The sequence below is a fragment of the Haloferula sp. genome, assembly GCF_049672945.1.
In the GTDB taxonomy this organism is placed as follows: Bacteria; Verrucomicrobiota; Verrucomicrobiia; order Verrucomicrobiales; family Akkermansiaceae; genus Haloferula.
Genome location: NZ_JBATWY010000004.1, coordinates 1 through 56692, shown reverse-complemented (window position 1 = coordinate 56692; position 56692 = coordinate 1). Strand labels below are relative to the sequence as shown.

The following is a 56692-nucleotide window of genomic DNA, read 5'->3' as shown; positions in this document are numbered from 1 at the left end:
AACAAGGTGGTCGTCGGTGTCGGCAACATCTACGCCAGCGAATCCCTGTTCCGCGCAGGGATTCGCCCGACGACCGCCGCCCGAAGACTCTCCCGCCCCAAGCTGGAACGCCTGACGCAATCGATCCGCGAAGTCCTCCACGAATCCATCGAGCAAGGCGGCACCACGCTTCGGGACTTCGTCAACTCCGACGGACAACCCGGCTACTTTCGCCAGCGCCTCTTCGTTTACGACCGCAGTGGCGAGCCTTGTCGAAACTGCGAATCGACGATCAAGCAAAAGGTCATGGGCCAACGCTCCACCTACTGGTGCCCCGGCTGCCAGAAATAGACTACCTCATCTTCACTCAGCAGCCTCCTCTTCAGGCCGCCAAACGACCACCTTGGTTTTCGCAAAGTCATCCCCCAGGCGCAGCCCCTTCTCCGGTTTGTTGTCGCGGGTGAAGAGCACGATCGCCTCGATCAACGGACCAAAGAACGGAATGATCATCGGCAGGTTTCGAATGACCGCCGTTGGCCAGTCTTTGATCATCGTGGTCCCATCGCGCTTCTCGACTTTGAGCTTCATCGCGGTCTTGCCGATGCTCTGGCCCTTGAGAAACGGCAGCGAATCGCGGGTCACCCAGTAGCCGAACTGAAACACCCACGCCAAATTCTCCAAAAACGCCGGAAGCAGCTTCCATGCAATCAAGTAGAGTCCCATCGCGACCAAGCCATCAATCAAGGCCGCAATCAGCCGGGTATTCAGTGGAGCCATGGCCCCGTGAACGAGTTCGTCGTCTCCTTGATCCTCATCCTTCACGATCGGCTTCTCCTGAAGGACCGGCGGCCCGGAATTTCCCGCAGCCGGCGGCATCGACGGCGCCGGGTCGGGCTTGTGCAGACTCGGTGGGGGCGGAGTGGCCGCTGGCTTGCTCAGACTCGGCGGTGGCGGATTCTTCTTTTCTTCGTCTCCCATGGCTCAGGCTCAAGAGCTAGCAGACTCTAAATGCCGGTCGAGCCAGATCCTACGTTCGTTCAGCCTTTCCTGCATTTTCCTTGACTCATCCTGCCCGCCTGCCTACCTCCCCGCCCCCAAGCAACGCTCAAAGTACGCCATGGCCAACGCTCAAGTCATTCTCCGTCAAAAAATCGAAGGTCTCGGTGCCGAGTCCGACGTCGTCAAAGTCCGTGCAGGATATGCACGCAACTACCTCGTCCCCACCGGCAAGGCCTATGAGGCCACCAAAGGCAATCTCCGCCACATCGAAAACCTCAAAGCTGCCCGCGCCCGTCGCGAAGCCGAGGAACTCGAAGGCGCCCAAGCCATCGCCACCAAAATTTCCAAGCTCCGTCCGAAGTTCGTTCTCGAGCTCGGCCAGGGCGGCAAAGCATTCGGTTCGGTAACCTCGATCGACATTCACAAGGAACTCGAAGCGGCTGGTATCATCATCGATCGCCACGCCATCGAGCTCGACAAGCCGATCAAGAAGTCCGGCAAAAACGACGTGACCATCCGCGTCCATCCCGATGTCACCACCACCATGACGATCAACGTCGAGGCCACCGGTGACGAAGGCGCCGAGTAAGCTTATTCACATCCTTTTCCCAAGCGGGCGGGTTCTTCGGAACCCGCCCGTTTTGTTTCCCGCCTGTCGCTGCCCCGGCCCGGGGCAGGCCGTGTTCGCGGCGTCCCGCCACGACGTCCCCCCTGAAGAGGGTTATTCACAGAAGTTCGCAGCTCGCCACCATTGACCGAATTTCATCGGTCGGACAACTTCGCCCCCTCTGATGGCTACCGACGTTCAATCCAAGAAACCCTTCGACAATATGTCCCTTCAATCCGGCGCCGACGACATGGCCGGTGACGTTTCCCGCTCTCTGCCCAATGCCCTCGGACCGGAGAAAAGCATCCTCTCCTCCATGCTCAAGGATCCCGAGCAATGGATCGGCCGCGCCCACGAGGAAGGCCTGACCCGCGATCACTTCTACCTGCCTGCCCACGGACTGCTCTACGAAACACTTTCGGATTTCAACTCGAAGGGGATCGAAATCGAGCTGGTGTCGCTGGTTTCGAAGCTCCACGACCGGGGCACGCTCGATCACCTCGGCGGCTCATCGGCGATCACCGACATCTACACCTACGCTCCGAACGCCGCCCATTTCATGACCCACCTCGGGATCGTGAAAGACAAGTATGTGCTGCGATCGATCATTCAGACCTGCACCGAATCGATCACCGAGGCCTACGACAATCCGGAAGAAACCCAGCAGCTCCTTGATCGCGTCGAACAGTCGGTCCTCGGCATCCGCCAGGGCAACGAATCGGCACGTGGCTTCGACATCAAGGAATCCGTCGGCGAGGTCATGACCCGCTTCCAAGAGATCCTCGCAGGCGAAATGGAGGTTCAGGGAGTGGCCACCGGCTATCCCGATCTCGACCGCATGAGCAAGGGCCTGAAACCCGGGGAAATGTTCGTCGTCGCCGCCAGACCCTCAATGGGTAAGACCTCGCTGATGATGAATCTGGTCGAACACATGTCGATCGATCAAGGCGTGCCATCGATGGTCTTCTCCTGCGAAATGACGGCCTTCCAGATCGTCCAGCGGCTGGTCTTTTCACGCGCCCGATTCGCAATGAGCCAGCTTGGGAAAGGCTTCAAGCCCAACAAGGAGTCGTTGATCAAACTCAAACGGGCTGCGCAGGAAGTGGCTTCGGCGAAGTTGTGGGTTGATGATACGGCAGGCATTCCAATCGAAACCCTGCGGGCCAAGGCCCGCCGTCGAAAACGCGAAGACAACATCGGCCTGATTGCCATCGACTACCTCCAGCTACTCAAATCCAATTCCAAGCAGGCGGCAAATTCCCGGGAGCGGGAAATCGGTGAGATCTCCGCCGGCATCAAGGCCCTCGCCAAGGAGCTGAGCATTCCGATTATCGTCCTCGCCCAGCTCAACCGCGGCCCGGAGGGACGGACCGGCAAATCACTAGGGGTTCCACGTATGTCGGACCTGCGGGAATCCGGAACCATCGAGCAGGACGCCGACATGATCGGGCTGCTCTACCGGACTGCCTACTACGCCGAGACCGAGGAAGAAAAGGAAGAGGAGGCCGGCAAGGCTGAGCTTGTGCTTGCGAAGAACCGGAACGGTGAAACCGGTCACGTCCCGCTGACCTTCATCGCTGAGCTCATGAGGTTCGAAACGAGAGCCCGGGATGATATCTGAATTTCTTTTATCAGAGCTTGTCATGTTATCTTTCGATTAAGCTTCGGTTTCTGAGACTTTCGCCTTTCCTTTCGATTGTTCCCGTTCGACAAGGAGTCCGGATGCATCGTTTTCATTCCAGCAGATCCGTCGCGAGACTTCGGCTTGGCAGCTTCATGTTCCTTCTTTTCACGCTAAGCGTCGTTCTGCTGATTCCCGCCATTCTGTGGGCCACGGTTCTCGATCATCGGGAAGACCTTTACTTGAGCGGCGTCTTTCTCGGCATCGCGATTCCCAGTGGCCTCATCTATCTGATGGTTGGATCAGGCATCCGCTGCCCGCTTTGTCACGGACCGCTCATCGCCAACCCGCGCTGCAGCCGGAACCGCAAGGCCTCGCGCCTTCTCGGGAGTTACCGGCTCGCCGTCACCTCACGCGTGCTTCTCTTTGGTCGCTTCCGGTGCCCTTGTTGCGGCGAACCTTGCATTTGCGATGCGCGAAGATAGCCGCAGCCAAGTCGCGAGGATTTGACGTTGCGTCCCCGATACTTCCAGACTCCCATAGGGCATGTCCTCGCTCCACATTCCGGAAGTCTGCGGTGCCATGCTTCTCCCGGACTGCACCCTTTTTCCCCACGGTGGCCTGCCCTTGCACATCTTCGAGCCCCGCTACCGGCAGATGCTCGAAGACACGCTGTCCGACTCGTGCTTCTTCGCCGTCGCTCGCCTGACTGGAGCGGAAACAAAGGAACCCGGCAAGTGCACCGCCCCCATTGGCACCGTCGGACTGGTCCGCGCCTCCCGGGAAATGGAAGACGGCAGTTCCAACCTGCTGCTGCATGGGGTGATCCGGGTCCGATTCACCGAGTGGATCGACGACGCCCCCTACCCGAAAGCTCGCATCTCTCCCTTGCCAGCCGTCTTCGAGCCTGAATCCCAGGCGGAGTCGGCCACCGAAGCCCTTCGCGAAGCGGCGGAGGCCGCCACACTGGAACTTCCCGAAGAGGTCCGACAAACCGTGCTCGACATGAGCCGGCAGATCGATGACCCCGCCATTCTTGCGGATGTGATTTGTCAGCAATTCCTGCATCAACCCGACGACCGTCAGCAGATGCTGGAGACCGAATCCGTCGCCGAGCGGATCGCCTGGATCTGTCGCGAGCTGGCTCCGTGATCGCTTGGGACCGTCAGCAGGGCCTTGCAGGAGGATAAAAAAAGGGCGACCCCGGCAGGGCCACCCTTTAAAATTGAAAATTGCCTGCGGCTGACTTCAGCCGCCGATTTCGGTTTTCCCCGAAAGTGACGCACCTTCTTCCATCGAAAGGTTCTTCGTCTTGATATCGCCCTCGAGACGGCTCTTGGCCTTCAGTTCGCAACGCTCCGAAGTGATCTTTCCTTCGACCTTGCCGAAGACCTTCACCTCACCGGCAGTCACGTCTCCCTTGATGAAGGCGTTCTCACCGATGGTCACACGACCTTTGTCAGAAATGATTTCCCCTTCGATCTTACCGTCGATGATCATGTCATTGGAGAAACGGATCGACCCGTTGATTTCAATCCCGCTTGCGAGGACGTTTGTAGCGCTGGCCATGGTGAGACAAATCCAGCAGAGCCGGGCCCGCTTGGCAATCGGGATTTATCGCGATCCGCCGCAATCGAGATTTTCCGTGCAGATCGCCTCGATTTTCCGCTAGAAATCTTCCGCAAACCCCGTTCTACCCACATGCCACGCGTCACCATTACCGTTCCGGACAAGAAGTCCCAACCCTACCGCTTTGCCCTTGATCGCAAGAGCGTCACTCTCGGCCGAGGCAGCGAAAACGACATCGTGATCGATTGCGGGTCCATTTCCGTCCGCCATGCGATCATGGAACGTGTCAAAGGGGGTTACCAACTCCGTGATCTCGGCTCGACCAACGGCACCAAACTCGACGGCAAGGTCAAAGACATCGTCGAGTTGTCCGATGGGGCACCGGTCAAAATCGGCGACGTGGCCTTCGATTTCACCCTCACTCCGGAAGAGCTCATCGAGCTCAACAAAGAAGGGCCTGCGGAGTCGCCAATCATCAAGGAGGAAGCTTCCGAAAGCCGCTCTGAGAAGCCCCGCAGGCAAGCGCCTGAACCGCGTCCTCATGTCGTCAGCGCCCCGCCGAGTGGAGGTGCAAGCTTTCTCATGACCATGGTCTTCCTCTTGCTGGCCGCATGTTCCTTCTTCGTCGGAATGGGGATTCGCTACTCGAAGGAAACCAATCGGCAATCATTCTTCCAGGATCTCAAGAATGGCGAAGTCCGGAGCGGCAAGGCCCCATCGGCAGATCCAAGCGATGTCGCGCTTCCAGAGATCGAAACTCCGGCGGAGTAATTCGAACTGGCACGACCTTCGCTCATTCCCCTCAAAAAAGCGCCCTGTCGAATGATCGACCGGGCGCTTGTGTTTCGAGAATGTTGAAGTGACGACGATTCTCAGATGTCCGCCACCGGCAGTTGCGCGACTTCTTCACGAACTTTCTCAGCAAGCAGCGTCGAGAGGTAGCGCTCGTTCGCCGAGCAGCCGATGGTGACAATCCGCTTGCCCTTGAATTCAGGACGCTTGGCCACTTGCATCGCAGCCCAAACGTTGGCTCCGGTCGAAATGCCAGCAGGCAGCCCTTCTTCCTGAGCCAGAGCCTGCGCGGTTGCAAAAGCATCCTCATTGGTGACTTGGATCGTCTCATCAATCACGTCGACATTGAGGTTTCCAGGAATGAATCCGGCACCGATCCCCTGAATCATGTGCGGACCCGGAGCGCCGCCGGAGATCACCGGACTGGCGGTCGGCTCGACGGCAAAGACCTTCAGATCGGTGCGCGACTTGAGGACCTCGCCGACACCCGTAATCGTGCCTCCCGTTCCAACACCCGCCACGAAGGCGGCGATCTCGCCATCGGTATCCTTCCAGATTTCCTCGGCAGTGGTTTCGCGATGGACCTGCGGATTGGCCGGATTATCGAACTGTCCCGGACCGAACGCACTCGGATCCTCTTCAAGCATCTTCTTCGCCATCGCAATCGCCCCGCCCATGCCTTTGGCACGCGGTGTCAGGACCAACTCCGCACCGAGCAAGCGCAGCAACACGCGACGCTCGATCGACATGCTCTCCGGCATCGTCAGGATGCAGCGGTATCCTTTCGCCCGAGCCACAAATGCCAGCGCGATCCCAGTATTACCGGAAGTCGGCTCGATGATCAGACCACCAGGCTTGAGCGAACCGTCCCTCTCAGCAGCCTCGATCATCGCCTTGCCGATGCGATCCTTGACGCTGAAGAGTGGATTGAAGAACTCGGCTTTCACGCAGATCTCGGCATCGAGACCAGCAGTCACCTTGTTGAGCTTGATGAGTGGAGTGTTGCCGACGGTGTCGACCATGGATTGTGCGATTGGCATGGGATTGTCGTAGTTGAATGTTAGATTTGGAAATCGGTGTTGCCCGAATCGAGGTGCAGGCCGCACTCGTATTTATCGCCATTGAAGCGGGTCGCTTCGGCGTCGAGACCATCGACTGCCGGCTTGGTGCTATGCCAGTCACCCATGGTCACGTAACCATGGTCCGCGAGCGGATGGCTCGGCAAGCCGCGATCGTGCATGTAGGCTGAAATCTGGGCATCCGCCCAGTCGAGGATCGGATAGACCTTGAGTGTCTTCTTCTGCTGCTCGGCGAGCGGCCGGTCAATTCGTGTGCTGGAATGACTTCGTCGCACGCCACTGATCCAGACGTCCGCCCCCAGCTGGCGCAGCGCCCGGTCCATCGGTTCGACCTTGGTGATCACCGAATACTTGTCCCCGCCTTCCTTCCCCTGCTCCCATAGTTTTCCATGAACCGCCTCCATCCGGGCCGCACTGAAGCGAGGATGAAAAATCCGCAGGTCGGTCCCTAGGCGTTCCGTCAACTGCTCGGCATAACGATAGGTTTCCGGAAAGAGAAATCCGGTATCAATGAACACCACCGGCACATCAGGCGCATGCTGCGCAATCAGATCGAGCATGACGGCCGACTGCAATCCGAAGCTCGTCGACGCCACGAGTCGGCCACCAAAATGCTCGCGCAGCAGGCGTAATCGATCGCCCGCATTGAGCCCGGCAAGCTCGATGCTGAGTGATTCAGCACTTTCAGTGGCAATGGACATGCTGTCTCGGTCTTTCAGACCCTTCAGTTGCTCAGGGCCTCCGCCTTGATGTTCTTGTGGAAGTCGCCGCCTTGCACAGTCGCTTCGACAAAGCCCGCACGAATCACGAAGTCACCGAAGTGCTCGCCCTCTTCGCGCTCCTTCGCGTAGCGCCCGATGATTGGAGCAAGCGTGCTGCGGATGTCCGCCGCATCGAGATCCTGGCGATAGAGCTTGCTGAGGCGCTGACCGGCATGTCCGCCACCGAGGTAGAGGTTGTAACGATTCGGGCCACGACCGACGAAGCCGATCTCAGAAATGAAAGGACGACCGCAGCCATTCGGGCAACCCGTCATGCGGATCGTGATCGCGTCGTGACGCAGACCCACCTTCTCAAGTTCCTCTTCAACATCCGTGATAACCTCCGGCAGATAGCGTTCGGCCTCCGCAAGCGCGAGACCACAAGTTGGAAGGGCGACGCAGGCAATCGATGAAAGACGCATCGCGCTGCGCTCATGGCTCTTTGCCATCCCATACTTTTCCAAGAGCGCTTCCACTTCCGCCCGCTTCTTCGACGAAATGTTGGCAATGATCAGGTTCTGGTTCGCGGTCAGACGGAAGTCGCCGTCGTGAATCTTCGCGATCTCCCGCAAACCTTCGCGCATCGGATAGCCAGGCGTATCGAGCACCCGCCCCCCTTCCACAAACAGGGTGTAGTGATAGTTCCCCTTCTCGTCCTCGACCCAACCGAAGCGGTCTCCATTGTCAGCGAACTCGTAGTCACGCACCGGACCCAGATCATAGCCGAGATACTCATTGAGCTTCGCCAGGATCCAATCGGGCCCGTAGTCATCCACGGTGTATTTGAAACGGGCGTGCTTGCGATCCGTGCGGCAGCCGAAGTCGCGTTGCACCATCACCACTTTTTCCGACACATCCACCACCTGCTCGGGTGTGCAGAATCCGATCACATCGGCGATGCGCGGATAGGTCTTCTCATCTCCATGCGTCGACCCCATGCCGCCGCCGACGGCGACGTTGTAACCCACCAGTTTGCCGTCTTCGACGATCGCGATGAACGACAGGCAGTTGGCGAAAATATCCACATCGTTGCTCGGAGGAACTGCGATGGTGATCTTGAACTTCCGGGGCAGGTAGGTCTTGCCGTAGATCGGCTCCTGCTCCTCCTCACTCGTCTCGATCTTTTCACCATCGAGCCAGATCTCATGATAAGCCCGGGTCGCCGGTGTCAGGTGAGTCGAAATATCCCGAGCCGCCTTGAGAACCTCATCGTGGACCGATGAGAGATAAGGATTCGGATTGCACATCACGTTGCGGTTCACATCACCGCAAGCCGCAATGGTATCCATCGCCGCCTCATTGATCTCCTTGATCGTCCGCTTGAGGTTGGTCTTGATGATCCCGTGGAACTGGAAGGCCTGACGTGTGGTCAGCTTGATCGTCCCATTCGCGAACTGATCCGCCATACGGTCAGTCTCGATCCACTGCTGCGGGGTCGCCACACCACCCGGAACCCGGATGCGGATCATGAAGGAGTAAGCCTTCTCCAACTTGTGTTTGCGCCGGTCCGCCCGCAAATCGCGGTCGTCCTGCTGGTAGCTGCCGTGGAACTTGATCAACTGCTGATCATCGTCCGACAGGGAACCGGTTGACAGGTCCGCCATGCCTTCCGCAATCGTTCCACGCAGATAGTTCGAACGGATCTTGATCCCTTCGTTGGCTGCTAGCTTTTCTTCGCTCATTTTCTCTAGGTTGCGATTTGAAATTTGGATTCGGGTTTCAATAAACATCGCGCTGATAGCGCTTCGCCTTCTTGAGGGCTTCGACATAAGCCTCGGCCTCTTCGTGAGTTTTGCCGCCTTGGGTTTCGACGATCGAAATCAGGGCCTCGTGAACGTCGTGGGCCATGCGTGAGGCATCGCCACAGACATAGAAATGGGCACCTTCTTCGAGCCAGGCGTAGAGCTCCTCTGCCTTCTCGATCATCCTATCCTGGACATAGACCTTCTCCGGCTGATCGCGGGAAAAGGCGACATCCAACTTGCTCAGGGCACCGCTCTTGAGATGATCCTGCCATTCAAGCTGATAGAGGAAGTCGTAGGTGTAATGCTGGTCCCCGAAGATCAACCACGACTTACCCCTGGCTTCCCTCTCCGCGCGCTCTTCAACAAAGGCACGGAAAGGCGCGACTCCAGTGCCTGGTCCGACCATGATGATCGCTGTCTCATCAGATTCAGGCAGACGGAAGTTCTTGTTAGGCTGGGTATAGACCAGCACCTTGCCACCCTGATTCACAAGGTCCGCCAGATAGGTCGATGCCACTCCCTTTTTCAAAGAACCATTCGCCTCATAGCGCACGGATGCCACGGTGAGATGCACTTCATCGGGATGCGCCAACGGGCTGGAAGCGATCGAGTAAAGACGCGGCGGCAGCTTTCTCAAAATCGATACCAACTGCTCGGCCGACACTCCATCCGGTGCGAAATCAACGAGAGCATCAGCCAACCAACGGCCCCAGAGATAATCCCGGAGTTCATCCTTGGCATCATCATTCAACAAGGACGCAAGTCGGTCCGATGAGGTGACAGCCTGAAGCTTCTTCAAGACCGCCTTGGAAATCGTGGTGATTTCGAGATCCTCACGCAGCACGTCCGCCAGCAACTTGGGTGAACCGCCCTTCAAGGTGACTTCCTCGGTTCCTTTCAGCCTGGCTGCCTTAAGCACGCCTTCGACCATGTCTGGAGCATTGAGAGCCACCACCGCGAGCGAGTCGCCCGGCACGTAGCTCAGACCCGAGCCCTCAAGCGAGAGTTCATAATGCCAGGTTTCCTTGGAACTGCCTTCACCGTTGAGCAGGACCTTTTCGAGCAACTCGGACGGAAACGGATTCTTCTTGCCGAACGCTTCGGTCACGACAGGGACGAAAGCATCGGCTACCAGGGCTTCAGACGTCGCCGGACCGAATGCTGTTAGTGCGGCCTCCATCCAAGTGGCGTGCGCCTCTTCGAAGTCGACATCGCAGTCCTGACGTGCAGCGACACGACTGCCCCCAAGCGCTTCAAGTCGACTGTCGAAGTCCTTGCCGATTTTGCAAAACTGCTCGTAGCTGGTGTCGCCCAGCGAGCAGACGGAAAAGCGCAGCTTCGGCAGCTCACGCGCGCCGTTCATCAGATCATTGTAGAATCCCACCGCCGTCTCCGGCGGATCCCCTTCTCCCCAAGTGCTCACAATCACCAACAGATTCTCCACCTTGGTCAGATCATCCGGCGAAAGATCCGCCATGTTCTTCATCGATGCCTTGAAGCCGCGCTTCTTGGCGGTCTTGGTCGTCAGCGCGGCAAGCTCCTCGGCATTTCCCGATTCAGTGCCATAGAGCACGGTCAGCGACAGCGAGGCCTTTGCGGCTCCGACCCCGGCTGGGGGGACTGCAGCAGACTCGGCGGACAAGAAACCCGCGAGCCAGAAGCGCTGTCCGGGAGTCAGTCCGGAAAGCAGCGAGTCGAGGCTGCGGCGTTGATCAGGGGTGAATGGGGCGTGCTCTGGAAGCATTTCCTTAGTGAGTTACCTAGGTTTGTAATGATTCGGCAAAAGAGTTCACCCGCAATGCCCTGCAAGCAAGCGAATATTTCAGGATTTCCGTCTCTTTCCGGAGCAAAAATCGACCGATCCAGCTCAAACCCCGCCCGATATCAAGATCCTTGCAAGACCGAGCCTTCCACGGCGTAAGCAAACCCAGTGAAATTGCTTCTCACGCTTCTCTTTGCTCTGCTGGCGACCTTTCCGGCCATCGCTGGCGTCAAGCTCCCCCATCTCTTCTCCGATGGAGCCGTGTTCCAGCGCGACCGCCCTGTTCCCGTCTGGGGATGGGCAAAGCCGGGGAAGAAAATCGTGGTGAACTTTGCCGGCCAAACCAAGTCGACGAAAACTGGCGGCGACGGTCGGTGGAATGTTCAGCTCGATGCCATGCCGGCCAATGCCACTCCGGGTGAACTGGTCGTTACCGAAGAGGAAGGCGATGCCCTCAGGATCAAGGATGTGCTTGTCGGCGAGGTCTGGCTCGCAAGTGGCCAGTCAAATATGGAGTGGCCGATCTCGAAAACGCGCCCTCAAGACCAGGAGATCGCCAACTCCGGTCCGGTTGAAGGCATGCGGATCTTCAATGCGCCCAACAAACTCTCCCCGCATCCGCTCGACGACGTCGATGCCCAGTGGCAAGCGACAACGCCGGAGACGGTGCGGAATTTTTCCGCGGTTGCCTACTTCTTCGGTCGCGAGTTGAGAAAAGAAATCGGCGTGCCAATCGGGATCATCTCAAGCGAATGGGGAGGATCGCGGATCGAGCCGTGGATTCCGGAAGCAGGTTTCGCCTCCGTCGATGAGCTGGCCGAAATCCATCGCTACCGCCTGCCAAGACTTCCCGGCACCAAAGCTTACGAAGAAGCTGCCCACCGCCACCTCGCGGCCACTCGCGCCTGGATCGGCAAAGCCCACAAATCCCTCAAGCGCCATCAGACGCCTCCCGCCCAGCCGCCCGCCCCTCCGATCCTCTCGGTCGGGCACAATAAGGAACTCGGGCTCTATCAGGCGATGATTCATCCTCTCAAACCCTACGGCCTGCGCGGCTTCATCTGGTATCAGGGCGAATCCAACCGGGGCGATGGCATGCAGTACCGCTGGAAAATGGAAGCGCTGATCAATGGCTGGCGCTCGGTCTTCGAAAATCCCGACGCTCCCTTTCTTTTCGTCCAGCTGGCACCCTTCAACTACGGAGACCAAGGAGATCAGCTTCCCCAGATCTGGGCCGCCCAATGCGAGACGCTTGAAATCCCTCACACCGGCATGGCGGTCATCAATGACATCGGCAACCCGCAGGACATCCACCCCAACAACAAATCAGATGTCGGCCACCGGCTCGCACTGCTCGCGCTCGCCGACACCTACGGCAAGAAGGATCTTGTGAAGTCCGGTCCGCTTTTCCGCGAATTCTCCGTAGAAGACTCCGCCATCAGAGTCCGCTTCAATCATTGCGGAAGCTCTTTGAAAACGAGGGATGAGAAGTCCCCCGACTCCTTCGAAATTGCCGGTGCCGATGAGGTTTTCCACCCGGCCAAGGCCACGATCGAGGGCGATCAGGTCGTTCTTCGGAGTGAAAAAGTTCCATCACCCAAGCAGGTGCGCTTTGCCTGGTCCCAAACCGCCTCACCCAATCTCGTCAACAGTGCCGGGCTCCCGGCATCTGCGTTTCACTCCCACTGGCCGCACGACCCCGAGCTCGGGTGCAACATCGCGCTGGGGAAACCCTTCACCTCCAGCGATCCGAACAAAAGCAACTGGAACAGCGGCCTAACAGACGGGCGCTGGGATGGGGGTGCAGGACAGTGTTTCGCCACCGGCTCAGCGCCCCTTCCCAAACACGCCACCATCGACCTGCTCGGCGATCGTGAAATCCACGCGGTGCGTCTCGGCGTCCCCGCCTTTGGTTCCACCAAGTCAGTTGCCATCTCCATCAGCGCCAACGGCAAGGCTTTCGAAGAAGTCGGACGCCACGAATTCAAAGCCAAGACGGAAGGCAAGGCGACGATTCGCTTCGACAAGCGCCCCGCCCGCCACGTGCGGATCACCTTTCTCGAACAGCATCCAAAGCAGGACAACTACCCTGCCGAAATTGGCTTTATCAGGGAGCTTGAAGTGTTTCAGTCGCGCTAGCCGCTAGCCTTTCCACTCCCAATTCATCACCACTTCGATCTCGGGGTGCAGACTGTGGTGCACCGGGCAACCTTTCGCTGCCGCCTCCAGCATCGGGCGCTCTGGATGATCGGCAGCAACCGGCAGCGAAATATCGAGCTCGATCTTTGCAATCCGCCGCGGGGTATCTGCGGACATGTGCTTGCGCACGCTCACGCTCGCACCCTCCATCGCGATCTCCTTTCTCTTGGCCACGATCCCCATCACCGTGCACATGCAGGCACCCAGCGCGGCCGCCACCAGGTCAGTGGGTGAAAACGCCTCACCTCGCCCGTTGTTGTCCACCGGAGCATCGGTCGCAATGACATCGCCCGAAGGCCCGTGGACGACGGAGCAATGCAGCTCCCCTTCATAATCAATCTGGATCTCGACCATCGTCTTCGCTTGGTTCTTCAATTTCGTCTAACACCTCTTCCGTCAAATCGTCCTCCACGATTCTTTCCCGCGCAATCACGATCCGGAAACCGTAGGTCCCCTCGCTCGCTGTCGGAGGCTGGGGATTTCGCGATCCGATATAAAGATCCTTTTCCTGATGACTCAGCCATCCCCCGCCGCGCAACACACCCTCGCCATCGGGAAGACTCAGGCTGCTGTAGGGCTCCATCACCCACTCCTGCGCGTTCCCGCAGAGATCATAAATCCCGAGCTCATTCGCTGCAAACGAACCGACCGGAGAAGTCGTCCCAAAGCCATCGTCGTAACCTTCGATCCGACTTCCGAGTGACAATTCCGATTCCTCGCCGGCGAGATTTCCGACCCCCTCCGGAGGAGGCCAGCTCCCACCCCAGAAAAACTCACCCGGCTTCAGAAGATCCCGCCGCGCCGGCGAATAGCCCTCCTCTTCCTGCCTGCCGGCGAGCGCACTCCACTCGGCATCGGTCGGCAGCCGGTATTCGAGCGAACGCTTCATGCGATCCTCTCCCCGCTCTTTCGCGGTCAACCATTCGCAAAATGCCTCGGCGTCATCCCGCGATATGAAGGTCACCGGATGGTCCTCATTCGGATCTTCGATCTCATCGGACTCCACCCCGTCCGCCACCAGCGGCATTTGGGTCCCGACACTTTCCGCATACGCCCGGTAGTCCTTGCGCCGGGTTTCCCACACCGCCGCCATCCACTCGTCGCCGACCGGCACAAACTTCATCCCGAGCGAATTTTCCCATGGCCGGTCGAGTATCACACTCGTGTCCTGCTCCAGACTCAGCACTAAAGTCTCCGCTTGTTTGGGGCCTACGGTGATTTCGCGGGTCTCCGATTTGTAGCCTTCCATCGACGCGGTGACCTTCCAGGTTCCGGGTCGGATCATGTCCACCAACAGCGGCCCTTCGGCCAGACCGCGCTTGACCCCGTCAAAATAGATCTCCGCCCCCGGTGGCTCGCTGCTGACCAGAACCGTTCCATAGGGAATGCGCCTCACCAGCACCTTGAATGGACGCCAGCCCTCCCTGCGGCCGACCTCGCTGATGCCCGGCTTGTCGAACTTGTCTTCAAAAAGTGGCATCGCCTCGTGATCTTCGGTGAGAAACCCTTTCTCGATTCCCGTCCGAACCAGCCAATTGCAGTAATTGGTCGCTTCACCAACACTCGTCAGAATCACCCTCAGTTTCCGACCGGACTCCACGACCTCAAGCACCTGGGCGAGCCCTTCCGGACGTTCCTCGGACTCCAGGTATTTCTCCCACGCAGGCGCCGTCACATAGATGACGCTTTCATGATCCTCACCCAGCGGCCGGTAGTCCCTTCCGAGCTGATCACTCCATGGTTCGTTCATCGTTGGCGGCGCGAAGATCTCCAGATCGGCCCGGATCAGGAAAGGTTCCTCGGCCGCTTCAGGTGGCACGACGGTCGTCAACTCATACGGCTGATACCCATCCTGAATGATCCTCAGCCGGATCTTCTCTCCGACAAAGGCCGGAAGTACGTCAGTTGGCGTACTTCCAATCGGCTTGCCATTCTCCCGATCCTCCGAAATGTCCAGCACCTCGGCATCTTCCGGCGTGCTGACCACACGGATGTAGGCCTGCTTCTGGACCACTGGCGGTGCCTCTGGCGGCGCCACCATCGCCTTCCCCCACGGACTCTCACTCAGCACCTCCCACCCGCCCCAGACCAGAACCATGCCCAGGAACATCGAGGTGAGAATCGCACCAACCGGACGCCGCTTCCTGCGACGCTTGCCCGCTTTGAGCTTTCCAAGGGCCTCGGATAGATCACCGGCCGTCGATATGGTCCGGCGGGAAACATGGGGTTCACAGACCTCGCAAATGATCTGATTGAGCGCCAGCCAGGCTTTTCTCTCGGGACCGGTCGGCAACTCGTCGGGCAGCTCGGGAAAATCCATCCGATCCCGACCGGTTGCCATTTCGTAAAGCACCTTGCCCAAGGAATAGACATCCGCCTGTGCCGACCCCGGACCTTCCGGTGGAACAAAGCCTTCCGTCCCAACGAAAGTCCGCTGACCACGGGCGGCAACCAGACCGATATCAGCCAGCTTAGCCTTCCCATTGACGAAAATCACATTGGCCGGCTTCACATCGCGATGGGCGAGGCCGTTGTCGTGGAGATGCTTCAGGCCCTCGGCGAGACGCTGGCCGACGTCGATGCAGGCCTCGGTTTCCAAACGCCTTCCCTCTTCCCGCTTGATGTCGCTACGCAGAGTGCGCGCCTCATACTCGATCGGATTGATATCCCGCCCCGCCGTGATGTCGTCACCGAGCTCCATCACATAGTAATAGAACTCGTTGCCGTCCGGACTGCGGCCGACATGCAGCACGTTCACCAATCCCGGATGATCACGAGAAATCGGCTCATACTTGAGAATCCCCTCAAACTCCCGCTCAAAGGAACGCTCATCCTCAAAATCCTCGCGCCACAGAACTTTCACCGCCCGCAGCGCCCCGGTCACCCCACGCGCCAGCCAGACCTCCCCATACGCACCGCCACCAAAGCGCCTCAGGACCTCGTGGTCCGGAATCTTCGGATCAGGTCGCGGTCTATTCGTCGGCATTCTCCTCCAAGCGGGCGAGTTCCTTCTTCAATACCGCACCAACCCGGTGTTTGGCGAGGTAGACCTGAGCCATGCTGACATTCAGTCGATCCTGAACGATCTTGGCGTCCCACTGACGCACGACATAGTAGTCGAAAATCTGATACTGCTTCGGAGAAACCTGCGCCTTGACGCGATCCAGCGCGGCATCCGCCAGGTTCTTCTTCCACTCCACATCCCAAAGCCGGCCGAGCAGATCGCCCTTCGGATCCTCAAAGCGGTCAATCACCGCCGTCTTCCGATCCTCCCCCCAATCGGCCCCACTCATCGCGGTGTCCTTCTTCCGCTTGCGAAACTGATCGTTGATCCGCCAGCGCGTCATGTTCATCAGCCAGGTCTTGAAGGACCCCTGCTTCGGGTCGTAGAGCTTCTTCTTACTCTGCTTGGCAATCGAAAGAATCGTCTCCTGCACACAATCGTGCGCCTCCTCCGGCCGCAAACCCGCCTTGATGCCCACCGCGTAAATCAAGCGCCAGTAGGTCTGATAAAAATCCTCCCAAGTCCGACGATCCTCCCAGTCATCCAAGCGGGCAATCAAGCTCTGACGCGTCTTTTCACAGGCTTCCTTCAGGACCCTCTTGCGCTCCTTGTTCTCGATTTCCTCTTCGTCTTCGGCCATCTGCGGATCCCCTTACCATACCCGACCCCGGCTGTCTTCTACCGACTTCCCGAACCCCGATTTTTGTAAACTCACCACCAAACTCACTCGATGTTGATATTTAAGAAATACGAAGGAAACATCTTGATCTTTCCTTAGGCCAGGAATTCCGCCTATCGTTCCCGCCCACCCCACCCACCCGGTGCGCATTCCCCCATGCCCCACCCCACCCCACAGCTACAGGCTGGACGTCAGGTCGAACGCATTCGCGAAATCCTGATCGGCCGGCAGATGGAGACCGTTGAGCAGCGCCTCGACCGCCTCGAGAAATCCATTAAGCCGATGCCAGTAGAGCCGTCGGCCGGAATTTTTGAGCAAAAGCTCACCGAAATCCGGGAACAGCACGAGGAAACCTTGTGCCGACTCCGCGATGAGATCGATGCCGACCGGCTCCGCCAGCTCGACGAAACCCGCCGACTCGCCCAGCAGATCCAGACGATTGCCCGAAGCCGGAATCACAGCGAGGAGGAAGCCCGACTCGCCGCTGAGCACAGGATGGCCGCTTGGTTCAGCCAGTGGCAAGTCGGCTTGAACCAGAATCTCCAGCAACGCGAAGACTACCTCATCACCGAACTAAGGGCGGAACTCGACCGCATGCGCAGCTGGATCCGCACCGAACTCGCCGCCAAGCCGAACCCACAACCCGACGTCGCCCGCTTGCGCGGTGCCCTCGAACAACTCGCCGCCGTTACCCGGACCATTACCGAAAACCTCCCACAAGGCTCAAATCCCCCCGCGCCATGACCCCCCAACTCGCCCCCCTACCCTCCACCAAAACCCCTCCGGAGCCCGTCATGCCCCGAGGCGTCAATGTCCCCCATTTTCCCGACGGCATGCCCGATGGCCCTCCGCCACCGCACGATCTGGAAGTGGCTCCCTTTGGCGAGCTCCATGAAGAGCCCGAAATTCCCGTCAAAAAGCCCATTCCTCCCCTCCTCTCCGAGGAAGAAGAGAGCGAATCTTTCAAGGAGGACTATACCGACGCGGACCTCGCCGAAGCCCTCCAGCCGCTTCTCGGAGGCGGAAATCTCGTGCCCGCCCCCTTCGCCAGCGAGGAATTCGAAGCCACCCTCCGCTGCGCCTTCCGCCGCGCGCTCGCCGAGCACTCAAGCGGTCCCTTCGACCAGCCCGACTTCGTCCAACGCTGCCTGTGGCGCTTCGATGCGCTGCTTTCGAGCCGCAGCTATGAGGAAATCCTCTACAAAAAGACCCGGCGCTTCCGCATGGAGGAAATCTACCTCTTTGATTCCGACCGGCTTTCGCTCGTCTCTTTTGCCAGTATCGACCCCTCACGCCACGCCTCCGCCCGCAAGGTCAATCCCGCCGCCCAACGGATCGCCGCCAAGATCCGCGACCACGCCGGAGCCGTTTCGCTCGATTTTGCCGCCGGTGACGGCCGCCGCGCCATCATCCGCATCGGACGCTGGTCGATCATGGCCGCGCTGGTCCGCGGGGAGCCCGATGCGCTCGTCCGCAACGACCTCGACTACGCCCTGCGCCGCATCGAAACCCGCTTCGGACATGATTTTGAGGCCGATCTCCCGCTCCTGCTCGAAATCCAGCCTCTGCTGGAGGAATGCCTGCTGATCCACTCGCCGGTCATCCCTGCCTCAATCTAAGGCGATACCGACCTTGACCCGCTTCCAGCGTCGCAGTACGCACTCCCGCACATGGGATTCGACACACTCGGACTTTCCGAACAAGTTCTTCAGGCCGTCACCGAGTCGGGCTATGACAACCCGACGCCAATTCAGGCCCAGGCCATTCCATTGATTTTGGAAGGCAGGGACGTGGTGGGCGCCTCACAAACCGGCACCGGCAAGACCGCGGCCTTCGCGCTGCCCTCGCTGAGCAAGATCCAGGCGATCGGCAAACCGCAGATTCTCGTCCTCGAGCCAACCCGCGAACTCGCCCATCAGGTCGCCGAGCAGTTCGAACACTACGGCAAGCACACCGGCTGCAAGGTCGCCCTGCTCTACGGCGGCGTCGGACTCGGCACGCAAATGGACCAACTCGCCGCTGGAGCCGACATCGTCGTCGCCACTCCCGGACGTCTCGTCGATCACTTCTACCGCGGCACCATGCGCTTCGGAGAACTCAAAATCCTGATCCTCGACGAAGTCGACCGCATGCTCGACATGGGCTTCCTTCCCCAGGTCCGCAAGATCGTCAACCTCTGCCCATGGGAAGGACGGCAAACCCTCTTTTTCTCCGCCACCATGCCGGCGGCGATCCAAACCTTCGCGATGTGGTGTCTCACCAACCCGGCCGAAGTGGAAATCGCCCGGCGCTCGGTTCCCTCCACCGTCACCCACGCCTTCTATCCCGTCTCGATGGACCAACGCGATGAACTGCTCATCGCCCTGCTCGACAAAACCGACTACAACTCGGTGATGATCTTCACCCGCACCCGCAAGGAAGCGGATCAGGTCTGCGCCCTTCTCAAGCAGAAAGGTCACGAGAAAGTCGCCGCCATGCACTCGGACATCAACCAGACCGACCGCATGAAACACCTCGCCGGATTTAAGGAAGGCAAATACGAAGTGCTTGTCGCCACTGACGTCGCTGCCCGCGGCATCGACATTTCCAGCGTCTCCCACGTCATCAACTACCGCGTTCCCGAGAACGCGGAAGACTACGTTCACCGCATTGGCCGCACCGGTCGCGCCGAAGCCGAAGGCGACGCCTTCACCCTGCTCACCGCTGATGAGCTCGACTACGCCAAGTCCGTCGAGATCTTCATCGATCAGGAAATCAAACGCCAGAAGCTCGACGGTTTCGACTACATGTACACCGCCCTGCTGGATGATTCCCCATCCAAGCCCATCCGCAAGAAGCGCGGCGGTGGCGGACGCAAAAGGAGAAGATGAGTGGACATGGGGAGATCACTCGCGGAACACCCCTCGGGTGCGTCGTCGGCGTCCTCTCCCTGCTACCCTTGATCCTCGCCTGCATCGGCACCTACGGCCTCTTCAGGCTTCACGACCTTCCTGAGTCTGATGAAAAACAGCAACTCTACGAACTCTCCTTGAGATCAACCGTTGGCGGCGTTGTTGCCTTCATCGCTCTGGTCGGAGTCGCACGCTGGATCCACAAACGCACCGATTGGAAGTCTTACGATCCTGAAGACCCGAGAATTCAAATGTAGCCATGCGCGTTCTCGCCATCGACCCTGCCATCCGAAATACGGGATATGCCGTAGTTGAAGGCGACCACCGCAGTGCCAAGGTCATCACCTACGAAGTGATCCGCATTCCAGGCAAGATCCCGCAGTCAGGCGCCCTCGCCGCCGTGCGCACTCATCTGATGCACGTCATCCAGACGCATGAGCCCGACGAGGTCGCCGTCGAAGGCATCATCTACGTCCAGTCGCACAAGACCGCGATATCCATGGGGGCCGCCCGCGCCGCCGCCCTGATCGCCGCCGCCGATGCCGGCCTCAGGGTCTTCGAATACTCGCCCTCGAAAGCCAAGAAAGCCGTCGTCGGCAACGGCAAGGCCGACAAAGCCCAGGTCGCCTTCATGGTCCGCGCCCTGCTCGGCCTCTCCGAAACCCCGCCACACGACGCCGCCGACGCCCTCGCCATCGGCCTCGCCCACCTGCAGGCCTCCGACCCCCTCAAAGCCAAAGCCCTCGACCGCCGCCAAGTCTAAAAGCGCACGTAGTCCCGCCTTTAGGCGGAACCGAACCGCCATGAAGATCCGCCAATTCAACAAGCCCCAGCCCTACGCGGAAGCCCTCACCCTCCAGCAGGACACCGTCCAAGGCATCTTGGCAGGCACCACCGAGGAAACCCTCTACCTGCTCGAACACGAACCCGTCTACACCATCGGCCGACGTCGCGACCAATCCTCCCTCAAGGACACCACCTCCCTCCCCGCCCCCGTTTTCGAAATCAACCGCGGCGGCCAAGCCACCTACCACGGCCCGGGTCAACTCGTCGGCTACCCCATTCTCGACCTCCGCCACCGCGGCAGGGACCTCCACGAGCACCTCCGCAAACTCGAAGAAGCCCTGATTCTCAGCTGCCACGACTTCGACATCCCCGCCACCCGCCGCGACGGCCTGACCGGCGTCTGGGTGGAAAACCGAAAACTCGCCTCGATCGGCGTCGGCGTCACCAAATGGATCTCCATGCACGGCTTCGCCATGAACGTCACCAAGGAGTGCCTCCTGCCTTTCTTCGCCATCACCCCATGCGGCATCGACGGCGTCGTCATGAGCTGCGTGGAAAACGAAGCCGGCCGCCCTGTAAGCGTCGCCGAGTTCTCAGAGAAGTTCATCCCTCGCTTCAACGAGCTGTTCATGGCGACCGAAAAGCCGACGACCGAGCATTAATTTTTCTTGCCATACCCGATATGGGCCCATACTGTGTATGGCATGAAAATGACCATGCACATTGATGACGCCCTGCTGGCTCGGGTGATGGATATCCACGGAATTGAAACCAAAACCGAGGCCGTCCACTTTGCCCTGAACGAGCTGGATCGTCGCTCCCGTTTGAAAGAAATGCTGAAGACCGGCCTGGGCTTAAGCCCGGATGATCTCAACGGAGGCGTCTACGAAGACTACGACCCGACCCACCTTCGAGTCGCTGAACCGGAATCGCCTTATGGATCGAAGCGTTCTGATTGATTCGAACATCTTCATTGGTGCCCTGAGGGAAAATCGGGACCCCTTGTTGGATATTTACCGGCGCCTCGATCTCGTGGACGTCGTCTCGTGTGGTATCGTCAAAGCGGAGGTGCTTCGTGGAGTGAAAAGCCCCAAGCTTCGCGACCGCCTCTCAGATTTCTTCTCGGTGACTCAGATGGTCCCCACTAGTCCCAAGCTATGGGATGAAGTCTGGGCGCTTGCATGGAAAATGGACCGCATGGGCAAGGTGATCCCCCTAACTGACGTGATCATTGCCGCATGCGCCCTGCGCGCCGACGCCGCCGTGCTCACCTACGACAAGCACTTCCATTCCGTGCCCGGTCTCGAGGTGTTAGAGCCCTGATCGATTTTTACCCGATGTTCGTAAACACCACCTGGACGTCATCATCATCCTCGATCTTCTCTAACAGAGCTTCCACCTCTTCCATCTGCTCATCCGTCAGCTCCACCGGCTGCGTCGGAAGCCTTTCGAGGCTCGCCTTCTTCACCGGAATCTCAAGCTTCTCGATTCCCGCGGAAAGATTCGCAAACTCGGTGTAGTCGCCAATTGCCCGCGCGATCCCATCCTCGACCTCCAGCTCTTCCAGCCCGCAATCAATCAACTCGAGCTCCACTTCCTCAAGCTCCATCCCTTCCGTCACCTCGAACTCGACCACCGCCTTGCGCGTGAACATGAAGTCGAGCTGGCCGCTGTTGACCATCTGGCCGCCGTTCTTGTTGAAGATCGTCTTGAGATTCCCCACCGAGCGATTGGTGTTGTCGGTCGCACACTCGACATAGAACAAGGAACCGTGCGGTCCCTTGCCCTCGTAGTAGACCTCCACGATGTCCGCCGCATCGCTCCCCGCCGCTCGTTTGATCGCCGCATCAATCTTGTCCTTCGGCAGGTTCTCCGCCTTGGCGTTGTTGATCGCCAGCCGCAAGGGCGCGTTCGCGTCCGGATCCGGTCCGCCGTTCTTGGCGGCGATGGTGATCGATTTGGCGAGTTTTGGAAACACCTTGGACATCTTGTCCCAGCGGGCTTCCTTGGCACGGCGGCGGCATTCGAAGGCTCTTCCCATAATTCGTTCTTGGCTGAACCGAATTCACCCGATCCCCGGGGAATCCGCAAGCTTGCGAAATAGTCTCTTCTCCATTTCCGTAGACATCCTCGAAAAAACCTTTCCCTTTTGGAAAATGAAAAAACCTCTCATCCTGTTTCCCGCCCTGTTCCTGATCCTTCTGGGATTGCTGGTTTGGCACCCATGGCGCGGCGACGACGCAAAGGCCCCGCTACCACCTTCTGTCGCCAATCCTGATGCCACAAGCGATTCTCCTGCAGAGATCGAGGAGAACCCGACACCTCCATCAATCTACGAGACCCGCCGCCCCACCCGCGGCGGTATCGGCAAGATCTACATGGGACGGGAAATCTCGCAGGTCATGGGTCACGAGGGCATCGATTGGCTCGAGCGCGACAACCGTGAGGAAGAAGAAGCACCTTCCAAGGCCATCGCCGCCCTGGACCTGAAACCTGACGCAATCATCGCCGACATCGGGGCCGGCTCGGGCTACTACACCTTCCGCATTGCCGAACTCGTTCCGGACGGCCAGGTCATGGCCGTCGACATCCAGCCGGAAATGATCGCCTTTCTCGAAGCGAAGGAAGAACAACTGGGACTTAACAACGTCACCGCCCACCTTGGAGCCATTGACGACACCAGGCTCGATCCCGAAAGCATCGACGCCGCCCTGATGGTCGATGCCTATCACGAGTTCTCCCACCCGCGTGAGATCATGGAATCCATCTTCAGTGCCCTTCGTCCCGGCGGCCGGGTGTTCTTGTTAGAATACCGGGCAGAGGACTCGTCGGTCCCCATCAAACCGCTTCACAAAATGACCGAGGCCCAGGCCATCAAGGAAATGGAAGCCGTCGGGCTGAAATGGGAAGTCACCCACGACTTTCTCCCGTGGCAACACTTCATGGTTTTCAAAAAAGAGGACGATTGAGCCTACTACGACTTTCTGGTTTCGTGGCCATCAAAAGCTGCTAGGAATCAATCGGCTTTACTCGATCAATCACGTGCAACCCGTCCGGCTTCTTTTTCTCCTGCTTCTCCCCGGTTGCACACTGACCCCGTCCATCGACCCATCGTCGGTTTTCTCAGGGCCGCTCCGTTACCAGCAGTCGTCCGCGGGTTTGGGCCGATCATTCACCCCTTGGTGGAAGTCGTTCGGCGACTCGCGGCTCGATCGTGATATCCGGAAAGCCTTGGCCGACAACCTCGCCCAAAAACAGCTCGCCACCCGCATTGAGCAGGCTTCTGCCAGCCTCCGTCGCGAAGGGGCCGCCCTGTTTCCACAGGTCGACCTCGCCGGCTCGCTCGACTACGACTCGATCGATCCGGGAAACTCGCTGAAAGCCGCCTCGTTCGGATCACTCCTATCCTGGGAAGTCGACGTCTGGGGACGCATCCGCTCGGGTGTCCAGGCCCGCCAAAGTGAACGCGACGCCGCGTTTCAAGATTGGCTTGGCGGCCGACTATTGCTTTCAGCCGCCGTCGCCGAAACCCGCATGACCATCCTCGAGCGGCGAGCCCAACTCGTCGTCCTCAAGAGTCAGATCGAGACCAATACCACCCTCCTTGAGCTGGTTCAGGCACGGGTAGGACAAGGGATTTCATCACGAGTCGATCTTCTCCAACAGGAACGCCAACTCGATGCGACCCGGGCACTGGTGCCTCCAACCGAAGCCGACCTTGCCGCGGCGCTCTACGCGCTCGATGTCCTGACTGGCAGCGCGCCCGGAACCCTTTCAAGAGGCAACCGCGCGTCCCTGCCGGCTCTTCCTGCCATGCCGGCGGCCGGCATTCCCTCCGACCTGCTGAAGAACCGACCCGACCTGCTCGCTCAGTGGAACCGCATTCTCGCACTCGATGCCGAGGTCGGTCAGGCCCTTGCGGATCGTCTGCCTCGCCTCGTCATCGGTGCCTCCATCGATCGCGGAAGCTTCGACGGGATCGCCAGCACCATTACCGGTCTCATCTCCGAGGCGACGCTGCCGGTGATTGATGGCGGGGCGCGCCGTGCCGAAGTTGAACTCCGGCGAGCCCGTCTCAAGGAAGCGCTGTTAGCTTACTCGAACCTCTACCTCGAAGCGATTCGGGACGTCGAAACCGCCCTGATCCGCGAGCGCAAGCAAGCCGAACGAATCCGACTTTCCAAGCGACAGTTGGACACGGCGCGTAAAACACTTGAGGAAACCCGAATCCGCTACAGCCAGGGTCTCAGCGACTACCTCCCCGTCATTGATGCGCTCACCGCCGTTCAGACCTTGGAGCTGTCCATCGTTGCCCTCGAACGGGAAGCCCTGGTCCTTCGAATCGGCCTGCACCGCGCCATTGGAGGGCCCATGACACCCACTCCACCCCCCGAATTTTCCTCATGAAAGCCAAACTCCTCGGCATCGTCATCATCCTCGCAGGGGCCGCCATTGCCTGGCTGATTCTCCGCTCGGCTCCGGTTGCTGAGACGAAGGAAAAGAAGCGCTCGGCAAAAGTCGTGCAGGTCATGGAAGTGACGGCGAGCGATCACCCGGTGACGGTTTCCGCCTACGGCACGGTCATTCCCGCACGGCGCCTGATTGTCCGTCCGGAAATCACCGGCCGTATTGAGTCCCACCACCCTGCCCTCGTCCCCGGCGGCCGGATCTCGGCAGGTGAGACGCTCTTCAAGATTGACCCTTCCGATTACCAGATTGCCCTGCGCGAAGCCAAAACTTCGCTCGAAGAAGCGCAAGCGGCCATCGACCTTGAAGATGGCCGTCAAACCGTCGCACAGCGCGAATACGAGCAACTGTTGATCGATCTTCCCAAGGCCGACATCAACAAGGCCTTGGTGCTCCGCCAGCCATTCAAGCGCCAGGCGGATGCCGTATTCGAACGAACCACCGCCCAGGTCGCCAAAGCCGAGTTGAACCTCTCACGCACCACAGTCCCCTCCCCCTTCAACGCCCTCGTCATCGATGAGTCCGTCGAAGAAGGTCAACTTGCCGATTCAGGCACGCCGCTGGCCACATTGGTCGGTTCCGATGCCTTCTGGATCCAAACCAGCATCCCACTATCGGAGCTCTCCGCCATTCAGCTCCCCAGTCCGGACCAGCCTGGAGCAGACGCCAAAGTGCGCGTCGCCACGGCTTCCGGGGGCGACTCGAGCCACACGGGCAAGGTCGTTCGTCTACTCGGAGACCTCGAAGAAGGTGGCCGGCTCGCACGCGTTCTGGTCGAGGTTGCCAACCCACTCGATGGTTCTGACAAACAGCCGCTACTACTTGGCTCATACGTCCGTGTCGACATCGACGCCGGTACGATTCCAGATGCCGTCGAGATTCCCCGCTACGCCCTGCGTGGAGGTGACCGTCTATGGATTGCGGACGCCGAAAACAAACTGGCGGTCCGCGATGCGGAGATCCTCTGGCGTAGCGAGGAAAGTGTTCTTACCAGAAACATCGTAGGTGAAGGTGAGTCGCTGATCGTCTCCGATCTTTTGTCACCTCTTCCGGGCATGGACCTCACGCCCCAGCCTGCCACCACCACGTCCGATCGCTGAAGCATGACCAACGAGTCAAAAGGCCTGATCCCCTGGTTCGCGCGCAATCCCATTGCCGCGAATCTCTTGATGATCGCGCTCGTGGCACTCGGCATCATCAGCATCTTCAAGATCAAGCAGGAGGTCTTCCCGACTTTCGTGCTCGATACGGTGGTCGTCGACGTCCAGTACCGCGGTGCTTCACCCGTCGAGGTCGAGCAATCGGTCATTGTTCCGATCGAATCCGAACTTCGCGGCTTGGAGATGGTCCGCCGCCTCGAAGCCGTCGCCCAGGAAGGCCGCGGCGTCGTCACCGCCGAGATTTTCCCAGGCTTTGACCGGAATCGTGCTCTGCAAGAAATCACGGCAGCCGTGCAACGCATTCCGGTCTTTCCCGATGAAATCGAACCACCGCTGGTTCTTTTAGGCGAAGGACGAAGACGCGACGTAATGCGCGTCGCGGTCTCCGGCGACCTGCCGGAGCGCGAACTCGTGGACTTTGCCCGCCAGATAGAAACCGGTCTCCTTTCGCAACCGGAAATCTCACTCGTCGACCTCAGTGGCGTCCGCGAACCGGAAATCGAAGTCGAGATTCCACGTGAGACCCTGCGCTCGCTGAATCTCACCCTTGGCGACGTTGCTGAAGCCATCGGCGAAGCGGCGCTCGATGTCCCCGGCGGCACCCTTCGAACCCGCGGTGGTGATCTTGCGCTACGCACCAAGGAACGCCGCGATCAGGCGATCGAGTTTCGCGACGTCCCGGTCATCAGCACCTCCGACGGATCAGAAGTCAGGCTCGGGGACATCGCAACGATCACCGACGGCTTCGAGGAGTCGCAGCGTGAGGCCTATTTCTACGGCAAACGCTCGGTCACAATCTCGGTCTTCAGCTCCGAAAATCAGGCACCCCTCAAGGTCGCAGCCGCCGTTCGCCGCTACATCGAGCAGGAGCAGCAGCGCCTGCCCGAATCGGTCACCGTCAGCCTTTCGCGTGACCGCTCGTCCGAGTTCAAGGAACGCATCAGCCTCCTGTTAGAAAATGGCTTCGCCGGCCTTGTGCTGGTTGTCATCGCGCTGGGACTCCTGCTTGATTTACGCGTCGCCTTCTGGACCGCCATTGGCATTCCCGTGGCGATCCTTGGATCCATCGCCTTGCTGCCTGTTGGGGGGTCGACGATCAACATGATCTCTCTGTTTGGCTTCATCGTCACTCTCGGCATCGTCGTCGATGACGCCGTGGTGGTTGGCGAGGACATCTTTCACAAGATGTCCGAAGGCATGTCGCGTATCGACGCCGCCATTCATGGCGCACGGGAAATGACCACACCGGTGCTGTTTGCCGTCACCACCAATGTCCTCGCCTTCCTCCCCTTGCTCTTCGTTCCTGGCGAGACCGGACAGTTCTTCGAGGTCCTTCCATCGGTCGTCATCGCGGTTTTCACGGTCTCACTGATCGAGTGTCTTTTCATCCTTCCCGCCCATCTTGCCGCTGCCGGAGGGAAGGAAAATTCCAACTCTTGGTTTAGCCGAGTCGATCGATTTCAGACCCGGGTCCGTCACCGCATCGAAAATACGATGGACCGGGTTTACCGGCCATTACTCGACTTCGCGATCAAGCACCGGGTGGTTACACTGGCCGCATTCAGTGCCTTCCTGATGATCGTGGCCGCCTGGGTCTGGAGCGGTCGTATCGACTTCAAGTTCAGCCCGCAGATCGAAGCGGATTTCATTCAGGCTGAGATCGCGATGCCCGCCGGCACTCCGGTCGAACGAACCCGCGAAGTCTGCTGGTTGGTGGATGCCGCCGCCAAGCGGGCCCTCGAAAAAGCAAACGAAGGCGAACTCACAACCAGCATCGCCGTCGAGCTTGGCGACAAGGGTCCGAATCTCGGCGAGGTCGCCGTCACCCTCGTCCCCCAGAGCCAGCGGAAAATCACCGGCCGCGAATTTGCCGACCTGTGGCGCAGCGAGCTTCCCGAGATCCCCGATCTCGAATCGATCTTCTTCGACTACCTCGTCGGCCCCGGCGGGGAGGCTGAAATCGATATCGAGCTCGCCCACCCCGACCTCGATACCCTCCGTGAGGCGGCCGATGAAGTGGCATCGACGGTCGGTGGTTACCCCGGTGTGACCGACGTCCGCAAGGGCTCCGGACGAGAGACTCCCGAACTCCAATTCGAACTTACCCCGGAGGGCCGCGCGCTTGGACTGACTGCCGAAGGACTTGGCGAGCGGATTCGAAACTCCTTCTTCGGAGCCGAAGCCCTCCGCCAACCCCGCGGCCGCGAGGAAGTCCGCGTCATGGTCCGCACCCCCGAGTCGGAACGGCGTTCCGAACACTCCCTGGAGGAATTGATCTTGCTCACCCCGGGCGGCGGGGAAATCCCCCTCGGCGAAGCCGCCAAAATCATCCGCTCAAAGTCACCTTTGCGCATCGAACGCGTCGACGGCGGCAGAGTCATCGGCATCACGGCCAACGTTACCGCCGGGGTCACCACCGGCAACAAGGTGCTGTCTTCCCTCGAAGTCCGCGAACTCCCGGAGATCCTCGCACGCTATCCCGGCCTCACCTACAGCTTCGAGGGCGAGCAACGCGAACAGCGCGAGGCCATGCAGCGTCTCGGCTGGGGACTTCTCGCCGCGGTTTTCGCCGTCTACGCCATCATGGCGGCGATCCTCCGCAGCTATATCCAGGCCTTCATCATTCTTCTTACGATCCCCTTCAGTCTCGCCGGTGCCATCATCGGTCACATCGTCCTCGGCAGCGATCTTTCGATCTTCAGCATCTTCGGAATGATCGCGCTTTGCGGCATGGTGGTGAATGGTGGCTTTGTTCTCGCCGTCACCCGCGAGCGCTACATCAGTGAGGGCATGCCCATCGCCAGAGTCACCCGCGAGTCATCCGCCCGCCGCTGCCGGCCGATCCTCCTTACCGCCCTGACCACCTTTCTCGGACTGGCACCGATGATCTTTGAAACCAGCATCCAGGCACTTTTCCTCGTACCCATGGCGATCAGTCTCGGAGTCGGCACCCTCGCCTCGGCGGTCGTCATCCTGCTCGTGATCCCGGCAGCCTTCACCCTCACCGAGACGCTCGAATCGTTCGATCAGGAAGCCACCGTCGACAAAGGAGACCGGCCGCCCGCCTAGGCTCAGGCCGCCTCATCGTCGATCTGCCGATCCACATCCTCACGCAGATTCTCGATGATGTATTCCTGACGGTCCGGCGTGTTTTTCCCCATGTAAAAGGCGAGCAATTCCTTCACGCCCTTGCCTTCTTCGAATTCAACGGGGTCAAGCCGCATGTCCGGACCGATCATGAACTTGAATTCATCCGGTGAGATTTCGCCAAGACCTTTGAATCGCGTGATCTCGGAAGTCTTCCCAAGCTTCTTGAGCGCCTCCTCCTTCGCTTCCTCGTCGTAACAGTAGATCGTCTCCTTCTTGTTCCGAACCCGGAAGAGAGGTGTCTGCAAAATGTGCAGGTGACCTTCACGAATCACTTCAGGGAAAAACTGCAGGAAGAAGGTCAGCAACAGCAAGCGGATGTGCATGCCATCGACATCGGCATCGGTCGCCACCACCACGCGGTTGTAGCGCAGGCCCTCGATTCCGTCTTCAATTCCAAGGGCTGCCTGAAGAAGCGCAAACTCCTCGTTTTCATAGACGACCTTCTTGGCGAGCCCGTAAGTGTTCAGGGGTTTGCCGCGCAGCGAGAAAACCGCCTGGGTTTCCACGTCGCGACTCTTGGTGATCGAACCGGAAGCCGAGTCTCCCTCGGTGATGAACAAAGTGCTTCCAAGCGCCTGCTTGTGTCGCGTGCCCAAGTGCGCCCGGCAATCTCGAAGCTTCTTGTTGTGCACCTTGGCCTGACGTGCGCGGTCGCGGGCCATCTTCTTGATGCCCTTCATGTCCTTGCGCTCGCGCTCGGCCAGAAGAATTCGCTTTTGCAAAGCTTCCGCAACCGGCGGGTGCTTGTGCAGGTAGTTGTCGAGATGCTCCTTGAGGAAATTGCTGATGAAGGTCCTGAGCGTCTCCCCATTCGGCGAAATGGTGGCCGAACCCAGCTTGGTCTTCGTTTGCGACTCGAAAACCGGCTCCTCGATCCTCACGCAAATCGCCGCCTGAATGCCGGCACGGATATCACTGGGATCATACTGCTTCTTGTAGAAGCCACGGACCACATTGACCAGGGCCTCGCGAAAGGCCGCCAGGTGAGTGCCACCCTGCGTGGTATTCTGACCGTTGACGAAAGTGTAGTAGTCCTCACTGCCATCGATGGTGTGGGTGAAGGCAATCTCGATATCCTTGCCATTCAGATGGATGGGATCGTAGAGGGTTTCGCCCTCCACTTCCTCCTTCAGAAGATCAAGCAAGCCGTGCTTCGACTTGAACTTCTTGCCGTTGAAAATCAGCGTCAGCCCCGGATTCAGGTAACTGTAGTAGCGGCACATCCGCTCGACGATTGAATCCTTGTACTTCGCCTTCGCAGGAAAGATCGTGCGGTCGATGTCGAAGGCCAACCTCGTTCCGGGAGTTTCCGCTTCCTTGCGGGGCTTCTTCATCTCCTCGACGACTTCACCGAGGGAGAACTCGATCGCCTTGGTCAAACCATCGCGCCAGGCCTGGATCTCGAAGAAACTGGAAAGCGCGTTGACCGCCTTGATACCGACTCCATTCAAGCCCACTGACTTCTTGAATGCCTCGCTGTCGTACTTGGCACCGGTGTTGATCTGGGCCGCACAGTCGAACAGTTTCCCCAGCGGAATCCCCCGGCCGTAGTCACGCACCTCGACCCGGCTCTCCTCATCAATATCGATCCGGATCTCCTTGCCGTAGCCCATGATGTGCTCGTCGATCGCGTTATCGATCACTTCCTTGAGGAGGATATAAAGACCGTCATCCTGAGAGGATCCGTCGCCCAATTTGCCAATATACATGCCCGGACGGAGCCGGATGTGTTCACGCCAGTCGAGGGACTTGATGTCTGCTTCGGTGTAGTTCGCGGCCATGGATTTTGCTTTGCATTTCTTAAGAAATGCTCCCCGGCGGTGGCAAGCCCGCACCCCGAATCCGGCCGATTCTTTTCCGAATCAGCGCTTCAGAGCCGGCTGGAGCTTCATCCAGCGACGATTGAAGACCTCTGAGGCCTCCGCCAGACGTTCGGCGGCCTCTCGACCCCGCTCAGGATCGCCAGCGAGGAGGTCGAAGGCGATCGCTTCTTCGTGACGACGCAACTTCTCGATTTCACTCGACTCCGAGCGCGACAGCTCGCGATGCAGGTTGATCAGGCTCTCGGGTTCAATCTCGGCCCAAGCGACCGATTCCCGGTCACTTGCTGACACCTGCAGCTGCACCTCGCTTCCATCTCCGCCTGCGATGCCCTCAAACCTACGACCATCGCGCCCAAGCAGCTCGACCCCCTCTCTCCCGGCGGCCCGTTCGCAAAGTTCTGCGAGGAAAGTAGTCGCCGCTTCTGCCAGAGTCAGCATCGCCTCACGACGAAGCTCCTCTTCATCACCGACTGGCTCCCAAGACTTGAGCTTGTTCGAAGCCTCATCGAAGCGACAAGCCGCCAGGTCCTCATCGATGCTTGCCGGAAAACCTTCGACCGTTTGTTGGTCGACGGCCAAGGTTGGTACGACAGGCACCGTACTTTGGCTCGCCCGCTTCTTGAGCTCCTCCTGCCAGACCCGCACATTGAAACGCGCTCTACCTTTTGTTCGCAGGGTCGCACGCAGAGCATGAAGCTCGTCGTTCAGCGCCTGATATTCCAGCTGAACCAGATCGAAGCTCTCAGGCTCGATCTTCGAAAGACGCTCGTAATCGCTGATGTAATCGGTCGCGATCTTCGCATAGGGAGCCAACCACGCATTGTTGCCTGTAGTGGGAGCTTCCACCAAGGCGATGAAAAAGGGCAGCGCGTTCTCAGGCATGCCCTGCTCCCAATTCTTCAATCCACTCAGCAACCAGCTCAAATAACGGGGACCCACACCATTTTCGAAGGATGCCGGCGCCTCAATCGGCTTGGCTCGCGGGAGTCGTCCCAGCACATTCTCGAGGATCTTGGGAATTCCAGGCGGCAAGTCCTTGGCCGAGCGCACATGCTCCAACGCCAGCTTCGCATCTTCACGGGCCTGCTCCGAGCGCCCGTCCAGATAGCTCGCCGCGACTGCTTCGCACGCCGCCCACGACCCCGTTGGCTCCATGACATCCGGATCGTCTCTAACCTCGCCGAACATTTCGCGTGCCCGCTCATACCTGCCCATCGCGAGGGCTTCACTCGCTTCGCGGTAAGCACTCGCCACCCTCAATCCCGCACCCCCGTCGGTTGATGGCACTGGATCCGGAGAGACCAGCACCTCAGGAGCTTCATCAATGATAACAGCGGCCTCTTCATTGCCTTCCTTGATCCATTTCCAGGCGAAACCGGCGGCGACCAAAACGAGGAGGCCAGCAAATGCGAGTCCCAACTTCTCTGCTGAACCCGATCCTCCCCTTTTCCGCCTCTCCGCAACCCCCGGCGCAGAACCGACCGAACCCAACTGGGACTGGGCGGACTTCAGGGCGGCAATCAGCTCTTCGTAGGAGTCGAAACGCTTCTTCGAATCATGAGCCATGCAGCGGTCGATGACCGCACAAGTCGCCGGGCTCAACCACGAAGCGACCGCCTCCAGAGGCATGATGTTTCGCTTCGCTTTGCGCAGACGATTGGTGTCCATCGACTCCTCATCGCAAGGAGGCTTGCCGGACAAGGCGTGATAAAAAGTCGATCCGAAGGCATAAACATCCGACCGGAAATCCTCAGGCAATCCCTCAATTGTCTCGGGCGGAACGTAGTAGGGAGTCGCCCAGATTTCCTCGGCCTGGGCCACCCCTCCCTGAGTGATCAGAGCCAGTCCAAAATCGACGATCTTCGCCTTGCCATGACCATCGATCAAAATGTTGCCCGGTTTGATATCGCGATGAATCAGCCCGGCTTGATGAGCCGCACTCAGACCCTCGACCACCTGGATCATCAATGGCAGAGCTTCGGCTTCGGGGATCGATCCCTGTTCCCGGATATGCCCCTCGTAGTGCCCGCCGGGAACAAACTCCATGGCGATGAAAAAACGGCCGAAAGCCCGACCGGTCGTGAATACCCGCACGACGTGGGGATGCCCGATCGATGCGGTGATTCGAGCCTCCTCTTCGAAGGCGGCGATGCGCTTCTCGTCTGCGGAATACTCCTCGCTGAGGATCTTCAGCACCACCTCCCGCTCCAGCGTGTTGTCCTGGGCGACAAAGACCATGCTCATCCCGCCAATCGCATGACGCCGCAGCAGCGTGTAGGGCCCAAACTCCCGCTTGACCCGCGTGTGCTTGCTGCAGCCCGGGCACTCCACATTGGTGAACGGCTCCAGCTCCGAAACGTCCATCGGACTTCCGCAAGCGTGGCAATAGGCGATGTCGGGTTCTCCCTGCGGCATGGATAGGGACTTATAACGCACCACAGGGGCCAAAACTTCAAACATTTGTTAAATGAACGCTCGCAACGAGACGTGACGTAATGAAAACCATGCATGGGCGTGTCGGTGGCTGCCTACCTCGATTTCGAGGCATTGGCTGCCGCGATCAAGAGAAGAGTCGATGGGTGATTCAAAATTCCGAGTTAGCTCCGGCTTGACGATAATCCCCCTTCTGACTAACTTAGTCACATGGAAACATCCAACATAGCCACAGCAAAGAGCCAATTCAGTCGGCTCATCGATTTGGTCAAGCAGGGGCAAACGGTTTTGATCACCGAGCGCAACAAGCCCGTTGCAATGCTTCAACCGCTGGTAGGATCGTCAAACGCGAGCTTGGACGCTCTCTTCGCGAGCGGACTGCTCGCACCTCCTGGAAAAGCATTGGATCTCGCCAAATTTCTAAGCGCACCACGCGCCTCACTGGCACCCGAAAGCTCACTCACGCGTGCAATCATAGAAGAACGGGAGGAAGGCCGATGATTTTTTGGGACAGCTCCGCCTTGGTCGCCTTACTGGTGGATGAGGCGGATTCAGAAACACGTCTTCAGCAACTCCAGACCGATCCCGAACTCGCCGTGTGGTGGGGCACTCCCGTCGAGTGCGAGTCCGCCATCCAACGCCGATTTCGCGAGGGTTCGCTCGCCGCACCTCAAGCTCGCCTGGCACGCGAGCGGCTGGCTGATCTCTCTAACAGTTGGCACGAGGTCTCGCCCGTCGTCGTCATACGTACGCTCTCCCGGCGTTTGCTACGCACCCATCCCCTGCGCGCTGCAGACGCCCTCCAACTCGCCGCTGCCCTCGCTCTCGGAGAAGCGGCTTCAAACGAGTTCAACTTCGCCTGCTCGGATGTCCGCCTCGCCACCGCAGCCGAGATCGAGGGTCTTCAAGTCATTTGACTTGCCAAATTGACACCACCGCGAACCTTCGCCCCAGATGGAAATGCTCGTGGAAAGTGATGCCGGCACCCGCCTCGATGCCTGGCTTGCATCACGGCTCTCCGACCTTTCCCGCTCACGCATCCAGGAGCTGATTCGCGAGCAGCACATTCGTAAAAACGACCAAGTGGCCAAACCTCGAGACTCGGTCTCCCTCGGCGATCGGATTCAAATCGAAATCCCCGAGCCGATCCCCGCCCAAGCCCAGGCGGAGGACATTCCGCTGAAGGTTCTCTACGAAGACGACGCCCTGATCGTGATCGACAAGGCGGAGGGCATGGTCGTCCACCCCGCAGCCGGGAATGCCGACGGCACCTTGGTCAACGCCCTCCTTCATCATTGCAAAGGTCAACTCTCCGGCATTGGCGGCGTCGAGCGGCCCGGCATCGTGCATCGCCTCGACAAGGACACTTCCGGCTGCCTGATCGTCGCCAAAACGGACGCCACTCATCGCTCACTGGTCGAACAATTTGCCGACCGAACAACCGACAAGAGATACCTCGCCGTCGTCCAAGGCTGTCCCATCGAATCACAAGGAACCGTCTTCACCAACATCGGTCGCCATCCCGTCAACCGGCTCAAGATGGCGGTCGTGAATCCCGGCACCGGCAAACCCGCCATCACCGACTACGAGGTTCTGGTTCATGACCCCACGACCAAAACCTCGCTGATCCTCTGCCATCTGAAAACCGGACGCACCCATCAGATCCGCGTCCACATGCTCCACCTCGGATGCCCCTTGATCGGCGACCCGATTTACGCCAAACCCGCCAGGCAATCCGCTGCCACCGGCCGCATGATGCTTCATGCCTGGCGACTTTCCATCACCCATCCGGAAACCGGCAATCGCCTGAGCTGCGAAGCTCCCATCCCTCCCGAATACACGCCCTGGCTGCAACGACTCGAAACCCCAATCTCATGAAACTCATCTTTCTCGATGCCTCAACCCTCGATCGTGGTGATATCGATTTCGGTCCTCTTGAAAAGGAGGGAAGCCTCACGCTCTACCCGACGACATCCCCCGATCAGACGAACGAGCGGGTCAAGGATGCCGAGGTGATCATCTCTAACAAAGCGCCCGTCACCGCCGCCGTGCTCGATGCAGCTCCCAGCCTCAAGCTCGTCGTTTCCGCCGCCACCGGCGTCAACCAGATCGATCTCGATGCCTGTCGCTCGCGCCACATTGCCGTCGCGAATGTCGCAGGATACTCCACCGAGAGTGTCGCCCAGCACACCTTCTCCCTGATCCTCGAACTGGCCACGCGCACGACGACCTACGCCTCGAAAGTCCAACAGGACTGGCCCATCTCCCCGATCTTCACCCGACTCGATCACCCGACTTTCGAGCTTTCTGGAAAAACCCTCGGTATCGTCGGACTCGGAACCATCGGACGCGCCGTCGCCCGCATCGCCGAGGCCTTCGGCATGAAGGTCATCGCCCTGGCGCGTGACGGGTCCCCTTCCGAAGGGACCATTCCCCGCATCACCGAAGCCGGCTTCCTCTCCCAGTCCGACATCATTTCTCTCCACTGTCCGCTCACTCCGGAAACGCAGCATTTCATCAACGCAGCGCGCCTTTCCGCCATGAAACCCGGCGCCTTCCTCATCAACACCAGCCGCGGCCCGCTCATCGAAGAAGCCTCGCTCATCGAGGCCCTCCGCAGCGGCCATCTCGCCGGCGCCGGACTCGATGTCCTCGCCGTCGAACCCCCACCCGCCGATCACCCGCTCCTCGCAGAAGACATCCCCAATCTCCTCATCACTCCCCACACCGCCTGGAGCACCCGCGAAGCCCGCACCCGCCTCCTCGAAGGCATCGCCGCCAACATCCGCTCCTTCAAATCCGGCGAAACGCTGAATCGCATCGTCTGACCAGCCCCCTCAAAAAATTCGCGTCCATTCGCGGTTTCCAACTCAAGCTTCCTTTCTCCCCTTCAAAAAATCTGCGTCCATCCGCGTTCATCTGCGGTTAGAAACTCAAATTCCCACCACCCCATGGACCTCGACGAAGACTCCGCCGCCGACTCCTTTTTCGCCGACCTCATCGCCGCCGTCGAACAACAGCTAACGAACCCTTCGACTCGCTACGTCAAGGAGACCTGCGATCGACTGATCAAAGAAGGCCTCGAAGAGGACGAGGCCAAGGAAATGATCGCGGAATGTTTGGCAGAGGAAACCGACGCCATGTTCCGCTCCAAGCGAGCGTTCGATGAAAAGTCCTACCGGTCCCGACTAGGCAGCATCAATCCGGAAGGTTGATGCTCCTTCTCCGTGACTTCTTCCTCCACCCGGATCGGCTTGCGGTGGACCCACACGCTCTGCACCAGGCCGAGCATGAACATGCACATCACCACGAAGGTTCCCGAGTAGCTGATCAGCGGCAGAGGAATCCCGGTGATCGGCATCAGCTTGATGCACATGCCGATGTTTTCGAAAATGTGGGCGAAGAACAAAGCCACCACCCCAGCCACGATCATCCGCCCCATCGGATCGCGGGCATAGGTCGCCACAAAAAGACATAGCACCAGCAGCAACGCGAACCCAGTGATCAGCAGCATGCTTCCCCGGAATCCCTGCTCTTCAGCGATGACCGGGAAGATGAAGTCATTGTGCGCGGTGTTGAACGGGATCAGCTTTCGATCATGGATCGATCCGCTCTCGGCATCGGCCATCCAACCCATGCCGCGCCAACCTGCATGCCCCACGGCAATCGAAATGTGATAGGGAGCCCACGCGTCCCCGCTGATATCGACCTCGCGATTCTGAAGCATGTCGAGAAACAGATCGATCCGCGCCGCACCCCGCTCCGAGGCCATGGGTAGCACCACAAAATACATCAAAGGCAGGGCGGTCATGCCAATCAGACCCATGAAACTCAAATAACGGAACGGCACCCCGCTCACGATCAAAGCGACGGCCGCCACCGGAATCCAAACCAAGGCCGATCCCATGTCGCCCATCTTCACCACCAAAAGGAAGGGCACTCCCGTAATCACCGCCACAATCCCCACCTTGACCAAGGGCTCCTTCAACAACCACCCGACCTTGGGAATTTTCCCTCCAAGCCGGGGTAGATCCTGCAGCAGCCACGCGAGCATCAGCACCCCCGAAGCGATTGCCAACTGTGCCGGTTGGAAGCTCAGTCCGCCCGGGAGATCAATTTGGTGCACCTCCGCGTCCGAATTCATGATTTTCGCACAAAGCGCCAAACCCACCACATACATCGGCAACCCGAGCCAGCGGAACCAGCGATAATCGAGGAGCGAAGTCACGAGGTAGACCGCCGAACCAATCATGATCCACATCTTCTGCCGATTGGCGAAAGCTTCGCCACCCTCCGTCAAATGCCGGGCAGCACTCTCAATCGAAAACACGCCGAAAACCAGCAGCCCGTACATCGTAAGCACCAGCGCCCAGTTCAATCCCAGCAGTTTTCTCAGCAGCGGAGTCATCCCGTTGCGGGGACCATAGCTCCCACCCGACCGCTGACAAGCCGTCTGAATGCGTCTTGCCCCTCATCCATTGCTCGCCAAGCATGTCTCCATGAAAAAGATCCTCACCGCCGTCGCCGTCGTCGCCCTGCTCGGGCTCTTTTTCAGCTGGTGGTTTCACCCGACCAATGTCCTCAAAAGACGCGCCGCAAGCTTCTTCGAAACCGCCGAGGTTCCCGTCACCATGAGCGAACTCGCCCGCAGCAGCCGCGGACCGAACATCGCCGAATACCTCGCTGACCATGTCGAGGTCATCGCCCCGAAAAACCTCGAGGAAGACCTCAGGTCCGGCTACTCACGCGACGATGCCGCGGCCTTCTACTCGGGCGTCGCCCGCTACTGCCGGCAAGTTTCCTTCCTCAAACCCGAAGCCATCAGCGTCGTCCATCTGGGAGAATCAAACGCCAAGGTCGCCCTCAGGATCGACACCATCGTCGAACTCCCCGATCGCCGACCCATCGATGGCATCCTGAAAATCGAAACCACTTGGGAGAAAGTCGACGGTCGCTGGCTGATGGACGGGATTTCCTGGGAAGAAACCCCGCGCTAGTCCTTCAACCATCTGCTCACTCCCACTCGATGCTCGCCGGTGGCTTGGTCGAAACGTCGTAGAGCACCCGGTTGATGCCAGAGACCTCGTTGAGAATCCGGTGGCTCGTCTCGCGCAGGATCGAATAGGGAAGCTCCACCCAATCGGCCGTCATCGCGTCCTCGCTGATCACCGCGCGCAAGGCAATCGCCCACTCGTAGCTGCGCTCGTCACCCTTCACGCCCACAGTCTTCACCGGCACCAAAGCCGCGTAGGCCTGCCAGGTCTTGTCATACCATCCCTGCTCCTTGAGCTGGTTGATGAAAATCGCATCGCACTCGCGAATGATGTCCAAGCGATCCTGGGTGATGATTCCCGGACAACGCACAGCCAGCCCCGGTCCCGGAAACGGATGACGGTTCAGAATGTCTGCTGGAATACCCAGCGATGTTCCAAGCGCCCTCACCTCGTCCTTGAAGAGTTCGGCAAGCGGTTCAAGCACCTTGCCCTGCGCCTGCAGCTCAAGAATCCGCGCCACCCGGTTGTGATGGGTCTTGATCACCGAAGCCTTCGACTTGGCATTCGAAGCACTCTCGATCACATCCGGATACAGAGTTCCCTGAGCCAGCATCTCGGCATCTCCAACCGCATCCCAGAACACGTCGATGAAGAGATTTCCGATGATCGCCCGCTTCTTCTCCGGTTCGTCGACGCCCTCCAGGGCATCGAGAAAACGTTTGGCACAATCGACGGTCTCGATCGGCACTCCCATCCGGTGGAAATTGCTGCGAACCTCGTCCCCCTCATCTTTTCGCATCAGGCCGTGATCCACGAAGATCGCACGAATGTTCACACCTGCCTCGTGAAGAAGTACGGCGAGCACCGTACTATCCACCCCGCCGGACACGCCGCAAACCACCTGACGGTCACCCACGGTTGCACGGATCCCCTCGACGATCTCCCGTTTGAAATCCTCAATCCGGAATGCTTCCAACTTCTCGGCCTGCAGCAGGAAGTTGTGCAGAATCCGGGTGCCCTCGTGACTGTGGGTCACCTCCGGGTGAAACTGAATGCCGTAGAAACGATCACCGAACTTCAGGGAAACCGGTGTCCCATGCTGGTTCGAAGCGAGCACCTCCGCGCAGTCAGGCAATTCACTGACCGTGTCCGAATGGCTCATCCACACCTGCGATTCGTGATTGATGCCTTCGTAGAGTCCCTCGCACTTGTTCGGCTTCAGCTTGGCCGGGCCGTATTCCCGACGGTCGCTCGGATGCACCTTCCCGCCGAACTTGATGTTCATCAGCTGCATGCCATAGCAAACCCCGAGCACTGGAACACCAAAGGCTTCAAGCTGATCGAAATCGAGATCCGGCGCATCGGGATCAGCCGTGCTCCTCGGACCACCCGAGAGAATGATCGCCCCCGGTTTGCCGATATTCGGAAAGTCCTCAAGCGCGTAAAGCTTGGCGAAGTAGCCCAGCTCGCGAACGCGGCGGACGATGAGTTGCGTGTACTGCGAACCGAAGTCGAGAACAGCGACGTGTTGAATTTCTTCCATGTCTAAAAGTCTGAGATCAGCTGATCGGCTGATAATTGGTGGGCTCCTCGGTGATGACGATGTCGTGAACGTGGCTTTCGCGAAGACCACCCGGGGTGATGCGGGTGAAACTGGCGCGTTCCCGGAGATTGCTCAGCGTCGAGGCTCCCACGTAGCCCATGCCGGAACGAAGTCCGCCCATCAGCTGGAAAATCACATCAGCCAGAGGACCCTTGTAAGGCACCCGTCCTTCCACTCCTTCAGCCACCAACTTGCCCGAGGAATTCTGGCTGTAGCGGTCGCCCGCACCCTTCTTCATCGCGCCAATCGATCCCATGCCGCGGTAGGTTTTGAAGCGACGACCCTGCGAATAGACCGTCTGGCCCGGACTCTCGCGCGTGCCGGCAAGGATCGAACCGAGCATCACCAGATCAGCTCCGGCGGCGATCGCCTTCACCACGTCACCTGAATATCGGATCCCGCCATCAGCGATCACCTTGACCCCGTGTTTGTGGCAATACGGCGCGACATTCTGGATCGCGGTGAATTGCGGCATCCCCACCCCGGCGATCACTCGCGTGGTGCAGATCGAGCCCGGACCGACGCCGACTTTCACCGCGCTCGCCCCAGCATCAACGAGATCCTTGGCACCCTGCTCGGTCACCACATTGCCCGCCACCACCGGACGATCCGATAGACTCCGGAGCTGGCCGATCACTTCCATCACCCGGGTGGTGTGACCCGTCGCTGCATCAATAAAGAGCGCATCCGCACCGGCATCGATCATCGCCTGACCGCGCTCGATGCAATCGGGACCCACGCCGACCGCCGCGCCACAACGTAGCCGCCCGGTCGGATCCTTGGCCGCATCCGTGAATGCTTCCCGCTTCTCCAAGTCGGCCCCGGTGATCAGCCCGGCGAGCTTGCCCTGAGCATCCACCAGCGGAAGTTTCTCAATCCTGTTTTGATAAAGAATCCGACGGGCTTCATCGAGCTCGGTCGTTGGCGGTGCCGTCACCAGTCGATCGCGCGGCGTCATCACATCGGCCACCTTCGAATCGGTGCGATCCAGATAGCGAATATCGCGCCCGGTGATCATGCCCTCGAGCCGGCCTTCTCCATCGATCACGGGAAATCCGGAAAACCCGTGCTCCGCCATGATCTCCACCACCTCGGCCACGGTCTGTTCCTTGCGAACCGTCAGCGGCTTCTTGATCACCGCGTTTTCCGAGCGCTTGACCCGCGAAACCATCGCCGACTGCTGCTCGATGGTGCAGGCGCGGTGGATCACGCCCATCCCCCCTTCACGCGCCAGAGCGATGGCAAGTTCCGCCTCGGAGACGGTATCCATCGCTGCAGAAACCACGGGAATCCTGAGCGGTATGCTCGAAGTCAGCTCGGTGGAAAGGTCCGTGTCGGCCGGAATGAGCCCGCTCAAACGGGGCACGAGAAGGACGTCGTCAAAAGAAAGTCCAAGGGTGATGTCCGCCATGGCGGAGTCAACGGAGGCCGCCGCCCCGAATCAAGCCCGAATCGGGACGAAGCGAAATTTCCCTCGGGAGGTCACCGAACTCGCCCATCGGATCCGTCGTTCAGCCAAGCCCGTCTCTCTCAGGCTCGTTCATTCGCCCTTCAGGAGCTCAAGCATGCCTTGCCCCATTGCTTCACCAACCTTCATGTAGGTGCCCGCATTCTGATGGTAGTGAAACCCTTGTTCCTTGGGGGATTCTTTCGAGTCGGGCCAGAAATCCCGGGTATCGACGGTCTTCACGTTTCCCTTGAACTCAGGATACTTCCCCGTATCTCCATCCACCGCGAGTTGGGCGTTGGCGACCGTGAGGGTATTGCCTTCCATTGCCCTGCCTTCGAAGCCGACGGTCGCGATAACGAACGGTGCATCGGGGGCCGCAAACTCTTTTCGGAGGGCCTTGATCAGGTTCACGAGATTCTGCTCGTAGCGCTGAGCGGTAAGCTCGCTGCCAGTGTCCTTGTGGCCCTGCCACCAGCCGAATCCGGCGATTTCGTAACTGCGGCCCTTCCAATGAGGGAAAGACTCATCGAAGTTGGCCAGGACCTTCTTGACCTCGCCGAAGCAATCGTCGTACTGCTTGCCGGCATACCAATTGATGGGTTCAGGACTGGTGCCCTTGTCCCAGGAGAAAGGTGAGTCTTTGTAACCAGCGTAGATCTTGCCGTCCTTCTCAAAGCGTTCGCTGCCCGGCGGAAGGAAGTCCCACGCAAGCGAGCGGTTGCCTTGCGAGGCCTTCAGAATGAGCACCGGTTCTTCGTGATGGTTGCCAAGCAGGTGGCCGAAACCGAGTTCGGGGCCGATGTTATTGCCGCCCGCGCCGCAGCCGATGCTGAGCCATTGATTCGCCGTCGCGGTGACCACGCCCTTGTAGAAGACGTCGTCGCGCGTGATCCAGTTGCCGTTATCGTCGATCAAATACGGAAACCGGCCGTTCTGCCGGACCTCGGTGGAGAGCGTCCCGGGGATGTCGAGTCGGGCCATCCAGCCAAGGCCGTTGGCGTTGGCGGTGAGATAGGTGATCTTGAAAGGGACCTTCTGGCCCTTGGTGAGCGGCATGGGCGTGTAGGTCGGATCTCGGCCGACTTCCTTGCGATAGACCTCGGTGCCGTCCACCTGCATGATGTTGTGAGCACTGTCGCCGTAGCCCGGCCGGAACTCGAAGGTGCCTGTCTGCTTCGGCACAAGGAAACCACGGACAACCTGCGTTCCCCCACCCGGGTAAGGCGTCGGCTTCGTGCCGCCAAACTCGTCAAGCTTCAGAGTGCTGACCCGCTGCAGCTTGTCGTAATCGCTCTCCGGATCGTAGTCACCCGCGTAAAGCGAGAGCACCGGATCGACAAACTCCGAACCCCAGCGGCTGCCACCACCAGTGACCTGGCCGATGCCGACCATGTTCGACTGGCCGGCGAGAATGTAGACCTTCACCGGCTTCTCCGCGAAGGCGGGGAAAAGACCGAGCAGGGAGGCAAGCAGCGCCACTGGGACACGGCACAGGAGTGGATATCGAGGCATGATGGATGGGTTGGTAACGGTTTCGGCGGAACGCGGCGACGGTCCACCGTCTGGGAATGGAAGCTCAAACTTCTACGGGACATTTCCTGACTTTCCATCTCTGATTGTCGGCAAATCAACTATTTCGTCGATAAATGGGGCCCTGAAAATGCCGCCATGCACTACCACCTCGGGGAAGTTTTCGTGCCATTCCCACCTGACACCTGCCTTGCAAGGATAGCCCCTCAAATAGGGATCATCCATCGCGACGCCAAAGGACTTGAGAGCGTCGGGACCTGAATTTTCGCTGCCAGGAAGTTCCCTCAGGAGTTCGCCAAATTCAACGGGGATGGCACTGTGACCACCGTCATTCCCGCGAGCTGGGCGGCCAAGATCCCGGCCGGAGCATCCTCCAGCACCAGGCATTTTTCGGGTGCCACACCGAGCAGTTTGGCAGCGTGCAGAAAGATGTCGGGAGCCGGCTTGCCGTTCGCAACATCTTCAGCGGTGACCACTTCATCAAAGAGATCCGAGACCCCGACAGCCTGCAGCGTTTTCTCAATCACCATTCGGGTGCCACCGGTCGCAATCGCCAAAGGCAACTTGCCGCGAAGCGCACGAGCATGCGCCACCACCTCGTCGATCAATTCAATCCGATCCAGATGCTGCATGAAGGCTTCGCGCTTCTTCATCGCCACGGCGTCAGGGTCGAGCTTCAATCCATAATCAGAATTGAGATCGACCACGATGTCCTTCGTCGGCCTGCCGCCCATCGCGTAGAAAACATCCTCTTGAAAAACACTTGCCGCGCCATAGTAGGTCAGCGCCTCACACCATGCTTCAAAATGAGCAGGCATCGAGTTCACCAGAGTTCCATCACAATCGAAAATGACGGCTTCAATACCGTCCAAGGGGAGATCAAAAGGTCCGACTGTTGCCATTTCGGGGCGGAAGTAACAGGCACGCTCAGGAAAACAAGAGCCCATCTTCGGTTTTTTTTCACCCTTCCGGAAGTCCCTCACGGATAGACGCCTGCGGAAACGATTTCCTTCGCTTTGCCTCCGAAACTTGCCTGCCCATTGATTACAACGCCGTCCTCGAACACAACCTCTCCAACAACCTCAAGCTTGTCACACTTCGCGAGTGAGGGCAGTCCAAGTTCTTCCAGCGAATCGACAAACTTGTAACGATCGTCGAGCTTGACCACGGGAGGTTGACCGTCCCGCTCGGGGATCAAGGAAACTCTTCCATCATCCCCGACCTGATAGGCATCGGAACGAAGCGCAAAGAGATCGCCCGTCGTCTTAACCGGAGCGAAACGCGAACGTGGTACTTCGATCGCCCGGGCACCTTCAAAACACTCGATGGCTGCTCCCATTGCGGTCTCCAACTGCGTGACGGGCGTCGACCGCTTATCGCGCGGATCGACCGTCTTGCGATTCCGAATCATCGGCAAGGGCAACACCCCTCCTCCTTCTTCAAGCTTCTCCTTGAGCACATCCAATCGCAGCCAGATCGAGTTCGTATTAAAGTAGCGATGGCGGTCGATGTCCTGGAAAACCTCGAGGTCTTCATCGGGGCACTGGGCGACTTCGCGCAGCAGCAACTGACCATCCGACTTCCTCGAAGCAAGATGCCCGCCCTTCCGGTCCGCCGGAGTCCGTCGGGTGACCTCCATCAGAAATGGCGCCTCCGATTCGGCAAACCACGACAGCAGTTCCGGAGACAGCACCGCTCCCAGGTTATCTGAATTCGAAACAAAGGCGTATTTGATGCCTTCGTCCAGCAAGCGGTCGAGCCAACCGCTGCCGACCAAGGCGGGATAGAGATCGCCATGACCCGGAGGACACCATTCCTGCTCGGGATGGGCAGGACACACTGCCGGCTCCAAGGTCTCGGCATCGATCTTCGGCACCTGATTCTGCATCAATTCGACTTCCGAAGCCTCGCGCAGTCCCTCCGGAGCATGCTCCACCAGATGACCCAAGGTGTCGGCGCTCGAACTGAAGCTGTTCATCAGCAGCAGCCTCACCGGCGCCCCCGTGGATTCCCGCAGCGAGCTGATCTGACGCACGATCAAATCGAGAAACGTGACTCCCGGCCGCACCTCCAGCAGGCTTTTGACCTTCTCGAGCCCCATGCTGGTGCCCAAGCCGCCGTTCAATTTGATCACCACCGTCTGCGCCAGCAGCTCCGGATCGAAGTCGGCACCCTTTTCCTCGTAAACCGGCAAATCCGCCGCAGCCTCGATCTCCGCCTCCGGGATCAGGCCGCTCTCATTGCGACACAGCGCCTCGTAATTGTGACGAAATGCCCGGATGGCGGCATCCATCACTCCAGCGGCTGACATCTTCTCTTCAAAGGGCGTAAAATTTCCTCGGCTCATGAAATGCTTTCAATTGGTTGGAGAAAGCTCTAACCACAGGCATCGCGAGGTCACGCGGATTCGTTCACGAATTAAAATTGCTGATTCGCAAGAAGAAATACTTACGTTTGGCATAATTTTTGCTTCGTATTTCCTCGCCTTTTTCTCAGGACGGGTCACGTTTGCGCTGAAACCGCGACGTCATGGCCGATGCCTCCCTCCATCAATCGCTGTCCCAGCAGCAATCCCTCGCACCTCAGATGCGTCGGAGCCTGGAGATATTGCAGGCGAATTCGATGGAACTCACCCAGATGGTGAGGGCAGCGCTGGAGACCAATCCGGTGCTCGAAGACATCACCGAGGTGATTTCTCTCGACGCCGACAGCCCGACTCCGGACGAGGCCGACTCGCTCGATTCGCTCAACGATACCGACGATGATTGGCGCGAGCTCCAGATTCTCGAGCGTCGCTCACAGACCTGGAGTGCTGACGATGAGGAGCGCCGCGAGCATCTCTACAGTTCGATCGTCGCGCCCGAGACGCTTCAGCAGCATCTTGGCAACCAACTCGAACTCTCCCTGATCGACCCCTCGGTGCGAGTCGCTGCAAACGCTCTGCTCGGCAACCTCGACAGCCGGGGATTTTTCGACCTCGCTCCCCGCGATCTCGCGACCCGACTTGGAATCCCGAAGAACGACATGGAAGCCGCGTTTCAATTGATCCGCTCCTTTGACCCGCCGGGAATCGGCGCCATCGACATCACCGACTCGCTGCTTCTCCAACTTGAGCACTCCGGGGAAAAGGAAAGCCTCGAGTATCGGATCGTGCGCGACCACCTCTCCGACCTCGCCCGCAAACGCTATCCGCAGATCGCCAAAACACTCGGCACCACCGTCGACCGCATCTCGGAAGCGGCGGCCCGCATTGGTCGCCTGACTCCCAATCCGGGCGGCGAGTACGACCCGACTGGCAATCCCTACATCCAGCCCGATGTCGTCATCGAAAAGAGCGACGAAGGTTGGATCGCGCGCCTGACGAACGAATACCTCCCCAAGCTCAAGATCAGTGATTTCTACAAAGACATGCTGGGAACGACGAGCCACGACAAGAAGGCCCGCCATTTCCTCAGGGAGAACATTCGCGAAGGCCGCACCTTGATTCGCTCCCTGTCCCTGCGCCAGGAAACCATCTTCGCCATCGCCCAGAAGCTGATCGAGCATCAACCTGCCTTCTTCGACAAGGGACCTCGCTTTCTGCGCCCCCTGACGATGAATGACATCGCCGACGAGCTGCACCTCCACGCCACCACCATCTCCCGTGCCGTCGCCGGCAAATACATCCTGACGCCCCACGGACTGATGGAAATGCGCGCCTTCTTCGCCGCAGGTTACGAAACCGCCGACGGCACCAAGGTCTCGAACGCCGGCGTGCGCGAGGCGATGCAGGACCTCATCAGCAAAGAAAATCCCGGCAAACCCCTCTCGGACGACGCCATTGCCAAAGCCCTCAAGACCCAGGGTATTCCGGTGGCAAGGCGCACGGTGGCCAAGTATCGCGAACAACTCGACATCCTGCCTTCCCACCTCCGGCGAAGCTTTTCATGACGGCATGAGAAATCCGGGCCCAGGGGAGCATTCCAAATGCAAAACGCTTGATTCGCTTTTTGCCACCCTTGCCATATCCCCCGCCCCGGCAATCATCCCCGCGCCAGCATGACACCCGAACTCATCAAGCAAGCCCTCCGCAACGTCCGCTACCCCGGCTTCTCCCGCGACATCATCTCCTTCGGCCTCGTCAAGGAAGTGCGCTGCGAAGCGGGCTCCACCCAGGTCGATATCGAAGTCCAGACCAAGGACCCTGCCATCCCTGAGCAGATCTTCAAGGAATGCCACGCGGCTCTCGATGAATTGCCAGATGTTGGCGAAGTCAAAATCAATATCGATATCAAGGACGCCCCCACGGGAGCCGCCGAAGCGAACACCGGCAAGTCCTCGATCCCCGGCGTCAAGCGTGTCGTCGCCGTTGCTTCCGGGAAAGGAGGAGTCGGCAAATCCACCGTCGCATCAAATCTCGCCATCGCACTCGCCGCCACCGGTGCCAGGGTCGGCCTCTGTGACTGCGACCTCTACGGCCCCTCCATCGCCATGATGTTCGGCAGCCACGAGCGTCCCTCCGCCAATGAGCGCGATGAGATCATTCCGATCAACGCCCACGGCCTCAAACTCATGTCAATGGGCTTTCTGTTAGAAGATCGCTCGCCCGTCATCGTTCGCGGTCCGATGGCCACCCGCTACACCCAGCAGTTCCTGAGGCAGGTCGAGTGGGGCGAGCTCGACTACCTGATTCTCGACCTTCCTCCCGGCACCGGCGACATCCAGCTCACCATCGTCCAGACCGTGGCGGTCGACGGCGTTGTCATCGTCACCACCCCTCAGGAAGTCGCGCTCATCGATGCGCGCAAGGCGGTCTCAATGTTCGCCAAAGTCAACGTCCCAATTATCGGACTCATCGAGAACATGGCCTGGTTCGAATGCGATCACGGCACCCGCTACCCGCTCTTTGGTGATGCCGGAGGCGTGCGCGAAGCCGAGCGCTTGAATATCCCCGTACTCGCCCAGATCCCGATCGAAGTCCCGATTCGCGAAGGGGGTGACCAAGGCAAGCCGATCGCCTTGAACTCCATTGGCACAAGTAACGCTTCTTTAGCATTTCATCAGGCCGCCAAGTCGGTGATTGAAGCAATTCCCGCTTAAAAGGAACGGCGCGAGCTTTCCACTTTGTCGATCAGATCACAACCTGCACCCACCATGCCCCGCAAAACAAAGCTCGTCGTCACCCTTGGTCCCGCAACCGAGTCTGAAGAAGCCATCGGCAGGCTCCTTGATGGAGGAGCCAATGTCTTCCGCCTCAACATGAGTCATGCGCCGCATGATGTCGCCCGACTTGCCGCCCAACGCGTTCGGAAACTAGCGGCCAACCGCTCGCTTCACGCCGCCGTCCTCTTCGACCTCACCGGCCCGTCCATCCGAACCGGAGATGTCGAAAAGCCTCACGAACTGAAGATCGGCGACCTCGTCGAATTCCGCAAAAGCACCAGCGAGCCTGGCATCGAGATCTCCACCACGGTCAATTACGACGGCTTGATGGACGACGTTTCCGAAGGCAGCACCCTGGTCGTGGACAACGGCACCCTGCTGATGGAAATCCGCTCCCGACAGGACGACCGCATCGTCTGCGAGGTGAAGAACAATGGCATCCTCGGCTCACGCCGCCACATCAACCTTCCCGGCACCCGACTCAATCTCCCCGCTCTAACAGACAAGGACCGCAAGGACCTTGCCCTCGCCGTCGAATGCGATGCCGATTACATTGCCGGATCCTTCGTCCGCGATGGCGCCCACGTCCGCGAACTGCGCGATGCCATCGAAGGACTCGAAGGCAACGCCCAGATCGTCGCAAAGATCGAGGACCAGGAGGCCGTCAAGAACATCGATGCCATCATCCAAGGGGCCGACGCCATCATGATCGCGCGTGGCGACCTCGGTATCGAAGTCGAATACTGGGAGCTCCCGATCCTTCAACGCCGCTTGATCAAACGTTGCCACGAACTCGGCAAACGCGTGATTGTTGCCACCCAACTGCTGGAGTCGATGATTCAAAATCCCACTCCGACCCGCGCGGAGGTGACCGACGTTTCCAATGCCGCCTACGAAGAAGCCGACGCCCTGATGCTTTCCGGAGAGACCAGTATCGGAGCCCATCCGCATCGCTGCCTCGAGGCCTTGGTCAAGATCAGCGAACGCATCGAACGCTCTGGTGGCCTTGGCTATGGTGACAGCGTGATGCTCCGCGACGAACGCCAGAAGACCGCCAAAGCGGCCGTCACCCTGGTCGATTCCCTGCCGGACGGACGCTTGATTGTTCTCACCCGCCGCGGTGTCATGGCCAATCACACCGCCATGCTTCGCCCCCGCACCTCCCGCTTCTATGCCTTTGCCCCGACAGAGCGCGTCTGCCGGCAGCTTGCTCTAAGTCGCAGCATCCAGGCATTCCACGTGCCCTTCGCCGCCACGATTGACGAGACGATCCAAAGAGCCATCGAACGTTTGCGAGAGCGCGACCTTGTCCGACCGGGCACGCCACTGGTGATCGTTTCCGACATTCTCTCGGATCACTTTACCGCGAACTCGATCCTGCTTCACCACGCCTGACGCTCACGACTCATGTAGAAGCAGCCGCCACCGCATCGCCAGCCTGATGCACCGTGATCTGCGTGAACGGAATCCCCCATTCCTGCTCATTGCAAACATTGACACAAACCCGTTGGATGGAGCGCTCAATGACATTGACGCGGGAAGCCACATCTCCAGCGAAGTCGGCCAGGATCCGGTAGTCCAGCGATGAGGCGCCCGCGCTGGAAAACTCGACTTTCACGGATCGCACATTCTCATGCCCGAACCTGGAAACCAGTTCCTTTTCCAGCGCCCGCAGGAATATGTCGGGCACCGTGGTGGTCGCAATGGACTGGTGATCGTAGTCGATTCCAAACGTCGCACTCACCCGGAAGCCATACGATAAGTTCTCAGGACACTGCTCAAGAAAATCGATCGTCGGATAGGTCTTCCGGCTCCCACCAAGACGCAGCACCACGACCTGCTCGGGTGTCTGCTCGACGACCTTCCCGTAAGTCTCGTCGCTCAGTTTGATCCAATCATCTCGCTTGGTGGGAAACCACGGCTCCTTCGGATCCGACTCCCTCGAGTGGAGAGGCATGACATCACGAACAGGAAGCCTCAAGTGCCCTCCCATCAGATTCGGATTGGTGAAATCGCAGAAGAAGTTCAACCGATCGACCCGCCATGGAATGCCATTGTAGATGAGCCGCTCCCCTTGGCGCACGGATCCAATATTCAGGATCATCTTGATCTGTTCAATGTAAGGCGGGATCGCCTGCTTGGAGGCCCAGAGAACTCCAACGATGAATACCGCTGAAAGCGTGAGCAGCAGCCAGTCGCCCCTGAAATAAAAGACCGCCACCGCCGCCAGAATCGCAAACACCACCGACAGGATGGCCGCAAGAAGGTCCGCCGACCGGGTCGCCAGTGAGTTTCTCTTCCTTCGATGAACGGGACTCACTCGTTTGAACTGCCGGTAAAGCGCTCTGGTAAGAAAAAAAACTCCCACGGAGGCGACAAGCGCGATGATCAGATTCATCCCCTTGCTGCGCCAGAAATCCGCCATCGCCCCGGAAACCGCCTCCCAAGTCGTCGGGCTGTTCGCCTCGCGCTCCTCGATCTGCTGACTGAAAACCTGGAACTGGCTCTCTGCCTCAGAGCTTCGACTGGCCCAGAGCTTCCTCGCTGATTCCAACTCCTCCTTGATCACCTCCGAATCTGCTAGAGCAATTAACTCGTCAATACGACCGAGAGCCGCCGCACTCAAATCCCGGCGATCCTTCCAAAGCGCGAGCTCCTTTCTAAGCTCATCCATCTCGCGGGGACCGGCGGTCAATTCCCGCACGCCATTACTGATCGGAGCAATGATATCCTCGAGATTCTCCTGCCAGGAAACCGACTCCTCCGCCTTGGAAAGATAGCGATCATTCTCAACCCCCGTCGCAAGGGTTCTGAAATTTTCCCGCAACTGGACGACCCGTTCGCGCTGGGTATCCACCAGTTTGTTGATCTCCGCGCGGTCCTCAGGAGTATCCATCGCCTCGGCCTGCTTGCGCAAATCCTCCAGATACGCCTGCGCGTCCTCCAGGGCGGGAACCAGCGCACGCAAGCGCTCGATCTCCTTGTCTTCACTAATCGGCGGGGGCGCGTCTGGAACATCTTGTGCCGACACCACGAACCCGGCGACCCAGAAAAAGACGGTGAAAAACAGAGAAAATCTCATCCAATCCATCCTAGTCCAATCCCCGAATCAATCAACCCCCCACCTCACCCGCCCAGGCCCACAGCTTTGGATCCAGCTCTCGATGAGCGGATTCAATGATCCAACTTGCATCCTCCACACCTCGAAGTACGGCAAACATCGTGGAACCTGAACCACTCATCAGAGCTCCCCTTACCCCCCTCTGCTCCAAAAGCCATTTCTTCATCTCCGCAAGGAACAGGTGCTTTTGAAAGACGGGTCGCTCCAAATCGTTTACCAACTCACCCCACTCGAAACACTGAGGTTCATAAGGGATTCCTGGCAGCTCCTCTGAATCCTTCCAATGCTTGTAGGCCTCTGGCGTCGAAACTCCGAAGCTCGGCTTGAGCAGCAGGATCGACATTCGCGGCAAAGCAGGAGCCTCTTCCACCCGCTCACCCCGACCACCGACGCGCGCGACAGGAGCCCCAAGAAAGAACGGAATATCCGAACCAATCTCGGCGGCTATCCGGCACAATCGCTCGTGGCTCAGGCTCGTTCCATGAATCCGATCCAAGGCCCGTAGCGTCGCGGCGGCATCGCTGCTACCACCACCGAGGCCTGCCCCGTGAGGCACGTTTTTTTCCAGATGAATGGCCAGCGGTGTCGTCATCCGGGTCTCCCGGCGGAACACCGTCAACGCCCTGATCACCAGATTGCTTTGATCTGCCGGAACCCCGGCCGCATTGCAGGTAAAGACATCTTCCGCCGCCCCCTGAAATCGCAAACGGTCATGCAAGCCCGGTAGACTCACCATCAATGAATCGATGCTGTGAAAGCCATCTTCCCGACGCCCAAGCACACGCAGTGACAAATTCAGTTTGGCCGGAGCCGTGACTTCGATTGAGGCACTCATGAAAAATCCTGCGCCATCCTCTGCAGTCTTCACCTCTTGAGCAATCCTTCATCTCCCACGAGAGGCCAGATGAGCCTGAAAAGCCCATCGACTTGCGACTTGACCATCCAGAGTCGTAGCAGTGTTCTCTCTATCGTGATCATCCGTCCCAAAACCCTGTTCACGTGCCTGATCTTTTTCTCGATCCCCGGCCTCGGACTCGCCGAGAATGATCAATTGGCCGCCGAATTACGCAAGGAACTCGACGCCATCCGCAACGACTACGAAAACCGGATTGATCAACTCGAGGCCCGCATCAAGGAACTGGAAAACAAAACAAGCCAACCAGCGCCTGCGCCTCCGCCCGCGCCGACCCCTGCCGAAACCGAAATCCAGGAGGACCTGGAGGTGATGGCCCCACCTTCACAGGCCACCGAAGATCAATACTCAATCCCCGATAATCAGCGTCGTGAGTTGTTAGACGACGTCCGGGAGTCGTTCCGGAGCAACACCGAGTCCCGAGACTTCCGCCGTCGACCCGATGTTGAAGAGGCCCTCAATGCACGGATCGAAGAAATTCTCGAAGGCTTCATCGACATCAGCGGCTACTTCCGGGCCGGCTACGGCCGAAGCAATGACGGTGGTCCCCAGGTCGCCTTCGGGCTGCCCGGCGTCTCGAAATACCGGCTTGGCAATGAAGCCGAAAACTATGGCGAACTCGCCTTTTCAAAGACCTTCTTCAACCCCGACTCCTTCTCCCTCGTCAATCCCTCCGGCGGCATCAGCGGACCCGTTGCCCAGACCAACGTCCGCATGTCCTTTTACAACCCCTACGACAATTACGGCTCGGCCAACGACACCCAGATCGCTTTTCCCGAAGCCTGGGCATCCGTGGGGAACATCCTCCCCGGGCGTCCCGACGCCAAATTCTGGGCAGGCAGCCGCTTTTACCGCCGCCATGACATTTACATCAACGACTTCTATTTCTGGGACATGAGCGGAGGCGGCGCCGGCATCGAGGACGTCGAATTCGGTCCAGGGAAGCTGGCTTTCGCCTGGATCGGCGATGGGGCGGACAGCGCCATCTACGACCAGTACACCACGCCGGACCCCGCCAATGCCGCCGGCTTCAGCAAAGCGAATTTCGACCTCCGCTACTACGACTGGTCACTGCTTGGTGGCACCGGCGAAGTCGGACTGACCTACTCCATTGCCAACTCCGGATTGGACTTCCTTGGCAGAAGAGCTGAGGACTCGGAAGGTTTCGCTCTCAGCATCGTCAGGACAAAAGAGGGCTTCCTCGACCCGGACAGCATTCACAAGACCTCCCTGCAAATCGGCACCGGTCCGGCCAAAACCTTCACCTCGGGCTTTGATACCTTCACCGATGCCACTGGAACCTTTGTCAGGCCCGACCCGAACGAATCGTGGAGGTTCCGCGCGACCGACCATTGGATCGTCAAGCCCTGGGCATGCGTCTCGCTCGGAACGGCGTTCGTTTATCAATACACTGATTTCGGATCGAACCTCCCCGAGCAACACTGGCTCTCAGGCGGGGTCCGACCGATCTGGTATTTCAATGAATGGGCGTCCCTCGCCTTCGAAGGCGGCATCGACTGGATCTCCACCTCGCCCAATGGAAACTCGGGATCACTCGGAAAAATTACCATCGCTCCGCAAATCGCACTCGGTGACCAGTTCTTCTCCCGTCCCGTCCTGCGTGCTTTCGTCACCTACGCCTTGTGGAACGACGGCATGCAGGGGGAAGTCGGCGGACCAAACTACCAGAACGAGACCTCCGGCTTCAGCTGGGGCGTGCAGATGGAGTCCTGGTGGTAGTCGCAGATCAGTTTTTCTCCCGCATGATCAGGGCGAGCAGTCGTCCGGTCCGCCCCTTCTCCATACGATAGCTGTAGTAGCGCTCCAAATCGGCGGCGGTATCAATGCCGCAATCGTGAAAACTTCCCACACCCGCCTCGTCCGCCTGCGAAACAATCTCCGCCGCAAAGTCGATATCGTAGTGAGGCGGACGAATGCACGGTCCCAGCACACCGATCACGTCCTTGGGCTGCGTGCCGTAGAGTTCCGCCATCCGTTGGAGCCCGACCTTGAGAATTCCCAGCTTGGTTCCCACTTTCCCCGAGTGGAGGAGACCAATCGCTCCCGTCCTCTGATCGGCGAGATAGATCGGACCGCAGTCGGCCACGTAGATCCCCAAAACCTGGCCTGCGCTCGCAGTGACCAGGCCATCCACACCTGACACTTCCATCGGCCCTCCCTCCTTCACCTCAGCCACCGCAGAGCCGTGGACCTGCTCGGCTCGCCACCAGTCCTCTTCACCAAACACCTCGCGAACGCGGGCGCGATGATGGGGCTTCAGACGTTGCAGGACTTCATCCCGCTCACCATCCACATCGACATCGGCCACCCGATCGACGAAATCCACTCGCAAGCCGGGAATCCGGCTCACTGGGTCTAAAAAGGAGAGCGCCCCCGTCACGGCACTAACGTAACGGGGGCGCAATCGAATCAGCAATTGGGGGTTATGTCAGCGGATTCGATGCTCACGCGATGGCGCGGCTCTTTAGGGCCCGCTTCGTGTGCTCAACGGCTTCCGCCTGGTCCTCATCCATTTCGGAAAGGATTCCAGCGAGGTCCGACGCAATCTCAGAGCGCATCTTCGATACAAGCTCGATACCCTTTTGAGTAATGCGAACCATAATCTTACGACGGTCTTCGGCGGCGTGAACCCTTTCGACGTAACCCAACTTTTCCAAACGATCGACGAGGCCAGTAGCCGCGGCGGTCGAGTGACCCATCTTCTTCGCGATATCCGACATGGTCAGATATTCTTCGCTGGAAAGATAGGCCAGAAGGAAGAACTGAGGGAACGACACGTTGCCTTTGTTGAGTTCCGTCGAGAGGTTTAGAATGCAACTGCGTTGCGTAAACAGGACGAAGTCAGCGAGGCGGTCTGCATCTGCATGCAGGTTAGGTCCTTTCGAACCGGGGGTGGTCAATTTCATGGCTGGTTGTAGTGTTCATGTTTCGGGACATGTAAGGGAGCACAGCCATTGCGGAGACCAAGCTAGCAAGGTGACCGGACATTACACAAGACCTAAATTGCAAAAAGAACGTCCTATTGTGCATAACAAATTTTAAAACACTGAAAATCAATCGGTTCCATCAGCGATTTTCTCGAAATTATCTCCATGCGGAGCCCCATTCTCTTCGATTTTACTGAAATCTTCTGCTTCCGAAGGATCAACATCCGTCCTGAGCGGCCTTGCGTAAACCAGATCGCCGACCTCCACCTGCCCCGATTTCCAATCCGCTGCGGCGAATCTCCCCATCCTTTCTCCGCTGGCGATCAAGCTGCCTGAGCGCTGGTTCCCGCCTCCAAAACTCGAAAGCAACAGCCCCTCACCCAGCTTCCATTCGCCATAGCCCTCAATGAGGACGAAACGCTGGGGTGCATTGATCGAGGCGATCCGCCCGACCAACTTCGGCGCAGTTGCTGCCTCGGGAGCCGTCTCGTTCTTCTCTTCCTTTTCCCCGAACAGGCCGCAAGAGACCACCGTCAGCAGCCATCCAACGACGAAGATTCGATACCAGTTCATGTGGAATCAAGCGACACGCCCGGGGCTCTCCGTGCAAGTCTCGCCTTTCCTCGATTTTTTTATATCGCAGTCATTGACGAGCTTCGGCCCTTGTGGTTCAACCTGCGCCCGACGCAAGTCTCCATGGATCGGTGGCTGAGTGGTCGAAAGCACACCTTTGCTAAAGGTGCGTACCCTTTATCAGGTACCGAGGGTTCGAATCCCTCCCGGTCCGCCATTCCCAGACTTGGACAAAGTTGGTCAGGTTTGCTCAACCCCCTACCAATCAGGGACTCAGCTTGGGTTCCTTCCCCCTCCTTCAACTCGTCACCTTGGACACCTTTGCCCACATTTGGACGGGTTTTCCCAGTTTTGGCGGATGATTTGGCGGATGATTTGATGCGCGGCAACTTTGCCTGCCCTTCCTCCATCCCCAGCAAATGAGAATCGGTATAGAGCTGAAGGGTCAGCCTCACATCCTTGTGTCGTAGTAGCTGCTGAGCCACGGCAGGGCTTACCCCCGCAGAACTCACGAAAGTTGCCAAAGTTCGCCGAAGACTGTGGAACACCAGACCCCGACCCAAGGCATCCTTCTCATCGATTCCGGCCTCATCCAGATCCTTCCGGAATCGGCCCATTTGCGTGATTCCCTTTAGGAACACCTTTTCTTCGCCATCGGGACACTCGGATTGGAGGAGCACCATCTCCGAACGACGGCCTTCAAAAATCTGGTGGCGACTAACCTCATTCGAAGATCCCAGATGGATCTGATGGCGGATCCGAAGGAACTCATTTAGTCGAGTTCTGAGTTCCCTCCCCGTGTCTGGCCAATCCGGTATCCTTCTCAACCTGACCTTGGCGAATGCGCTGAGTCTTTCAAGGCAGATCGTTCACCCGTTTAGACTCCGGAGTCGTTAAAGCTCCGGGTCACCC

51 protein-coding genes, 1 tRNA gene and 2 pseudogenes (1 of these 54 cut by a window edge) are annotated in these 56692 nt (G+C 59.0%); 30 read left to right on the top strand and 24 right to left on the bottom strand.

What is annotated here, in order from left to right; translation table 11 throughout:
• Positions 1-330: the 3' portion of a bifunctional DNA-formamidopyrimidine glycosylase/DNA-(apurinic or apyrimidinic site) lyase gene (mutM, locus tag WBG04_RS00375; protein ID WP_424312345.1), read on the top strand. 489 nt of this gene lie to the left of the window's left edge; 330 of the gene's 819 nt are visible here — the last part of the coding sequence; its start codon lies beyond the left edge, outside the window; it ends in the stop codon at positions 328-330.
• A 12-nt stretch (positions 331-342) separates the two neighbouring features.
• Here mutM and WBG04_RS00370 read toward each other — a convergent pair whose 3' ends face one another.
• Complete coding sequence (locus tag WBG04_RS00370) at positions 343-957, bottom strand: RDD family protein (RefSeq protein WP_424312344.1); 615 nt, start codon at positions 955-957, stop codon at positions 343-345.
• A gap of 139 nt (positions 958-1096) precedes the next feature.
• On the opposite strand from WBG04_RS00370, the gene rplI reads away from it, so the two are divergent.
• The 4 genes from rplI to WBG04_RS00350 all read left to right on the top strand — a co-directional run bounded on the left by rplI (position 1097) and on the right by WBG04_RS00350 (position 4358).
• Positions 1097-1567: a 50S ribosomal protein L9 gene (rplI, locus tag WBG04_RS00365; RefSeq protein WP_424312343.1), complete on the top strand. Its 471-nt coding sequence runs from the start codon at positions 1097-1099 to the stop codon at positions 1565-1567.
• A gap of 241 nt (positions 1568-1808) precedes the next feature.
• Positions 1809-3206, top strand: a complete 1398-nt coding sequence (gene dnaB / locus WBG04_RS00360; RefSeq protein WP_424312342.1) for a replicative DNA helicase — start codon at positions 1809-1811, stop codon at positions 3204-3206.
• Between the two features lie 155 nt (positions 3207-3361).
• Entirely contained in the window at positions 3362-3691 is a 330-nt protein-coding gene (locus tag WBG04_RS00355; RefSeq protein ID WP_424312341.1) for a hypothetical protein, read from the top strand.
• A gap of 61 nt (positions 3692-3752) precedes the next feature.
• The gene (locus WBG04_RS00350) at positions 3753-4358 is read left to right on the top strand and encodes an LON peptidase substrate-binding domain-containing protein (protein WP_424312340.1); all 606 of its coding nucleotides are present in this window, start codon (positions 3753-3755) and stop codon (positions 4356-4358) included.
• A gap of 96 nt (positions 4359-4454) precedes the next feature.
• On the opposite strand, the gene WBG04_RS00345 is transcribed toward WBG04_RS00350, so the two are convergent.
• Positions 4455-4775 (bottom strand): bactofilin family protein, encoded by a 321-nt coding sequence (locus WBG04_RS00345; protein WP_424312339.1) that lies wholly within the window; start codon positions 4773-4775, stop codon positions 4455-4457.
• A 132-nt stretch (positions 4776-4907) separates the two neighbouring features.
• On the opposite strand from WBG04_RS00345, the gene WBG04_RS00340 reads away from it, so the two are divergent.
• Positions 4908-5546: an FHA domain-containing protein gene (locus WBG04_RS00340; RefSeq protein ID WP_424312338.1), complete on the top strand. Its 639-nt coding sequence runs from the start codon at positions 4908-4910 to the stop codon at positions 5544-5546.
• Between the two features lie 101 nt (positions 5547-5647).
• On the opposite strand, the gene cysK is transcribed toward WBG04_RS00340, so the two are convergent.
• From cysK to WBG04_RS00320, 4 genes are read right to left on the bottom strand one after another with little or no spacing between them, the layout of a single operon-like run.
• The gene (gene cysK, locus WBG04_RS00335; protein ID WP_424312337.1) at positions 5648-6607 is read right to left on the bottom strand and encodes a cysteine synthase A; all 960 of its coding nucleotides are present in this window, start codon (positions 6605-6607) and stop codon (positions 5648-5650) included.
• Positions 6608-6627: 20 nt separating this feature from the next.
• Positions 6628-7347, bottom strand: a complete 720-nt coding sequence (locus WBG04_RS00330) for a phosphoadenylyl-sulfate reductase (RefSeq protein WP_424312336.1) — start codon at positions 7345-7347, stop codon at positions 6628-6630.
• 23 nt (positions 7348-7370) lie between these two features.
• Positions 7371-9137, bottom strand: a complete 1767-nt coding sequence (locus WBG04_RS00325; RefSeq protein ID WP_424312335.1) for an NADPH-dependent assimilatory sulfite reductase hemoprotein subunit — start codon at positions 9135-9137, stop codon at positions 7371-7373.
• Positions 9127-10896 carry a diflavin oxidoreductase gene (locus WBG04_RS00320; protein ID WP_424312334.1) on the bottom strand — a complete coding sequence of 590 codons (1770 nt, stop codon included), beginning with the start codon at positions 10894-10896 and terminating at the stop codon, positions 9127-9129. Before WBG04_RS00320 ends, WBG04_RS00325 begins: the two co-directional genes overlap by 11 nt.
• A 186-nt stretch (positions 10897-11082) precedes the next feature.
• On the opposite strand from WBG04_RS00320, the gene WBG04_RS00315 reads away from it, so the two are divergent.
• Positions 11083-13053: a sialate O-acetylesterase gene (locus tag WBG04_RS00315; RefSeq protein ID WP_424312333.1), complete on the top strand. Its 1971-nt coding sequence runs from the start codon at positions 11083-11085 to the stop codon at positions 13051-13053.
• A 3-nt stretch (positions 13054-13056) separates the two neighbouring features.
• Here the strand turns inward: WBG04_RS00315 and WBG04_RS00310 are convergent, their stop codons facing one another.
• The 3 genes from WBG04_RS00310 to WBG04_RS00300 are packed head-to-tail and all read right to left on the bottom strand — an operon-like array spanning position 13057 to position 16757.
• The gene (locus WBG04_RS00310) at positions 13057-13467 is read right to left on the bottom strand and encodes an OsmC family protein (protein WP_424312332.1); all 411 of its coding nucleotides are present in this window, start codon (positions 13465-13467) and stop codon (positions 13057-13059) included.
• Entirely contained in the window at positions 13448-16099 is a 2652-nt protein-coding gene (locus WBG04_RS00305) for an SUMF1/EgtB/PvdO family nonheme iron enzyme (RefSeq protein WP_424312331.1), read from the bottom strand. Before WBG04_RS00305 ends, WBG04_RS00310 begins: the two co-directional genes overlap by 20 nt.
• A complete protein-coding gene (locus WBG04_RS00300) occupies positions 16086-16757 on the bottom strand; it encodes an RNA polymerase sigma factor (protein ID WP_424312330.1) in 672 nt (223 codons plus the stop codon). The genes WBG04_RS00305 and WBG04_RS00300 overlap by 14 nt, the downstream gene beginning before the upstream one ends.
• 195 nt (positions 16758-16952) lie before the next feature.
• Between WBG04_RS00300 and WBG04_RS00295 the strand changes: the two genes are divergently transcribed.
• The 8 genes and pseudogenes from WBG04_RS00295 (at position 16953) to WBG04_RS00260 (ending at position 21796) form a co-directional block, all read left to right on the top strand.
• Entirely contained in the window at positions 16953-17540 is a 588-nt protein-coding gene (locus WBG04_RS00295) for a hypothetical protein (protein WP_424312329.1), read from the top strand.
• A complete protein-coding gene (locus WBG04_RS00290; protein ID WP_424312328.1) occupies positions 17537-18415 on the top strand; it encodes a hypothetical protein in 879 nt (292 codons plus the stop codon). The genes WBG04_RS00295 and WBG04_RS00290 overlap by 4 nt, the downstream gene beginning before the upstream one ends.
• Before the next feature lie 51 nt (positions 18416-18466).
• Positions 18467-19666, top strand: a complete 1200-nt coding sequence (locus WBG04_RS00285) for a DEAD/DEAH box helicase (RefSeq protein ID WP_424312326.1) — start codon at positions 18467-18469, stop codon at positions 19664-19666.
• Positions 19663-19944: a hypothetical protein gene (locus WBG04_RS00280; protein ID WP_424312325.1), complete on the top strand. Its 282-nt coding sequence runs from the start codon at positions 19663-19665 to the stop codon at positions 19942-19944. The genes WBG04_RS00285 and WBG04_RS00280 overlap by 4 nt, the downstream gene beginning before the upstream one ends.
• A gap of 2 nt (positions 19945-19946) precedes the next feature.
• Positions 19947-20450: a crossover junction endodeoxyribonuclease RuvC gene (gene ruvC / locus WBG04_RS00275; RefSeq protein ID WP_424312324.1), complete on the top strand. Its 504-nt coding sequence runs from the start codon at positions 19947-19949 to the stop codon at positions 20448-20450.
• A gap of 34 nt (positions 20451-20484) precedes the next feature.
• Positions 20485-21135 (top strand): annotated as a pseudogene (gene lipB / locus WBG04_RS00270) (lipoyl(octanoyl) transferase LipB); the annotation flags it as partial.
• A 42-nt stretch (positions 21136-21177) separates the two neighbouring features.
• Entirely contained in the window at positions 21178-21432 is a 255-nt protein-coding gene (locus tag WBG04_RS00265; protein ID WP_424312323.1) for a type II toxin-antitoxin system VapB family antitoxin, read from the top strand.
• The gene (locus tag WBG04_RS00260; RefSeq protein WP_424312322.1) at positions 21410-21796 is read left to right on the top strand and encodes a PIN domain-containing protein; all 387 of its coding nucleotides are present in this window, start codon (positions 21410-21412) and stop codon (positions 21794-21796) included. The genes WBG04_RS00265 and WBG04_RS00260 overlap by 23 nt, the downstream gene beginning before the upstream one ends.
• A gap of 7 nt (positions 21797-21803) precedes the next feature.
• On the opposite strand, the gene WBG04_RS00255 is transcribed toward WBG04_RS00260, so the two are convergent.
• Positions 21804-22514 carry a YebC/PmpR family DNA-binding transcriptional regulator gene (locus WBG04_RS00255; protein WP_424312321.1) on the bottom strand — a complete coding sequence of 237 codons (711 nt, stop codon included), beginning with the start codon at positions 22512-22514 and terminating at the stop codon, positions 21804-21806.
• Between the two features lie 115 nt (positions 22515-22629).
• Here WBG04_RS00255 and WBG04_RS00250 point away from each other — a divergent pair, with 115 nt between their 5' ends.
• The 4 genes from WBG04_RS00250 (at position 22630) to WBG04_RS00235 (ending at position 29169) form a co-directional block, all read left to right on the top strand.
• Positions 22630-23442 carry a class I SAM-dependent methyltransferase gene (locus WBG04_RS00250; protein ID WP_424312320.1) on the top strand — a complete coding sequence of 271 codons (813 nt, stop codon included), beginning with the start codon at positions 22630-22632 and terminating at the stop codon, positions 23440-23442.
• Between the two features lie 73 nt (positions 23443-23515).
• Positions 23516-24880, top strand: coding sequence for an efflux transporter outer membrane subunit (locus WBG04_RS00245; RefSeq protein ID WP_424312319.1), 1365 nt, complete (start codon positions 23516-23518; stop codon positions 24878-24880).
• Complete coding sequence (locus WBG04_RS00240; RefSeq protein WP_424312318.1) at positions 24877-26040, top strand: efflux RND transporter periplasmic adaptor subunit; 1164 nt, start codon at positions 24877-24879, stop codon at positions 26038-26040. The genes WBG04_RS00245 and WBG04_RS00240 overlap by 4 nt, the downstream gene beginning before the upstream one ends.
• 3 nt (positions 26041-26043) lie before the next feature.
• On the top strand, positions 26044-29169 hold the full coding sequence (locus tag WBG04_RS00235; protein ID WP_424312317.1) for an efflux RND transporter permease subunit: 3126 nt from the start codon (positions 26044-26046) through the stop codon (positions 29167-29169).
• A 2-nt stretch (positions 29170-29171) separates the two neighbouring features.
• On the opposite strand, the gene WBG04_RS00230 is transcribed toward WBG04_RS00235, so the two are convergent.
• Both WBG04_RS00230 and WBG04_RS00225 read right to left on the bottom strand, forming a co-directional pair.
• Complete coding sequence (locus WBG04_RS00230; RefSeq protein ID WP_424312316.1) at positions 29172-31031, bottom strand: DNA topoisomerase IV subunit B; 1860 nt, start codon at positions 31029-31031, stop codon at positions 29172-29174.
• An 81-nt stretch (positions 31032-31112) separates the two neighbouring features.
• Complete coding sequence (locus WBG04_RS00225) at positions 31113-33488, bottom strand: serine/threonine protein kinase (RefSeq protein WP_424312315.1); 2376 nt, start codon at positions 33486-33488, stop codon at positions 31113-31115.
• A 228-nt stretch (positions 33489-33716) separates the two neighbouring features.
• Here WBG04_RS00225 and WBG04_RS00220 point away from each other — a divergent pair, with 228 nt between their 5' ends.
• From WBG04_RS00220 to WBG04_RS00200, 5 genes are all read left to right on the top strand, one after another.
• Positions 33717-34007, top strand: a complete 291-nt coding sequence (locus tag WBG04_RS00220; protein ID WP_424312314.1) for a type II toxin-antitoxin system Phd/YefM family antitoxin — start codon at positions 33717-33719, stop codon at positions 34005-34007.
• Positions 34004-34423 carry a type II toxin-antitoxin system VapC family toxin gene (locus WBG04_RS00215; protein ID WP_424312313.1) on the top strand — a complete coding sequence of 140 codons (420 nt, stop codon included), beginning with the start codon at positions 34004-34006 and terminating at the stop codon, positions 34421-34423. The genes WBG04_RS00220 and WBG04_RS00215 overlap by 4 nt, the downstream gene beginning before the upstream one ends.
• A gap of 37 nt (positions 34424-34460) precedes the next feature.
• Positions 34461-35384, top strand: coding sequence for an RluA family pseudouridine synthase (locus WBG04_RS00210; RefSeq protein WP_424312312.1), 924 nt, complete (start codon positions 34461-34463; stop codon positions 35382-35384).
• Complete coding sequence (locus WBG04_RS00205; protein WP_424312311.1) at positions 35381-36334, top strand: D-2-hydroxyacid dehydrogenase; 954 nt, start codon at positions 35381-35383, stop codon at positions 36332-36334. Before WBG04_RS00210 ends, WBG04_RS00205 begins: the two co-directional genes overlap by 4 nt.
• A 123-nt stretch (positions 36335-36457) precedes the next feature.
• Entirely contained in the window at positions 36458-36721 is a 264-nt protein-coding gene (locus tag WBG04_RS00200; RefSeq protein WP_424312310.1) for a hypothetical protein, read from the top strand.
• On the opposite strand, the gene WBG04_RS00195 is transcribed toward WBG04_RS00200, so the two are convergent.
• Positions 36682-37914, bottom strand: coding sequence for an FtsW/RodA/SpoVE family cell cycle protein (locus WBG04_RS00195; protein WP_424312309.1), 1233 nt, complete (start codon positions 37912-37914; stop codon positions 36682-36684). The genes WBG04_RS00200 and WBG04_RS00195 overlap by 40 nt on opposite strands.
• Positions 37915-38005: 91 nt before the next feature.
• Between WBG04_RS00195 and WBG04_RS00190 the strand changes: the two genes are divergently transcribed.
• Positions 38006-38503 carry a hypothetical protein gene (locus WBG04_RS00190; RefSeq protein WP_424312308.1) on the top strand — a complete coding sequence of 166 codons (498 nt, stop codon included), beginning with the start codon at positions 38006-38008 and terminating at the stop codon, positions 38501-38503.
• Between the two features lie 16 nt (positions 38504-38519).
• Here WBG04_RS00190 and guaA read toward each other — a convergent pair whose 3' ends face one another.
• The 5 genes from guaA to WBG04_RS00165 all read right to left on the bottom strand — a co-directional run bounded on the left by guaA (position 38520) and on the right by WBG04_RS00165 (position 45430).
• A complete protein-coding gene (guaA, locus tag WBG04_RS00185) occupies positions 38520-40043 on the bottom strand; it encodes a glutamine-hydrolyzing GMP synthase (protein ID WP_424312307.1) in 1524 nt (507 codons plus the stop codon).
• A 16-nt stretch (positions 40044-40059) separates the two neighbouring features.
• Entirely contained in the window at positions 40060-41514 is a 1455-nt protein-coding gene (guaB, locus tag WBG04_RS00180; RefSeq protein WP_424312306.1) for an IMP dehydrogenase, read from the bottom strand.
• A gap of 129 nt (positions 41515-41643) precedes the next feature.
• The gene (locus WBG04_RS00175) at positions 41644-43065 is read right to left on the bottom strand and encodes a sialate O-acetylesterase (protein ID WP_424312305.1); all 1422 of its coding nucleotides are present in this window, start codon (positions 43063-43065) and stop codon (positions 41644-41646) included.
• A gap of 302 nt (positions 43066-43367) precedes the next feature.
• Complete coding sequence (locus WBG04_RS00170; protein ID WP_424312304.1) at positions 43368-43985, bottom strand: HAD family hydrolase; 618 nt, start codon at positions 43983-43985, stop codon at positions 43368-43370.
• Between the two features lie 77 nt (positions 43986-44062).
• The gene (locus tag WBG04_RS00165) at positions 44063-45430 is read right to left on the bottom strand and encodes a UTP--glucose-1-phosphate uridylyltransferase (RefSeq protein ID WP_424312303.1); all 1368 of its coding nucleotides are present in this window, start codon (positions 45428-45430) and stop codon (positions 44063-44065) included.
• A 182-nt stretch (positions 45431-45612) separates the two neighbouring features.
• On the opposite strand from WBG04_RS00165, the gene rpoN reads away from it, so the two are divergent.
• The 3 genes from rpoN to pyk all read left to right on the top strand — a co-directional run bounded on the left by rpoN (position 45613) and on the right by pyk (position 49620).
• Positions 45613-47013, top strand: coding sequence for an RNA polymerase factor sigma-54 (gene rpoN, locus WBG04_RS00160; protein ID WP_424312302.1), 1401 nt, complete (start codon positions 45613-45615; stop codon positions 47011-47013).
• Between the two features lie 108 nt (positions 47014-47121).
• Positions 47122-48162: a P-loop NTPase gene (locus WBG04_RS00155; protein ID WP_424312301.1), complete on the top strand. Its 1041-nt coding sequence runs from the start codon at positions 47122-47124 to the stop codon at positions 48160-48162.
• 54 nt (positions 48163-48216) lie between these two features.
• Positions 48217-49620 (top strand): pyruvate kinase, encoded by a 1404-nt coding sequence (pyk, locus tag WBG04_RS00150; protein WP_424312300.1) that lies wholly within the window; start codon positions 48217-48219, stop codon positions 49618-49620.
• A 10-nt stretch (positions 49621-49630) separates the two neighbouring features.
• Here the strand turns inward: pyk and WBG04_RS00145 are convergent, their stop codons facing one another.
• Positions 49631-51307, bottom strand: a complete 1677-nt coding sequence (locus WBG04_RS00145) for a hypothetical protein (protein ID WP_424312299.1) — start codon at positions 51305-51307, stop codon at positions 49631-49633.
• 31 nt (positions 51308-51338) lie between these two features.
• A complete protein-coding gene (locus tag WBG04_RS00140) occupies positions 51339-52181 on the bottom strand; it encodes a 4-(cytidine 5'-diphospho)-2-C-methyl-D-erythritol kinase (RefSeq protein WP_424312298.1) in 843 nt (280 codons plus the stop codon).
• Between the two features lie 135 nt (positions 52182-52316).
• Here WBG04_RS00140 and WBG04_RS00135 point away from each other — a divergent pair, with 135 nt between their 5' ends.
• Positions 52317-53999 carry a carbohydrate porin gene (locus tag WBG04_RS00135; RefSeq protein WP_424312297.1) on the top strand — a complete coding sequence of 561 codons (1683 nt, stop codon included), beginning with the start codon at positions 52317-52319 and terminating at the stop codon, positions 53997-53999.
• Positions 54000-54006: 7 nt separating this feature from the next.
• On the opposite strand, the gene WBG04_RS00130 is transcribed toward WBG04_RS00135, so the two are convergent.
• From WBG04_RS00130 to WBG04_RS00120, 3 genes are all read right to left on the bottom strand, one after another.
• Positions 54007-54630, bottom strand: a complete 624-nt coding sequence (locus WBG04_RS00130) for a polyphenol oxidase family protein (protein WP_424312296.1) — start codon at positions 54628-54630, stop codon at positions 54007-54009.
• Positions 54631-54724: 94 nt separating this feature from the next.
• Positions 54725-55186, bottom strand: coding sequence for a MarR family winged helix-turn-helix transcriptional regulator (locus tag WBG04_RS00125; protein WP_419531185.1), 462 nt, complete (start codon positions 55184-55186; stop codon positions 54725-54727).
• A gap of 147 nt (positions 55187-55333) precedes the next feature.
• Positions 55334-55780: a hypothetical protein gene (locus WBG04_RS00120; protein ID WP_424312295.1), complete on the bottom strand. Its 447-nt coding sequence runs from the start codon at positions 55778-55780 to the stop codon at positions 55334-55336.
• A 125-nt stretch (positions 55781-55905) separates the two neighbouring features.
• Here WBG04_RS00120 and WBG04_RS00115 point away from each other — a divergent pair.
• A tRNA-Ser gene (locus tag WBG04_RS00115) sits at positions 55906-55997 on the top strand.
• Positions 55998-56214: 217 nt separating this feature from the next.
• Here WBG04_RS00115 and WBG04_RS00110 read toward each other — a convergent pair.
• A pseudogene (locus WBG04_RS00110) lies at positions 56215-56463 on the bottom strand (tyrosine-type recombinase/integrase); the annotation flags it as partial.
• Between the last annotated feature and the right edge of the window lie 229 nt (positions 56464-56692).

What these genes read in the sequence shown, in the direction of transcription:
- WBG04_RS00370 (WP_424312344.1), bottom strand. Translation starts at nt 957, where the DNA reads ATGGGAGACGAAGAAAAGAAGAATCCGCCACCGCCGAGTCTGAGCAAG.
- rplI (WP_424312343.1), top strand. Translation starts at nt 1,097, where the DNA reads ATGGCCAACGCTCAAGTCATTCTCCGTCAAAAAATCGAAGGTCTCGGT.
- dnaB (WP_424312342.1), top strand. Translation starts at nt 1,809, where the DNA reads ATGTCCCTTCAATCCGGCGCCGACGACATGGCCGGTGACGTTTCCCGC.
- WBG04_RS00355 (WP_424312341.1), top strand. Translation starts at nt 3,362, where the DNA reads ATGTTCCTTCTTTTCACGCTAAGCGTCGTTCTGCTGATTCCCGCCATT.
- WBG04_RS00350 (WP_424312340.1), top strand. Translation starts at nt 3,753, where the DNA reads ATGTCCTCGCTCCACATTCCGGAAGTCTGCGGTGCCATGCTTCTCCCG.
- WBG04_RS00345 (WP_424312339.1), bottom strand. Translation starts at nt 4,775, where the DNA reads ATGGCCAGCGCTACAAACGTCCTCGCAAGCGGGATTGAAATCAACGGG.
- WBG04_RS00340 (WP_424312338.1), top strand. Translation starts at nt 4,908, where the DNA reads ATGCCACGCGTCACCATTACCGTTCCGGACAAGAAGTCCCAACCCTAC.
- cysK (WP_424312337.1), bottom strand. Translation starts at nt 6,607, where the DNA reads ATGCCAATCGCACAATCCATGGTCGACACCGTCGGCAACACTCCACTC.
- WBG04_RS00330 (WP_424312336.1), bottom strand. Translation starts at nt 7,347, where the DNA reads ATGTCCATTGCCACTGAAAGTGCTGAATCACTCAGCATCGAGCTTGCC.
- WBG04_RS00325 (WP_424312335.1), bottom strand. Translation starts at nt 9,137, where the DNA reads ATGTTTATTGAAACCCGAATCCAAATTTCAAATCGCAACCTAGAGAAA.
- WBG04_RS00320 (WP_424312334.1), bottom strand. Translation starts at nt 10,896, where the DNA reads ATGCTTCCAGAGCACGCCCCATTCACCCCTGATCAACGCCGCAGCCTC.
- WBG04_RS00310 (WP_424312332.1), bottom strand. Translation starts at nt 13,467, where the DNA reads ATGGTCGAGATCCAGATTGATTATGAAGGGGAGCTGCATTGCTCCGTC.
- WBG04_RS00305 (WP_424312331.1), bottom strand. Translation starts at nt 16,099, where the DNA reads ATGCCGACGAATAGACCGCGACCTGATCCGAAGATTCCGGACCACGAG.
- WBG04_RS00300 (WP_424312330.1), bottom strand. Translation starts at nt 16,757, where the DNA reads ATGGCCGAAGACGAAGAGGAAATCGAGAACAAGGAGCGCAAGAGGGTC.
- WBG04_RS00295 (WP_424312329.1), top strand. Translation starts at nt 16,953, where the DNA reads ATGCCCCACCCCACCCCACAGCTACAGGCTGGACGTCAGGTCGAACGC.
- WBG04_RS00290 (WP_424312328.1), top strand. Translation starts at nt 17,537, where the DNA reads ATGACCCCCCAACTCGCCCCCCTACCCTCCACCAAAACCCCTCCGGAG.
- WBG04_RS00285 (WP_424312326.1), top strand. Translation starts at nt 18,467, where the DNA reads ATGGGATTCGACACACTCGGACTTTCCGAACAAGTTCTTCAGGCCGTC.
- WBG04_RS00280 (WP_424312325.1), top strand. Translation starts at nt 19,663, where the DNA reads ATGAGTGGACATGGGGAGATCACTCGCGGAACACCCCTCGGGTGCGTC.
- ruvC (WP_424312324.1), top strand. Translation starts at nt 19,947, where the DNA reads ATGCGCGTTCTCGCCATCGACCCTGCCATCCGAAATACGGGATATGCC.
- WBG04_RS00265 (WP_424312323.1), top strand. Translation starts at nt 21,178, where the DNA reads ATGAAAATGACCATGCACATTGATGACGCCCTGCTGGCTCGGGTGATG.
- WBG04_RS00260 (WP_424312322.1), top strand. Translation starts at nt 21,410, where the DNA reads ATGGATCGAAGCGTTCTGATTGATTCGAACATCTTCATTGGTGCCCTG.
- WBG04_RS00255 (WP_424312321.1), bottom strand. Translation starts at nt 22,514, where the DNA reads ATGGGAAGAGCCTTCGAATGCCGCCGCCGTGCCAAGGAAGCCCGCTGG.
- WBG04_RS00250 (WP_424312320.1), top strand. Translation starts at nt 22,630, where the DNA reads ATGAAAAAACCTCTCATCCTGTTTCCCGCCCTGTTCCTGATCCTTCTG.
- WBG04_RS00240 (WP_424312318.1), top strand. Translation starts at nt 24,877, where the DNA reads ATGAAAGCCAAACTCCTCGGCATCGTCATCATCCTCGCAGGGGCCGCC.
- WBG04_RS00235 (WP_424312317.1), top strand. Translation starts at nt 26,044, where the DNA reads ATGACCAACGAGTCAAAAGGCCTGATCCCCTGGTTCGCGCGCAATCCC.
- WBG04_RS00230 (WP_424312316.1), bottom strand. Translation starts at nt 31,031, where the DNA reads ATGGCCGCGAACTACACCGAAGCAGACATCAAGTCCCTCGACTGGCGT.
- WBG04_RS00225 (WP_424312315.1), bottom strand. Translation starts at nt 33,488, where the DNA reads ATGCCGCAGGGAGAACCCGACATCGCCTATTGCCACGCTTGCGGAAGT.
- WBG04_RS00220 (WP_424312314.1), top strand. Translation starts at nt 33,717, where the DNA reads ATGGAAACATCCAACATAGCCACAGCAAAGAGCCAATTCAGTCGGCTC.
- WBG04_RS00215 (WP_424312313.1), top strand. Translation starts at nt 34,004, where the DNA reads ATGATTTTTTGGGACAGCTCCGCCTTGGTCGCCTTACTGGTGGATGAG.
- WBG04_RS00210 (WP_424312312.1), top strand. Translation starts at nt 34,461, where the DNA reads ATGGAAATGCTCGTGGAAAGTGATGCCGGCACCCGCCTCGATGCCTGG.
- WBG04_RS00205 (WP_424312311.1), top strand. Translation starts at nt 35,381, where the DNA reads ATGAAACTCATCTTTCTCGATGCCTCAACCCTCGATCGTGGTGATATC.
- WBG04_RS00200 (WP_424312310.1), top strand. Translation starts at nt 36,458, where the DNA reads ATGGACCTCGACGAAGACTCCGCCGCCGACTCCTTTTTCGCCGACCTC.
- WBG04_RS00195 (WP_424312309.1), bottom strand. Translation starts at nt 37,914, where the DNA reads ATGACTCCGCTGCTGAGAAAACTGCTGGGATTGAACTGGGCGCTGGTG.
- WBG04_RS00190 (WP_424312308.1), top strand. Translation starts at nt 38,006, where the DNA reads ATGAAAAAGATCCTCACCGCCGTCGCCGTCGTCGCCCTGCTCGGGCTC.
- guaA (WP_424312307.1), bottom strand. Translation starts at nt 40,043, where the DNA reads ATGGAAGAAATTCAACACGTCGCTGTTCTCGACTTCGGTTCGCAGTAC.
- guaB (WP_424312306.1), bottom strand. Translation starts at nt 41,514, where the DNA reads ATGGCGGACATCACCCTTGGACTTTCTTTTGACGACGTCCTTCTCGTG.
- WBG04_RS00175 (WP_424312305.1), bottom strand. Translation starts at nt 43,065, where the DNA reads ATGCCTCGATATCCACTCCTGTGCCGTGTCCCAGTGGCGCTGCTTGCC.
- WBG04_RS00170 (WP_424312304.1), bottom strand. Translation starts at nt 43,985, where the DNA reads ATGGCAACAGTCGGACCTTTTGATCTCCCCTTGGACGGTATTGAAGCC.
- WBG04_RS00165 (WP_424312303.1), bottom strand. Translation starts at nt 45,430, where the DNA reads ATGAGCCGAGGAAATTTTACGCCCTTTGAAGAGAAGATGTCAGCCGCT.
- rpoN (WP_424312302.1), top strand. Translation starts at nt 45,613, where the DNA reads ATGGCCGATGCCTCCCTCCATCAATCGCTGTCCCAGCAGCAATCCCTC.
- WBG04_RS00155 (WP_424312301.1), top strand. Translation starts at nt 47,122, where the DNA reads ATGACACCCGAACTCATCAAGCAAGCCCTCCGCAACGTCCGCTACCCC.
- pyk (WP_424312300.1), top strand. Translation starts at nt 48,217, where the DNA reads ATGCCCCGCAAAACAAAGCTCGTCGTCACCCTTGGTCCCGCAACCGAG.
- WBG04_RS00145 (WP_424312299.1), bottom strand. Translation starts at nt 51,307, where the DNA reads ATGAGATTTTCTCTGTTTTTCACCGTCTTTTTCTGGGTCGCCGGGTTC.
- WBG04_RS00140 (WP_424312298.1), bottom strand. Translation starts at nt 52,181, where the DNA reads ATGAGTGCCTCAATCGAAGTCACGGCTCCGGCCAAACTGAATTTGTCA.
- WBG04_RS00125 (WP_419531185.1), bottom strand. Translation starts at nt 55,186, where the DNA reads ATGAAATTGACCACCCCCGGTTCGAAAGGACCTAACCTGCATGCAGAT.
- WBG04_RS00120 (WP_424312295.1), bottom strand. Translation starts at nt 55,780, where the DNA reads ATGAACTGGTATCGAATCTTCGTCGTTGGATGGCTGCTGACGGTGGTC.